The 57,671-nt window shown below is 65.1% G+C and carries 31 protein-coding genes and 1 riboswitch (1 of these 32 running past the window's edge); of the genes, 11 read left to right on the top strand and 20 right to left on the bottom strand.

Annotated elements, in window-relative coordinates; translation table 11 throughout:
- Positions 1-944 carry the 5' portion of a DcaP family trimeric outer membrane transporter gene (locus ACVOLQ_RS04225; RefSeq protein ID WP_481527189.1) on the bottom strand. 490 nt of this gene lie to the left of the window's left edge, so only the first 944 of its 1,434 coding nucleotides appear in the window; it begins with the start codon at positions 942-944; its stop codon lies beyond the left edge, outside the window.
- Between the two features lie 238 nt (positions 945-1,182).
- Here ACVOLQ_RS04225 and acs point away from each other — a divergent pair, with 238 nt between their 5' ends.
- The 3 genes from acs to ACVOLQ_RS04210 all read left to right on the top strand — a co-directional run bounded on the left by acs (position 1,183) and on the right by ACVOLQ_RS04210 (position 5,159).
- Positions 1,183-3,126: an acetate--CoA ligase gene (gene acs, locus ACVOLQ_RS04220; RefSeq protein ID WP_481527188.1), complete on the top strand. Its 1,944-nt coding sequence runs from the start codon at positions 1,183-1,185 to the stop codon at positions 3,124-3,126.
- Between the two features lie 184 nt (positions 3,127-3,310).
- The gene (locus tag ACVOLQ_RS04215) at positions 3,311-3,976 is read left to right on the top strand and encodes a response regulator transcription factor (RefSeq protein ID WP_481527187.1); all 666 of its coding nucleotides are present in this window, start codon (positions 3,311-3,313) and stop codon (positions 3,974-3,976) included.
- Between the two features lie 402 nt (positions 3,977-4,378).
- A riboswitch (yybP-ykoY riboswitch) is annotated at positions 4,379-4,541 on the top strand.
- 9 nt (positions 4,542-4,550) lie between these two features.
- Complete coding sequence (locus tag ACVOLQ_RS04210) at positions 4,551-5,159, top strand: manganese efflux pump MntP (protein ID WP_481527186.1); 609 nt, start codon at positions 4,551-4,553, stop codon at positions 5,157-5,159.
- A 193-nt stretch (positions 5,160-5,352) separates the two neighbouring features.
- Here the strand turns inward: ACVOLQ_RS04210 and ACVOLQ_RS04205 are convergent, their stop codons facing one another.
- From ACVOLQ_RS04205 to ACVOLQ_RS04170, 8 genes are all read right to left on the bottom strand, one after another.
- Positions 5,353-8,793 carry a hybrid sensor histidine kinase/response regulator gene (locus tag ACVOLQ_RS04205; protein WP_313172760.1) on the bottom strand — a complete coding sequence of 1,147 codons (3,441 nt, stop codon included), beginning with the start codon at positions 8,791-8,793 and terminating at the stop codon, positions 5,353-5,355.
- Positions 8,794-9,580: 787 nt separating this feature from the next.
- Positions 9,581-10,600 (bottom strand): OmpA family protein, encoded by a 1,020-nt coding sequence (locus ACVOLQ_RS04200; protein ID WP_481527185.1) that lies wholly within the window; start codon positions 10,598-10,600, stop codon positions 9,581-9,583.
- A gap of 10 nt (positions 10,601-10,610) precedes the next feature.
- A complete protein-coding gene (locus ACVOLQ_RS04195) occupies positions 10,611-13,991 on the bottom strand; it encodes an Ig-like domain-containing protein (RefSeq protein WP_481527184.1) in 3,381 nt (1,126 codons plus the stop codon).
- The gene (locus tag ACVOLQ_RS04190; protein WP_481527183.1) at positions 13,988-22,936 is read right to left on the bottom strand and encodes an SdrD B-like domain-containing protein; all 8,949 of its coding nucleotides are present in this window, start codon (positions 22,934-22,936) and stop codon (positions 13,988-13,990) included. Before ACVOLQ_RS04190 ends, ACVOLQ_RS04195 begins: the two co-directional genes overlap by 4 nt.
- A gap of 331 nt (positions 22,937-23,267) precedes the next feature.
- Positions 23,268-24,002: a winged helix-turn-helix domain-containing protein gene (locus ACVOLQ_RS04185; protein WP_313172765.1), complete on the bottom strand. Its 735-nt coding sequence runs from the start codon at positions 24,000-24,002 to the stop codon at positions 23,268-23,270.
- 143 nt (positions 24,003-24,145) lie between these two features.
- Entirely contained in the window at positions 24,146-26,290 is a 2,145-nt protein-coding gene (locus tag ACVOLQ_RS04180) for a S46 family peptidase (protein WP_481527182.1), read from the bottom strand.
- Positions 26,291-26,530: 240 nt separating this feature from the next.
- Positions 26,531-30,391: a translocation/assembly module TamB domain-containing protein gene (locus ACVOLQ_RS04175; protein ID WP_481527181.1), complete on the bottom strand. Its 3,861-nt coding sequence runs from the start codon at positions 30,389-30,391 to the stop codon at positions 26,531-26,533.
- Entirely contained in the window at positions 30,388-32,187 is a 1,800-nt protein-coding gene (locus ACVOLQ_RS04170; RefSeq protein ID WP_313172769.1) for an autotransporter assembly complex protein TamA, read from the bottom strand. The genes ACVOLQ_RS04175 and ACVOLQ_RS04170 overlap by 4 nt, the downstream gene beginning before the upstream one ends.
- A gap of 346 nt (positions 32,188-32,533) precedes the next feature.
- Here ACVOLQ_RS04170 and ACVOLQ_RS04165 point away from each other — a divergent pair, with 346 nt between their 5' ends.
- A complete protein-coding gene (locus ACVOLQ_RS04165; RefSeq protein WP_481527180.1) occupies positions 32,534-35,308 on the top strand; it encodes a TonB-dependent receptor in 2,775 nt (924 codons plus the stop codon).
- A gap of 47 nt (positions 35,309-35,355) precedes the next feature.
- On the opposite strand, the gene ACVOLQ_RS04160 is transcribed toward ACVOLQ_RS04165, so the two are convergent.
- From ACVOLQ_RS04160 to glyQ, 3 genes are read right to left on the bottom strand one after another with little or no spacing between them, the layout of a single operon-like run.
- Positions 35,356-36,918 (bottom strand): tetratricopeptide repeat-containing sulfotransferase family protein, encoded by a 1,563-nt coding sequence (locus tag ACVOLQ_RS04160; protein ID WP_481527179.1) that lies wholly within the window; start codon positions 36,916-36,918, stop codon positions 35,356-35,358.
- A 3-nt stretch (positions 36,919-36,921) separates the two neighbouring features.
- A complete protein-coding gene (glyS, locus tag ACVOLQ_RS04155; protein WP_481527178.1) occupies positions 36,922-38,994 on the bottom strand; it encodes a glycine--tRNA ligase subunit beta in 2,073 nt (690 codons plus the stop codon).
- Positions 38,991-39,902, bottom strand: a complete 912-nt coding sequence (gene glyQ, locus ACVOLQ_RS04150; protein ID WP_293711779.1) for a glycine--tRNA ligase subunit alpha — start codon at positions 39,900-39,902, stop codon at positions 38,991-38,993. The genes glyS and glyQ overlap by 4 nt, the downstream gene beginning before the upstream one ends.
- Positions 39,903-40,024: 122 nt before the next feature.
- On the opposite strand from glyQ, the gene ACVOLQ_RS04145 reads away from it, so the two are divergent.
- The 3 genes from ACVOLQ_RS04145 (at position 40,025) to ACVOLQ_RS04135 (ending at position 43,904) form a co-directional block, all read left to right on the top strand.
- On the top strand, positions 40,025-41,797 hold the full coding sequence (locus ACVOLQ_RS04145) for a GspE/PulE family protein (protein ID WP_481527239.1): 1,773 nt from the start codon (positions 40,025-40,027) through the stop codon (positions 41,795-41,797).
- Positions 41,794-42,519, top strand: coding sequence for a glutamine amidotransferase (locus ACVOLQ_RS04140; RefSeq protein ID WP_481527177.1), 726 nt, complete (start codon positions 41,794-41,796; stop codon positions 42,517-42,519). Before ACVOLQ_RS04145 ends, ACVOLQ_RS04140 begins: the two co-directional genes overlap by 4 nt.
- A gap of 482 nt (positions 42,520-43,001) precedes the next feature.
- Positions 43,002-43,904 (top strand): BPSS1780 family membrane protein, encoded by a 903-nt coding sequence (locus ACVOLQ_RS04135; RefSeq protein ID WP_481527176.1) that lies wholly within the window; start codon positions 43,002-43,004, stop codon positions 43,902-43,904.
- 57 nt (positions 43,905-43,961) lie between these two features.
- On the opposite strand, the gene ACVOLQ_RS04130 is transcribed toward ACVOLQ_RS04135, so the two are convergent.
- The 8 genes from ACVOLQ_RS04130 to ACVOLQ_RS04095 all read right to left on the bottom strand — a co-directional run bounded on the left by ACVOLQ_RS04130 (position 43,962) and on the right by ACVOLQ_RS04095 (position 52,565).
- The gene (locus ACVOLQ_RS04130; protein WP_481527175.1) at positions 43,962-44,960 is read right to left on the bottom strand and encodes a diguanylate cyclase domain-containing protein; all 999 of its coding nucleotides are present in this window, start codon (positions 44,958-44,960) and stop codon (positions 43,962-43,964) included.
- Entirely contained in the window at positions 44,951-45,532 is a 582-nt protein-coding gene (locus tag ACVOLQ_RS04125; protein ID WP_313172780.1) for a chemotaxis protein CheB, read from the bottom strand. Before ACVOLQ_RS04125 ends, ACVOLQ_RS04130 begins: the two co-directional genes overlap by 10 nt.
- On the bottom strand, positions 45,529-46,395 hold the full coding sequence (locus ACVOLQ_RS04120) for a CheR family methyltransferase (protein WP_313172781.1): 867 nt from the start codon (positions 46,393-46,395) through the stop codon (positions 45,529-45,531). The genes ACVOLQ_RS04125 and ACVOLQ_RS04120 overlap by 4 nt, the downstream gene beginning before the upstream one ends.
- The gene (locus ACVOLQ_RS04115) at positions 46,380-49,982 is read right to left on the bottom strand and encodes a response regulator (RefSeq protein WP_481527174.1); all 3,603 of its coding nucleotides are present in this window, start codon (positions 49,980-49,982) and stop codon (positions 46,380-46,382) included. The genes ACVOLQ_RS04120 and ACVOLQ_RS04115 overlap by 16 nt, the downstream gene beginning before the upstream one ends.
- 98 nt (positions 49,983-50,080) lie before the next feature.
- On the bottom strand, positions 50,081-50,830 hold the full coding sequence (tatC, locus tag ACVOLQ_RS04110) for a twin-arginine translocase subunit TatC (RefSeq protein ID WP_481527173.1): 750 nt from the start codon (positions 50,828-50,830) through the stop codon (positions 50,081-50,083).
- On the bottom strand, positions 50,827-51,339 hold the full coding sequence (gene tatB, locus ACVOLQ_RS04105; RefSeq protein ID WP_481527172.1) for a Sec-independent protein translocase protein TatB: 513 nt from the start codon (positions 51,337-51,339) through the stop codon (positions 50,827-50,829). The genes tatC and tatB overlap by 4 nt, the downstream gene beginning before the upstream one ends.
- A gap of 15 nt (positions 51,340-51,354) precedes the next feature.
- On the bottom strand, positions 51,355-51,582 hold the full coding sequence (tatA, locus tag ACVOLQ_RS04100; protein WP_313172785.1) for a Sec-independent protein translocase subunit TatA: 228 nt from the start codon (positions 51,580-51,582) through the stop codon (positions 51,355-51,357).
- 74 nt (positions 51,583-51,656) lie between these two features.
- Positions 51,657-52,565 (bottom strand): lipid-binding SYLF domain-containing protein, encoded by a 909-nt coding sequence (locus tag ACVOLQ_RS04095; RefSeq protein WP_313172786.1) that lies wholly within the window; start codon positions 52,563-52,565, stop codon positions 51,657-51,659.
- 146 nt (positions 52,566-52,711) lie between these two features.
- On the opposite strand from ACVOLQ_RS04095, the gene hemH reads away from it, so the two are divergent.
- From hemH to ACVOLQ_RS04075, 4 genes are all read left to right on the top strand, one after another.
- Complete coding sequence (gene hemH, locus ACVOLQ_RS04090) at positions 52,712-53,674, top strand: ferrochelatase (protein WP_481527171.1); 963 nt, start codon at positions 52,712-52,714, stop codon at positions 53,672-53,674.
- The gene (locus tag ACVOLQ_RS04085; RefSeq protein ID WP_481527170.1) at positions 53,671-54,534 is read left to right on the top strand and encodes an alpha/beta fold hydrolase; all 864 of its coding nucleotides are present in this window, start codon (positions 53,671-53,673) and stop codon (positions 54,532-54,534) included. Before hemH ends, ACVOLQ_RS04085 begins: the two co-directional genes overlap by 4 nt.
- A 125-nt stretch (positions 54,535-54,659) precedes the next feature.
- Positions 54,660-55,136, top strand: a complete 477-nt coding sequence (locus tag ACVOLQ_RS04080; protein ID WP_481527169.1) for a hypothetical protein — start codon at positions 54,660-54,662, stop codon at positions 55,134-55,136.
- 13 nt (positions 55,137-55,149) lie between these two features.
- Positions 55,150-57,312, top strand: coding sequence for a methyl-accepting chemotaxis protein (locus tag ACVOLQ_RS04075; RefSeq protein WP_481527168.1), 2,163 nt, complete (start codon positions 55,150-55,152; stop codon positions 57,310-57,312).
- Positions 57,313-57,671: the final 359 nt, after the last annotated feature.

Below are 57,671 nucleotides of genomic sequence, written 5' to 3'. Positions count from 1 at the left end.
GCGACGCCGAAGGTGCCCCAATCGCCCTTCCAACCGTAACGCACGGTCAGGTCGGGCAGCGAGCCACGGTCGGAGTTGGCAACCGCCGGCACGTTCCACTTGTTGGTGACCGGGTTGAAGGTGCCGGTAAGCGTGGTGGTTTCCGGATTTTCCAGGGCAACACTCAGGCCGCCATTGGTGTAGCGGATCTGCGCCTGGCGCACGAATACCACGCCATCGGTGGGGCCGACGAAGTCAGCCGCTTCCGGAATCGAGGCCGCGTCCATGAAGTTGGACCAGGTCTGGCCGGCCAGCCAGTTGTTCCAGTACATATAGGCGTGGCGCAGAGTGACGCCATAGGTATTGGTCGCGGTCTGGTTGCCCAGCGAATTGCCGAAGAAATCCATCTCGACCATGGCGCCGGCCTTGTCGCCGTTCTCGGCGACATGGTCCACGCCCAGGTTGAAGCGCGAGAACTTGGCGTGGGCGTTGTAGTCCACGTCCGAAGCCTTGCCCGAACCACCGGCGCCATGCACCGGGGTCTGGCCCGGCAGATACAGCGCGCGGCCGGTGGCATCGTCAGCCAGCTGGCCATCACCGGTACGCGTGGCAAGGAAATCGGCCTTGATGAAGCCGCCCACCTTGAAGGTGGTGCCCGCGGTCGCGCCCGGGGTGATGCTGGTGACCTGGATCGGCTGCTTGCCGGCCGGCACCGCCGGTGCGGCAGCGCGCTCGGCCTGCGCAGTACGGACCTGCACCACTTCACTCTGGGTCTGGGCGATGGCGCCCTGCTGTTGCTGCTGGGTGGACAGCAGCAGCTGCACCTGCCGTTCAAGATCGGCGACGCGTGCTTCCAGCGCCTTCTCTTTTGCGGTCTCGGCAAAGGCCATGCCCGGCGCAACCAGCGCGACAAACAGCGCGGCAGCGAGTGGCCGGCGGGCCGTTTTCAACATGTTTCGATTCATTGGGACTGCCTCTCTCCAGGCTGGCGAACGGGCCGCACCGGTTGCACGGTCGCAGCCAGCGTGCGCGGGCCAGGTGGCGGGCGGCTATTCGCCATTAGTCGTAAGCAGGCGTCTGTTCGACCATCGTCTAACAAAGGGGGCAGCGCGATGGGGGGTGGATGCGGCACACTTGGGGTGTCCGCCTCTGTCCCTCGACAGAGCGCATTCATTGGTTACAAGTGCAAAGGTGAGGGTTGCCATGACTGATGTATATCCCGTTGATTCCGCGTTCGCCGAGAAGGCACGGATCGACAAGAACACGTACCAGCAGCTGTACCGCGAATCGGTCGAAAACCCCGATGCATTCTGGGCAAAGGCCGCCGAGCGCCTGGATTGGTTCAAGAAGCCGACCAAGATCAAGAACGTCAGCTACCAGCTCGACGATTTCCGCATCAAGTGGTTCGAGGACGGCGAGCTCAATGTCAGCGTCAACTGCCTGGACCGGCAGCTGGCCACGCGCGGTGACAAGACGGCGATCCTGTTCGAGCCCGATGGCCCGGACAGCCCGGCGCAGAAGGTCACTTATCGCGAACTGTACGAACGCGTATGCCGCTTGGGCAACGCGCTGCGCAACCTCGGCATCAAGAAGGGTGACCGCGTCACCATCTACCTGCCGATGATCGTCGACGCCGCGGTGGCGATGCTGGCCTGCGCCCGTGTCGGTGCCATCCACTCGGTGGTGTTCGGTGGCTTTGCCGCCAACTCCATCGCCGACCGTGTCGGCGACTGCGCCAGCAAGCTGATCATCACCGCCGACGAAGGCCTGCGTGGTGGCAAGAAGGTGCCGCTGAAGGCCAACGTCGATGCCGCGCTGAAGCTGCCCGGCACCAATACCGTGGAAACCGTGCTGGTGGTGCGCCACACCGGTGGCGCGGTCGACATGCAGGCGCCGCGTGACCGCTGGTTCCACGACGTGGTGGACACCCAGCCGGCCGAGTGCGAACCCGAGCGCATGAACGCGGAAGATCCGCTGTTCATCCTCTACACCTCCGGCTCCACCGGCAAGCCCAAGGGCGTGCTGCACACCAGCGGTGGTTACCTGCTGTATGCGGCCTATACCCACGAAGCCGTGTTCGACCTGCGCGAGGACGACATCTACTGGTGCACCGCCGACGTCGGCTGGGTCACCGGCCACAGCTACATCGTCTACGGCCCGCTGGCCAACGGCGCCACCTCGGTGATGTTCGAGGGCGTGCCCAACTACCCGAACACCTCGCGCTTCTGGGATGTGATCGACAAGCACCAGGTCACCATCTTCTACACCGCGCCCACCGCCATCCGTGCGCTGATGCGCGAAGGCGAGGAGCCGGTCAAGCGCACCTCGCGCAAGAGCCTGCGCCTGCTCGGCAGCGTGGGTGAGCCGATCAATCCGGAAGCCTGGCGCTGGTATTACGACGTGGTTGGCGATGCACGCTGCCCGATCGTGGACACCTGGTGGCAGACCGAAACCGGTGGCATCCTGATTTCGCCGCTGCCGGGTGCCATCGACCTGAAGCCGGGCTCGGCCACGCTGCCGTTCTTCGGCGTGCAGCCGGCCCTGGTCAGCGCCGATGGTGAGCCGCTGGAAGGCGCCACCGAAGGCAACCTGATCATCCGCGACTCCTGGCCGGGCCAGATGCGCACCGTCTACGGTGACCACCAGCGTTTCATCGACACCTATTTCCGTACCTACCCGGGCAGCTACTTCACCGGCGACGGTTGCCGCCGCGATGAAGACGGCTATTACTGGATCACCGGCCGCGTCGATGACGTGATCAACGTCTCCGGCCACCGCATTGGCACCGCCGAAGTGGAAAGCGCGCTGGTCTCGCACCCGAAGGTGGCCGAGGCGGCCGTGGTCGGCTTCCCGCACGAGATCAAGGGCCAGGGCATCTATGCCTATGTCACCCTGATCGCCGGCGAAGCACAGACCGACGAGCTGCTCAAGGAACTGGTGACCTGGGTACGCAAGGAGATCGGCCCGATCGCTGCGCCGGACCACCTGCAGTGGGCACCGGGCCTGCCCAAGACCCGCTCGGGCAAGATCATGCGCCGCATCCTGCGCAAGATCGCCGAGAACGCGCCGGACCAGCTTGGCGACACCTCGACCCTGGCCGATCCGTCGGTGGTGGCGTCGCTGGTGGAAGAGCGCAAGGTCCGCTGAAGGAACAACCAGGAGTGAGTGATGAGGAGCGAGGAGTGAGTGACGGCAACCGCAAGTGCAGCCGGCACCTTCACTCCTCCTTCTGCACCGATGCTCGGCTGTCCTGCCCGTTGCAACAGCGGTAGCATCGGGCAGGACGATCCAAGCTCTCACTCCTGACTTCTCATCACTCACTACTCGCCCCATGCCTACCCTCCTCATTGCCGACGACCATCCGCTGTTCCGCGAAGCCCTGAAGGGCGCGGTGCAACGCGTCATTCCCGGCGTGCAGCTGATGGAGGCCGACAGCGTCGAAGCACTGTACGCACTGGCCGAACAACACCCCGATGCCGACCTGGTGTTGATGGACCTCAACATGCCGGGCGCGCAAGGCTTCAATGCGCTGGTGCACCTGCGTTCGCTGCATCCGCAGTTGCCCATCGTGGTGGTGTCCGCACGCGAGGAAGCCACGGTGATGCGGCGTGCACTGGACCATGGCGCCTTCGGCTTCATCCCCAAGTCCGCCGATTCGGACACCATCGGCCATGCGCTGGGCACCATCCTCGATGGCGAGCGCTGGGCACCGGCGGAGGCGCACAACGTGCCGCCGACCCCGAATGAAGAACGCGAAGTCGGCCAGCGCCTGCGCGAACTGACCCCGCAGCAGTTCCGTGTCCTGCAGATGCTCGGCGTGGGCCGCCTGAACAAGCAGATCGCCTATGACCTGGGCGTCTCCGAGGCCACCATCAAGGCCCATGTCACCGCCATCCTGCGCAAGCTCGGCGTCACCAACCGTACCCAGGCGGTGCTGATGGCCGGCAAGCTGGCCATCGACGACGACACCATCGTGTTGCCGCCGGAAGAAGACTGAGCTGCCGCAGAAGCGAAAAGCCCTCGTGGGAGCGGCGTAAGCCGCGAGGCCAGCGAGACTGCAGATAGCGGGAATTCCAAGCAGCCGCAAACAGCCAGATTTCTGAATGGCAATGTGTCCAGCAGCCTAAATCTACCGGCTTCGCGGCTTACGCCGCTCCCACAAACAGTCCAAGCAGCCGCATGGCCCTGCAGGACAGCCCTCTTTTTGTAGGAGCGGCGTAAGCCGCGAAGCAAATGATCCTTCAGATAGCGTGCTCGAGGCCTCTCCACGCAATCCTCAAACAGCCGGATTTCTGAATGGCGTTGTGTCCGGCGACCAAAATCCACCGGCTTCGCGGCTCACGCCGCTCCTACAAACACGGTGGCCTGCCATCGCTGCAGCTTGCTGCTACAATCCGCGCTCCCTTGGGGAGTAGCCTGCTTCCAGCAATGGAAGCGCCCACATCAACATACTCGGCCACTGCGCCGTGGTGTGGGCAGCCAGACCCGGTTGGCGAGACCAGCGGCATGCGTGCGCAACTTTGGTTGGGCGCGGCGCATGCCGTTCGTGTCCGCCCGACCAGGTAATCCTGATGTCTCCCATTTCCATTGTTCTGATCGGCTTCGCCATGTCCACCGACGCCTTCGCTGCGGCGGTTGGCAAGGGCGCTGCCATGCGCAAGCCACGCCTGCTCGACGCCCTGCGCGCGGGCTTGATCTTCGGCGTGATCGAAGCCCTCACCCCCCTCATCGGCTGGCTGCTGGGCCGCGCTGCGTCGCAATACGTGCAGGCCTTCGATCACTGGATCGCGTTCGGCCTGCTTGGCGTACTGGGCGCGCACATGATCTTTGCCGGCCTGAAGCCCGATGATGAAAGCGAAGACGAGGGTGCCGGCGACGCCAGCGGCGAACAGCACAAGAGTTTCTGGACCCTGGCCGCGACCGGCTTCGCCACCAGCATCGATGCGATGGCGATCGGCGTGGGCCTGGCCTTCCTTGATGTGCACATCGGCGTGGTGGCTCTGGTGATCGGCCTGTGCACGATGACCATGGTGACCATCGGCATCATGCTTGGCCGTGCCTTGGGTTCCTTGGTTGGCAAGCGCGCGGAGATCATTGGCGGCGTGATCCTGATCATCATCGGCTGCGCGATTTTGTACGAGCATCTGACGGCCGCGGCGGCTGTGGTCGGAGCGGCGTAAATCGCGAAGCCGGCACGCCATTTGTAGAGCGCAGCCATGCTGCGCTGGGGCATTACCGGTAAGGCCGCTGCCGAGCATGGCTCGGCACTACAGATCTAGCCCCTCTCCCGCGTGCGGGAGAGGGGTTGGGGTGAGGGCGGCTTTTCGCTGGTGAAGCCCTGCCGAGCATGGCTCGGCACTACAGTTCTGGCTGCTAGCGCCTGCGCGGGTCATTCAATGCGGTCAGGAACGCGCGCAGTGAGGCCGGCTTCACTGGCTTGGTCAGCACGCGGTAGCCGCGTTCGCGGGCCATGCGCTTCAACTCATCGCGGCCATCGGCGGTCAGCAAGGCGCCAGGCAAAGGCCTATGCGCGGCCTCGCGCAGGGCGATCAGGGTATCCAGTCCATCAAGACGATCATGCAGGTGGTAATCCACCAGCATCACGTCGGGCTGTTCGCCCAGCTTCTCCAGGGCCATGTCCACCGTGCTGGCGGCGATCACTTCCACCTTCCAGCGGCCCAGCAAGGCACGCATGCCGTCGAGGATCTCCTGGTCGTTGTCCACGCACAGCACGCGCATGCCGGCCAATGAATCATCACCGCCAAAAGCCGTCTGCTGGCGCGGCGCTGGCAGCGGTGCGGCAGGCGTCGGCACGCGCGGCAAGCTGATCGAGAACATGCTGCCGTGGCCAGGCTGGCTGCGCGCATTCAAGCCGTGATCGAGCAGGCGCGAGATGCGCTGGCAGATCGACAAGCCCAGACCCAGGCCCTGCTCGCCCCAATCGAATGGCTGCTGGTAGCGATGGAACTCGTTGAAGATCTGCTGCATATGGTGCTCGGGAATACCGGGGCCGGTATCCCATACCTGCAACTCGACTTCTTCGCCGCGCACACGCAACGCCAGCACGATGCGACCGCTACGCGTATAGCGCAGCGCGTTGGCCATGAAATTCTGCAACACACGGCGCAGCAAGCGCCTATCGCTGCGTACCCAGGCGGTGCGCGCAAACACATGCAGGCGCAGGCCACGCCCTGCCGCGACCGGCGTGTACTGCGCCGCAAGCTCGCGGACCAGGACACTGGCGTCGAATTCACTGATGGTCGGGCGCAGGCCACCGGCATCCAGGCGCGACACGTCCAGCAGACCATCCAGCAATTCTTCGGCAGCACGCAACGAAGCATCGACACGCTCAGCCAGATGCCGCTGCTCCTCGGTCTCGTGCAGGCTGTCGCGCAGCGCCGATGCAAACAACCGCGCGGCGTTCAGGGGCTGCAGCACGTCGTGGCTGATCGCCGCCAGGAAGCGCGTCTTCGATTGCTGCGCGGCCTCCGCTGCCTGTGAACGCTCGGCCACGCGCTGTTCCAGGGTCTCATTGGCTTCCAGCAGCGCCTGCTCGGCGTTCTTGAAGTCGGTGATGTCGTTGTAGCTGGTGACATAGCCGCCGCCGGGCAGCGCTTGGCCGCGCAGCTCGATCACCTTGCCATCGGCGCCGGTGCGCTCGAACACATGGGGTGAACCGGCGCGCATATAGCCGATGCGGCGATTGATCTGCACTTCGATATCACCCGAGCCAAGCTCGCCGCGTTCGGCGTTGTAGCGGATCAGGTCAGCGACGGGACGGCCGACGTAAAGCATGCCGTCGGGATAGCCGAACATCTGCTGGTAGCGGCGATTCCATGCGGTCAGGCGCATTTCCGGATCAACCACGCTGACCCCGGCGCTGATGTTTTCCAGCGTGGTGGAAAGAATCTCGCGGTTGAAGCGCAGCTCCTGTCCGGCCTCGTCCAGCACCGCCACCACTTCGCCCAGATCCATGCCCGAGCCGCGCAGCAGGCTGGTCAGCAGCAGGCGCGCGGACGCCGCGCCAATGGACGCCGCGAGCAGGCGCTCGGTGAACTGCACCCAGACGCGGTCGGCGGCGGCAGCGGGCTGGAATTCGCGCTCCAGCAACTGCGCCTGTTCACCGAACGAACGCCGCGCACGGTTGTCACCGATGACACGGGTTGCCAGGGCCAGCAGATCACGCACCTTGACGTGCGCCGGCCAATCACCGGCCACCACCGGACGCTTGGCGTAAGGATCCAGGAATGGGGCGGCGCGCAACCGCTCGGCGACATCAGGCCGCCAGCGCATCGACACCAGCAACATGGTTACGGTGTTGATCAACAGCGACCAGAACGTGCCATGGGTCAGTGGGTCCCAACCGGTCAGGCCGAACAACTGTTGTGGGCGCAGCCAGCCGATGCCGAACGGCCCCTGCGTGAGCAGGCTCGCATCCAGCCAGCCGCCATGGCTCAGCGCTGGCACCAGCAAGGTGTAGGCCCAGACCACGAAGCCCGCCAACATGCCGGTTTCCACGCCGCGGCGGCTGGCGCCACGCCAGTACAGGCCACCAAGCAGGCCCGGCGCGAACTGCGCCACCGCCGCAAAGGCCATCAAGCCATAGGCGGCCAGCATGGTGTCGTCGTTGCTGCCGCGGTAGTAACCATAGGCAACCAAGGCCAGCAGCACGATCGCCATGCGCCGTATCCACAGCACGCGCGAGGCGACATTGGCGGCCTCGCGGTGATCGCCGCTACGGCGTAGCAGCAGCGGCATCACCAGGTCGTTGCTGATCATCGTCGCCAGCGCGATCGAAGACACGATGACCATGCCGGTGGCCGCGGAGAAGCCGCCGATATAGGCGATCAGGGCCAGCGTGGTATTGCCGGCGAACATCGGCAAGGCCAATACCAGGGTGTCGTCCGAAGCCAGGCCGGTGCCGAACATCGCCGCGCCGGCGGTAGCGATGGGCACGATCATCAACGAAATCAGCACCAGATAGCCGCCGAACATCCAGCGTGCGCGCCTGACGTCGCCGGCATTGCCGCACTCCACCACGGCAACGTGGAACTGCCGTGGCAGACAGATCAGGGCAAGGAAGCTGAGCAGCGTCTGCGAGACGAAGCCGACCGGCGGCATGCCTTCAAACAGGGTGCGTGCCGACTGCACGACCGACTCGCCACGGTCAGTCAGCCACACATAGGCGAACACGCCGATGGCGACCATCGCCAGCAGCTTGATCAGCGATTCCACCGCGATGGCCAGCATCATGCCGTAGTGGTGTTCGGTGGCATCGACCTGGCGGGTGCCGAACAGGATGGCGAACAAGGCCATCAGCAGCGCCACATACAGCGCCGGGTCGGTCAGGAAGCCCTTGCCGGCGGCATCGCCGGTCAGCACCTGCAGGCTCATCGCCACGGCCTTGTACTGCAGGGCCAGGTACGGCACCACGCCGATCAGCGCGATCAAGGCGACCAATGCCGCCAGCCGGCGTGAGCGGCCAAAGCGCGAGGAGATGAAGTCGGCGATGGACACCACGTTCTCGCTGCGGGCGATCAGCGCCAGCCGCTCGATGATGCGCCAGCCGAACATCAGCATCAGCAGCGGGCCCAGATAAATAGGCAGATAGCCGATGCCGTAACGCACCGCCGAGCCGACCGCACCGTAGAAGGTCCAGGACGAGCAATAGACCGCCAGCGCCAGGCTGTAGACCACCGGCCGCAGCCAGGGGCGGTCCGGATACAGCGGACGACGGTCACCCCACCACGCCACCCCGAACAGCAGCGCGGCATAGCAGAGTGAGACCAGGAGCAGGATCCAGCTGGAGACCAAGGGTGTTTCCCATGCGACTTAGCCGGTCCAGTGTAGCCATTCCGCTGGGTTGGGGCTTTGGGGGTTGCGCGAGCTGCGGCTCGGCTCCCTGCCTTGTGCGCAGCACAGGGGAGGGTTGGGGAGGGGGGCTGTTGGCGGTGGCGGTTGGTTGCTCCTCCCGCTGGGGTGCTCTTACTTTCCTAGGCAAAAAGCTTCGAGCTGCGCTCGCCTACCCCTCCCCAACCCTCCCCTGCGCCTGCGGCGCAAGGGAGGGGGCAGATCGCCAGCGCGCGGGGATCTTGTCAGCTGCTGCCGTTGCTCCCTCCCTTGTGCAAAGCACAGGGGAGGGTCGGGGAGGGGTGCTGTTGGCGGTAGCAGTTGGTTGCTCCTCCCGCTGGGGGTGCTCCTACTTTCCGAGGCAAGAAGCTTCGAGCTGCACTCGCCTACCCCTCCCCAGCCCTCCCCTGCACCTGCGGCGCAAGGGAGGGGGCATATCGCCAGCGCACGAAGAATGCGTCGACTGCTGCCGTTGCTCCCTCCCTTGTGCGAAGCACAGGGGAGGGTTGGGGAGGGGTGCTGTTGGCGGTGGCAGTTGGTTGCTCCTCCCACTGAGGGTGCTCTTACTTTCCGAGGCAAGAAGCTTCGAGCTGCGCTCGCCTACCCCTCCCCGGCCCTCCCCTGCGCCTGCGGCGCAAGGGAGGGGGCGGATCGCCAGCGCGCGAAGATTACCCGGGAGGAGACTTGCCCCCCCAAACGAACAACGCCCCGGCATTGCCGGGGCGTTGTTGATCAACTCTTTGCGCTGAACTTACTGCGCCAACTCGAACCGCACTTCCACGCGGCGGTTCGGCAGCAGGCATTCCAGCAAGGCGGCACGCGGCTTGATGCCGTCGCACTGCTGCACCTGCTGGGTGTCGCCGCGGTACTCGTAGCGGATCTTGTCCGCCGCCACACCACGGCCGATCAGCAACTCACGCACGGTCTTGGCACGGCGCTCGGACAGGGCCTGGTTGTAGTCGAAGCCATTACCCTGCATGCGGTCGGCATGGCCAACCAGGGTCACACCGGCCAGTTCGCGCTTCTCGTTGCCGATGGTGGCCAGGGCGCGATCCACGCTCTCCAGCGAGTAGGTGCGGATGTCCTTGTAGCCGTCACGATCGAACTCGAACAGCACGTTGGCGATCAACGGACCTGCCGCTACCGGCGCAACCACCGGACCAGCCGGATCGACGCCGCACAGGCGCGCTGCGGTTTCGGCTTCGTTGACCAGGTCTTCGGCGATCTGGATGTAGGGCTTGGAGTGGCGCCACTGCTGCTGGTTGAACTCGTTGCCGGCGTGCACCAGCTCCACTTCACCACAGGCCACCTTCTGCGCGGCGCAGGCGAAGCCCGGCGTGCCATGGATGACCTTCAGGCGGTCCCACAGATCGGCACGCAGGTACTTGGCATCATTGACCAGGGCGGTGTCGGTGGGAATCGGCGAGACGCCATTCTCCATGTCCACGATCAGCTTCTCCGACTCGGTCAGCGCTTCCTGCGGGAAAGCGCTGCGGTCATTGCGGGTGTATTCGTGGAACGACACGTCCAGCCAGCACTGGGCCTTGGACAGGTGGTAGTCGCGGATCGGGCGACCTCCATCGTTCAATGCCTGGATGCGGCCCTGGGTCGCTTCATACGACTGCAGGTCGGCATGGATGGCTTCGTCACTGATGCGCTTGGCCTGCGGATTGAGCTGGGTCTGCTGGGCGCCGGCGGTGCCGGCGACAGCGAAGACGGCAACAGCCAGCAAGCTGCGCAGCGGACGGTACTTGGTTTGCATAACGGTCATGGTGTCGTCCTCAGCGGGCCGGGTCGCGGTAGCGGACCGGGTCCCGACGGAAAAGGTCTTCGTCGAACTTGAAGCGCAGGCGCAGGAAGAAGCCCTGCTGCGTGTACTCGTAGCCATTGAGATCACTGTCGCCTTCGAAGCCGGTCCAGTTGTAACCGGCCGACAGCCACAGGTTCTGCCGCAGCAGGCGGCCAACCTCCATGCCGTAGGCAAACTGGTTGGCGCCGTACTGGCCACGGAAGGTGGAACCCAGCACGCCGATGTCCCAGTTCTCGGTGATGTCGTACACGACACGGCCAGAGACCAGCACTGCGTTGAAGCTGCTGTTGACGCGGCTGCCATCGCCATAGGCGAACTGGTCGCGCTGCCACTTGCCGGCAATGCGCCCAGTCAGCCACCACGGCCGCGACGGATGCCAGTCGGCGTGGGTGGAGACGATGTGCGCACGCGTGCGGACATCCTGGCTGGTACCACTGACCACCTCGCCGTTGAGCAGGGTCAGGCCGCTTTCGTCACGCTCGAGCTTGTACTCGTAGCGCATCAGGGCATTGACCCGGTTACGGTCGGTGTCGCGATACGCGAGGCCCAACTGGAAGCGATCCTGCAATACGTCGCCACGTTCTTCGTAGTTGGTGGCCAGCAGGTAGTTGCGGCCCAGCAGGGTCCAGTCACGGCTCAGCTTGCGTGCGACCATGAACTGCAGCAGCGAGGTCTTGAATGCCTCGTTGCTGTCGGTGGTGCCCGGCACGTCCTCGGAGATGCGGTGTTCGGCACGGATCGCGCCACGCCACAACGGGTTGGCACTGTAATCCAGGGCCAGCGCCAGGCCGGTGCTGTCACCGGTATCGCCATCGATCACATTGACGCGTTCGATCGAGCTGCTCAGGCGCAGGCCCTTGGCGATATCCCAGTTGTTGCGGATACCGGAGGCAGCCTGCACATCACGGCCGCTGATCGCATCCCGCAGGCGGTATTCGGAGAACGCCTGGGTGTCGCGGATGTAGCTGCTGTCGATACCGAACACCAGCGCATCGGCCTCACGGTCGGTGGTAGTGATGCCGTAGGCGCTGGTCAGGCCCGTCTGCTTCTCGTAGCGGCCGTACAAACGGCTGCGCTCGAAGACCTGGTAGTCCACGCCAGCGGCGACGCGGTTGCGGTCTTCACCGCTGACGCTCTGTTCGTACTCGGCACCGCCGCTGAACTTGTCGTTGAAGCGGTAACCGATACCGATGCGGGCGCTGTCCGATTCCAGCTTGGTGCCTACCGGCAGGTCGCTGGTCATGGTGTCGCCATTGCTGCCGCTGTTGATCACCATCAGGCCGGTGGCCGGGTCCAACGCCTGCTGGCCATAGCCGAGTGCACCGCCACCGGAACCGGTGGCGAAGCCGCCGGTCAGGCCCGACAACGAGCCATAGCCGGTGCTCGACCACGGCGAAGTGATGCCGATGGTTTCGCGGATGCTGCGCAGGCCGAAGTCCAGGGTCAAGCGCTCGGTGGCACCGATGCGTACGCCGGCGCCGCCGGCATCACGCTTGCCGCCGTCCGGGTTGCGGTCTTCACTGCGCAGGGCCTCAACGTACAGCTCCAGGCGTGGGCCGACGGCGTACGCCATGCGGCCACTGTATTCGCCACGGCCGCCATACAGCGGCGAGGCCTGGTTGTTGAACTCCGGATCGGTGCGCGCACCGAACAGGCGTGCGTCGAACCTGGTGCCATCGTGGGCGAACTCGACGCGCCAGGCGTCGCCTTCGACCTGACCGGTGACGTCCTTCAGGCCCTGCGAAGTCACCTGGTTGAGCGAGTTGGTGTTGACCTCGCTCTGGGTGCGGGCGAACTCGGCGACCAACATCGTGTTCTGGCCGAAGCGGTAGCCGGCGTTGACGCTGCCCATCTTGAACTCGGCGTACGGGTTCTGGTCTTCGACCGCCGATGCGCCGACTTCCAGCTTGTCGGTGAGCTTGTACTGGCCATCGGCACCGATCACCCAGAACTTCTCGGTCTGCTGATCGAGTTCATAGGTGATGCGCAGCGAGACCGGATTCAGGTCGCTGTCGAACGAGGGCAGGAACTGGTTCAGCAGGATGCGCCCGGAGAACGGCTCGAAGCTGTAATCCACCAGGCGTGCCAGCGGCTTTACCGAAACGATGCGCGAGGGCTGGTTGCGATCACGCACGATCATCTCGACGCGTTCGCTGCCTTCCAGTACGGCGTTGTTGCGCAGCGCATACGGGCCGCTGCCCTGGCTGCGGAACTCCTCGATGATCTGCCGCAGCGAGTCCTCGATGGCGAACACATTGGTACGCACGCGCTCACTTTCGAAGTGCCAGCCCAGGCCGGTGGCGGTACGGTTGTAGGTGCTCAGGCTGCGCTGCGGAATCGGGCCACTGCCGCCAACGCCGCTGCTGGTAGCCAGCGTGTCGCCGGTCTGGAAGTCACCGTACAGCAGGTAGCTGCGCTTGTTGTCCACGCGCACATACAGGCGCTCGGCCGAACGCGCGTCGAAGCCACGCAGCGAGGAGTCGCCGTAGACCGGATAGAACTCTTCCGGCTGGATGTCACGCAGCAGGCGGCCACGTACATCCTTGTCCGAGTCATAGGCCGCGGTGAGCAGGTACTCACCCTTGATGCGGCCCTTGACGAAGAACGCGGTGCGCGCCGATGCACTGGCCTTGCCGTTGTTGAACTGCTTCTCCCAGCGACGGATATCGCGGTCGAAGGCATCGTGGTGCTGCACCGGCGAGATCAGGCTGGCGTTGGACTTGTTGCGGAAGTTCAGCACGCCTTCGATCAGGCCGGTGGCGAGCAACTCGCGCATTTCCGGCAGGAAGCCGATCGTGCCTTCGGCGGTTTCACCACCGGCAGTAATCCGCAGCAGCACATCCTGCGGATCATGCGGGGCGACCAGGTCGAACTCGGCAACACCGTTCTCGACTTCCAGCTGCACGCCCGGCATCACCTTGTCGGCATCGCTGGCACCCGGGCCGAACTCGTCGGTGCGCGAACCCGGCAAACGGATGCGACCGCCACTGTTCTCGATGGTGACGAAGGACTTGCCGGCCAGCAGCTTGCCGTCGGCACCAAGCAGATGCACGGTGATGTGCACCGGCGTCTGGCCGTCGGCCGGCACGCCGTCACGGTCCACTTCCACCGACACGCGATCGACACCGGCGTTGCGGCTGTAGTCGACTTCACCCGAACGTGCAGCCACCACTTCCGGCGGCGTATCGAGGGTGGTCAGCGAACGCGGATACAGCGTGCTGCTGTCGCCGATCACCGGAGTGAAGCGGGTGCTGCTGCCCACGTTCTGGGCCAGCACCGGCAACGATGCGGTAGCCAGCGCGCAGGCCAGCAGGCTCACGCGCGGCATCTTGCGCAGGGCGGTGCGGCTCATGGCTGCACCTCCTGCTGGGCCGGCGCGGACGGCGGGTTGGGTCGCGGTTGCACGATCGGTCTCTGGTTGGACGAGTCCGTGGCCTGCTGCGGCGCACGGACCGGCTTGCTGTCAAAACGCAGCTGCGACTGCCCGGTTTCGGTCTCCGGTGCGCGCACCTCGCCCTGGGTACGGCGTGCCTTCACCTGCTCCAGCAGCGGGTTGGCGCAGCTGCCCTCGACGAAGTCGGCGCGATGCAGCTCACCGTTCTTCAGGTCCAGGAACAGGCTGTCGGCATCACCCAGGTTGCGGTTGCTACTGGTGGTCAGGCGGGCACCCACCGGCAAGGTGGACGGGTCCACCTTCAGGGTGTGGCTCTGCGGCGGCAGGCCGCAGTAGCTGTACTTGCCCTCGGAATCGGAAATCATCCAGGTGCCGTTGGAGAAGTACATGCGTACGCCCGGGATGCCCAGCTCTTCTTCGTCCTGCACGTGGTTGTTGTTGCAGTCCACGAAGATCTTGCCCAGTACGCAGGCTTCCTCGGTGAACACGCCACCGGTGACGCGCACGCGGTACTCGGCACGGTTGGACGGCACCGAGCCCGGTACCGGCGTCATCGAACCCGGATCGATACAGCCGCCGGTGATCGAGCAGCCATGTGCCTGCGCACGGTTGATGCCATCGCCCTGCTGCGCACCGACGCCGACTCGCACGCGGTAGGTCAGCACCAGCTGCTGGCCGACGTCGATCGGGCCCAGGTCGAAGCCCAGGCGCGGACCCGGCTTGCCGAGCGGATCTTCAACAGCGCGCCCACCCACACGGCCGGTGCCGTTGATGTAGGTGAAGCCACGCGGCAGCGTATCGACGATGTTGACCGTCGCCATCGCGCTGCCGGCGGTCTGCCGCACGGTGATGGTGTACTGCACGGTGTCACCGATTTCCGCGGTCTGGCGATCACCGGTCTTGGTGATGACCAGGCCGGTGGCTTCGGCGGTGTCCAGCGGGATGTGGTTATGGACCACGCCTGCAACCGCGGAACCTGCGAACAGGTTCAGCCAGTACTGGGTCGGCGTACCTACCGCACCGGTCGGTGCATCGGTCTGCGGCTGCACCAGGTGGCTGCTGCCCGCTGCACCCAGCGGCGACAACGAACCGGTCTCCGCCGGAATCAGCGACGACACGAACTTGTAGCCCCCCGGCGGCGTGACCGTCAGCTGGAACTCGCAACGTGCCGGCGCGGCCGGACCAAACATGAACTGGTAGTAGCCGTTGTTGCCCACCGTCATCGATACCGCATTGCCTTCCACGCGGTAACCACCGGCGCCGGCATTGAGGATGGCGGTGTTCGGGTCATAGCCGGTGCACACGCCAATCGGCGCGAGGGTGACGATGGAACCCGGCACCGGATCGCGGGTGACGGCGTCGTAGACGACACCGGACGGATCCACCGGCAGGCTCTGCTGCGGCAGATGCTGACCGGCTTCGAGCACGACCTGCAGCTGGCTGGTGCCGTTCTCGCTGACGCGGCAGGCGCTGACGCCGTCGTTGCCGATGGCAAGCGGGCTGTCACAGGCCACGCCCATGCCACCAGCAGTTTCCTGGTTCACCGGCCACGCCCACAACACGCCCGAGCTCGGATCACGGAACTGGATGTTCCACTTCACGCCCGGGATCACGTCGGCGAAGCGATAGCTGCCGTCGACCGCGGTGATGGTGGACTGCGAGATCACACCGGTTACCGAATCCAGCAGTTCCACGATCCACGACTGCAGGCGTTTGTCGCCGCCATCGAGGAAGGTGTCCTCGCTGCCGACATCGAACCACACGGTGCCACCCACCGAGGACGACAGCTGCACCTGGTTGGGCACGCGGCAGACGTTCTGGGTGATAGCGGTATCGCACACCGGCAGCGTGCTGACATCACCTTCAAAGGTGTTGCGCTCGGTGGTGGTCGGGGTGCGGAACTCGTTTTCGCCGCCGCCTTCGATCAATACCGCGTTGTTGACGGTGCCCGCCTTGGCCGCTTCGGCCGAGACATTGGCCTTGACGGTGATGTCCGACAACGAGGTTGCACCGGCATTGACGACTTCCGAACTGCGGCACTCAAAGCGGGTATCGCCCACCGCGCCGGAACAGAGCCAACCATTGCCGGCCGGAACCTCGGCCAGGCTCAGGCCCACCGGCAGGCGATCCTTGACGATGTATTCGCCAAAGGACGGCTTCTGCCCGCCATTGCGCACGCGGATGGTGTAGGTCGCCACGTTGTTGACGGTGAACTTCACCGTCTTGGACGACTTGCTCACCAGCATGTCCGGCGAATCACCGATCTCGCCGAAGTTGTTGTTGATGGAGATGCTGCCCGGCTTCAGCACGATGCCGTCGATAACGGAAGGCACGGTTTCCTTGCCGGTCACCCTGGCCGTGGATTTCACCCCGTCAATCGTGCCCGCAGTGGTCCAGCCATTGAGCGTCTCGGCCGGCTGCGTGGGCTCGGTCACCACATAGGTGCCAGGACGCAGGTTCTCGAACACATAGTGACCGTTGGCATCGGTTTTGCCGGAGACATTGATCGCTTCACCAAGGTCATTGGTACCGCTCAGCACGACGGAGATGGCAACAAAGCCGCCTTCATCATTCTGCTTGATGCCGTCGTCGTTGCTGTCGTTGTAGACGTAGCCGGCAATGCTGCCCGCCGGGATTTCACCGAAGTTGTTTTCGGTGGATATCTCGCTTACGTCCAACACGATGTCCTCGATGGACGACGGCAGATCGCGCACGTCAGTCGCCGTGCCACCCTTGCTGCCTTCCACGGTCTTGCCATTGAGCGTCTTCGCCGGCTGGTCAGGCTCGGTCACCTTGTAGGTGCCCGGCGCCAAGTCCAGGAATGCGTAGCTGCCATCGGATGCCGTGGTAACCGGCGTCGCGGTAATCGCTTGGCCGCTGTTGTCCTTGCCTTCCAACAACACGCGCACGCCTGCCAGCCCGTTCTCTCCGGCGTCCTTGATGCCGTCGTCGTCCGTATCCAACCAGACCACACCGGTGATGCCGGAGTTGCGCGGCAGTTCGCCAAACAGATTGTTGATGGAAGCGGCGCCCGGCACCGGCAGGGCAATGGCTGCAATCTTGCTCGGCAGCTCGGTCACCGGGCTCGCCGTACCCAAGGTGGTACCGGCACCCTGCAACACACCTGCAGTGGTTTTACCATTGGCAGTGCCCGGCGGCTGGTTGGGCTCGGTGAGCACATAGGTGCCCGGACGCAGGCCCGCAAAGGCAAACGTGCCGCCATTGACGGTGCTCACCGGCACCACATCGGTCACGGTGACGTTGTCACCCAGATCATTGACGCCGGTCAGCTGGATGGTCACCCCATCCAGGCCGGTTTCGGCAGCGCCAGCCATGGCACCGTCGTCGTTGACGTCCAGATAGACAACACCGGACACCGATACCGGCACTATTTCGCCGAAGTTGTTCTCGATGGAACGCCCACCTGCCAGCAGGGTGATGTCGTTGATCGCCGACGGCACGGTCTTCTTGCCCGACGCGGTGCCCGCGGTGCTACCCGAGCTGACGGTGCCGGGGTTGGTGGCGTTGTTCAAGGTGGCAACGCCAAGGTGCTGCGGCTGCTGCGGCTGGGTCACAGTGAAAGCACCGCTCGGCAGATCGCGGAACATATAGGTTCCGTTGACCGTCAGCTGCGGCTGCACCAATGCACCAAAGACATCGGTCGCGGCACCGTCGTTCAGCACCAGGCGGACATTGTCCAGATCCGCATCCGAGGCGTCATAGATGTCGTTGTTGGCGGCATCCAGGTAGACCCGGCCACTGATATAGCCCGCAATCTCGCCAAAGTTGAGGTTTTCGAGGCCCGCCACCGGTACTGCCACCGTGGTGATCGTGTTGGACCCCGCTTCCTGGCCGTTCGCCAGACCAGCAGGCTGCTGCGGCTGGCGGATCTCATAGACCTCGCCTACCAGCACCTTGTCGGTGGTATCCGGGGTGAGGTTGTAATCGCGGAAATCGTAGTTGCCAGCGCTATCGGTTGTTGCCTCGGCGACCTTCGTACCCTTGTGGTAAAGCTCCAACTTGACACCGGCCAGGCCACGATCGTCACCGTCGAAGATGCCGTTGCCAGTTTGCGCACCCGCGGTGGTCGGCAGGTTGCGGTCCAGATACACCCTGCCAGACAGCGCCGTGGCGCGGCCTTCACCGAAGTTGAACTGCGTGCCGTTGCCGGTGCTGAGCTGGATGCCCGCAATCTGCGATTGCTCCAGCACACCGCTGCTGTTTGCAACCGTGGTGGTGGTGCATGTGGCACAAGCCACGCCATTGATCAGCCCCTTGTTGATCGCGCTGGGCAGATCCTCATGGCCCGCCGGGCGCGGCTCACGCAGCCCATAGATGACACCCGGGTGCAGTTCGGTGAACTGGTAGAAACCATCCGGATCGGTCGTGGTATTGGTAATCACGGCACCGGCCGCATCAAGCAGCTCCACCACCGCGTTCACGATGGCGGCATCACCGGCACCCATCTTGTCGTCGCGGACCAGATCGGCATAGACATAACCGGACAGGCTGACCGAACGTACCTTCGGGAAGTTGTAATTGACCGCAATGGCACCCTTGCTACCAATGGTGCCGCCAGCAACCGTCACACCCAGCCCAAGCTTCGCAACGTAGAGCGAATCGGTCGCCGCCGAGTAGGTATCCGGGTTGAACGTCGCCGCATCATTGCCAGCGGTCGGCGGTGCAACCAGGCCATTGGAATAGCCCGTCACTTTCTTCTGGGTCACGGTATAGCCGGCAGCGTCCGAGGCCGGCAGGTTGTCGAACTTGTAAGCGCCGGTGTTGTCGGTGCGCGTATCCAGGTTTACCGGCTGCCCCAGGTGGTTTTTGCCGGTCAGGGTGACCAGCACGTTGCCGATGCCCGTTTCGCCGCTTTGGCGGATGCCATCGCTGCTACCGCCCGCACCACCGTTATCGACAAACACATAGCCGGACAACATGACTGCGGTTACGTCCAGCGGCACTTCGATGGTGTCGTTGCCTGGATTCCGGTCAATCTGCTCGGTGCTGATCGTTGCGCGGTTCTTCGACGGCGCAATCGGACCATTGGTGCCCTTGGGCAAGTTATCCCAACGCGCGGGCACCAGGATGCGCACCTGGCCCTTGGTGCCGGCTTCGTACGTCAGGTCGCCCACATCGCAGGTAATCTTCAGGCTGACCTGCGTGCAGTTGCCGCTGCCATTGGGCGTGGTGTCCATGCCCGTCACCGCCGGGCCGATCTTCTGCCAGGTGATGGGACCGGTGACCGTCACATCCTCCGGCAGGTCGTCCACGATGCGCGTACCAGAGCCGTCGGTGGCCTTGCCACGGTCAAGCGACAGGCTCTGGCCGGAACCGTGGTTGGTGCCCGTCAGTACGTACCAGAAGCTTTCCTTCAGGCCGACCACAGATATTTCATCCTGCAGCGCCACCGTCGGCTTGCTGTCTGGCTGGGTTTTGACCATGGTCTTGCTGATACCGACATCGGCCGCCATCAGGATGGTGGTGGTCTGCGGCTCAGCCAAGCTGTTGTTGCCTGGCTGCGGGTCTGTCTCGGCGCCCTGCACCGACACCATGTTGCTTACCGAGTCACCACTGGCGTCGGGATTGGTGTCGTAGCGATAGCGCATGTAGATATACGAGCTGCTGCCGTTCTTGATGACACCAAGCTGATTGCTGCCGGGGAAACCAGCGCCCGGCACGTCGCATTCCACGTCTATCGTGTTGGTTCCGGCAGTGTTACCCGTAACCGTCGCGCCGCTGCCGCCAACGGTGCACAGCGTGCCGTTGTAGGGACCGAGATAATCCGACGAAGCGCCGATGAAGGTCACCGTCTTGTTGGCGGCAGGCTTGAATGCATCGGAAATGCGGACCTGGGTTGCCACCGATGGGCCACCGTTGGTGATGCTGATCTTGTAGGTGATCAGATTGCTGGCGAGGTTGTCGCCGTCATAGGCGATCGGATCACCCTTGTGGCTGTCAAAAACGTCCAGCTTGGTGACTGAGAGATCCGCTACGCCAGTATCCAATGGCAGCACCGCGTCCTTGGTGTCGTTGCTCAGATCGGAGTTGTGGACATAGCCGGTACCGCTATTGCCGCCGGCAATGCCGAAGCCTGCGATATTGTAGATGCTGCGCGGCAGGCCGCTCGGCAAACCACCGTAATTGGGACGGATGACGACCGTGAGGTCCTGCACCCGACCAGCGTCCAGACCGATCGCCGGGCAGGTGATCGTTACCGTCAGGTCTCCGCCGGTTGGGTTGGAGTAGGACTGACCGCCTGCGCTGGGAACACTGGTCAGCCCACTCTGGGCTACCACGTTGCCCAGGCAGCTGGGTCCGTTGGCCAGTTCCGCAGATACCAGCACGAAGCCCGGCTCATTCCCAGCCAGGGTAAAGGTATCGGTAAGGCTGATGCCCTCAACCCTGGAAGGACCATTGTTGCGGTACTGGATGTTGTATTCGGAATTGACGCCGACGGTACCCGTCGTAGCACTGGTAATACGCTTGCGCGTGGTCTCGATATCCGCGTATTGCTGCACGCTGACCCAATCGCGGCCGTAGTTGTCACTCCAGTCGGCCTCGGCAACCGCGCCAGTGACGGTTCCATCAATGCCCGCACCGGCCGTGTTGCAATGCCAGTGCGTTGCCGTCGGCGCGGTGCCCGGGCAGGCCGGGGTGTTGCCCACGCTGTCGACCAGGAAGCCAGGCTTGCCCGCTGTGGTATGCGAGAGCTTCACGGTGACGGTGATGGACTCCGAGGTACCGAGAAGCTCCTCGCCAAAGCGACATACGGCGCTAGCGCCCTGTATCGAACACTTGGTCTGGTCCCAGCGTGCCGGCGAGGTGGTGAACTCCGCCTTGGTGCGACCGCTGGACCAGCCGGGGATGGGATCGTTGATGACGATGCCGGCAGTCGCGGCACCGGTGTTGGTGACCACGATTTCATAGCTCAGTTCGGTATCGGTAACTTCCACCAGCCGGTCACCGTTGTTCGGTGCACGCGTGGTCTTGCTGACCTTCAGGTTCGCCGAGGTTGGGGACACGCCAATATCCACACCGGCCGAGGCGCAGTTGTTGCCCGGTACGTTGTCCTTGTTCACACCACTATCGGTGGTCGGATCCAGGTTGGCGCAGGCATTGTTGACCAACGCACCGTTGGCACCTGGGCCCGGAGCGCGGGCGATGGTGGTGATCTTGACACTGCGTACGCCATTCAGGGCGATGGGATACTTGCCTGGCAGCAGTTGGCAGGTCACAACCTGCGGCACCACCGGCGAATAGGGCGTCGCCGTGCACGAAAAATCGCCACTGGTCCCCGTCGGATCGAACTCTTCGCCGATAGCCAACGTGTCGGTGATAACCGCATTGCCGTCGACTTCGGCCGGACCACGGTTGGTCACCGAGATGGTCGAGGTCATCTTGCCGCCAATCGGCACGATCACCTCGGCCAGATTGCCTAGTCCCTTGTCTACGGCTTCCTTTCTCTTTCCAAGCTCAAGATCGGCACCCGCAGCAAGCACGGAGACAACGGCGGTCCGGTCGTTGTTGCTCAGATCAGGATCAGGCGTCGTCGTTTCAACCGAGACCGGAGCTGAGTGATTGCCGCTGGCCGCCGGCGCATGGGTCTTGACCGTGATGGTCTCGCCCGCGCCGCCTGGCGGCAGCGCACCTGTACGGGTGCAGGTGAATTCATTGCTCGCGTCAGGAGGCGTACAGGACCAGCCGGCCGGCTCCTCAAATGAATCGAACGTGGTACCTGCCGGCAACTTGCCCTTGACGACCACGTTTTCGGCGGCGACGGGACCATGGTTATCGACCTTCAATACCAGGTCCAGTGCACCCTCCGACGCCACCGGGGAAGGACTCCAGGTGGCTGCGATGGCCACGTCGGCGCCGGGACCCACGTTGGTGTCTACAGTGTCGCTGTTGTTGCTGGGATTGGTATCCGGCGTGCCAACCGACTCCACGCGCGCAGAGTTGGTGACGTTACCGGACTGCACGTTGGCCTTGGCCTTGAAGGTGAACACTGCGCTGGGAGTACCAGGACTGCTGGGCAGCGTCCCTGCATAAGTGGCAGTCTGCGTAGCTGCATCCCAGGTCCAGCCCGGCGTGGTCGAAACGAAGCTGTTGGCCACGTACTCGAAACCGACCGGCAGGTTGTCTATCACCTTGAAGTTGGTCGAGCTGGCGGGACCGTGGTTGTCGACCTTCAGCGTGTAAGTGACTATTCCGCCACCGATCACGGTCGCAACGTCGGCAGTCTTTGTCAGCCCCAGATCGGCAGAGTTGCCCAACGTGACAGTGGCCGACTGCTTGTTGTTGTTCAGGGTCAGGTCACCATCGAAAAACGGATCGCGCGCGTTCGTCGAGGTGGACAGGTCCTTTACCGGCGTCGTAAGCGGCGGGAAGTTGCTTGCTACACCCACTGCACCGTAGATCACCGCGGCGCCAACCGGCATGCCTGCAGTAGCTACTTTCAATGTGATGTCAAAGGGAGCACCACCGGGGAGCGTCGGCAGGCTGCACTGGACGCGGGTCGTGGAGCCCGCCGCGTAGGCGCAATACGTCGGCATCTCATGAATGCTCATGGTGCCGGGCAGATCGAATACCGCACCCAGACCAACGCCATCAGTGGACGCGGTGTTGTTGATCTCGATCCGGTACACCGCAATGCCACCTACGGGCACATTGCTGCTGTCCACCGCGCCGGAAGCGCTGCCGTCTGCGTTCAACCATGGTTCGGCTGCATCGAAGTTGGTAAACGCAATGTTGTAGGCCGCAGCCATCGGGGCAGCGCCCAGCAGCAGCAAAAGCGATGAAATGCACAACACACGTCGCAGCAGCTTGGAAAAAACGGCGCCAGACCAGGACGCGCGGGTCGACCCGTGGATGGAGGTGAGCTGATCAAGTTGGCTGTTCATTGGCAAACCCTTGCAAACGCTGCGCACACAGGCCGCCAGATCTGGCAGCCCGGAAAAATTCATGTCGATGCACGACCCGCCCCAAAAACGGATCGCCGATTCGGCACCGTGGGGGTGCCTTGCGATGGCGGCGATTCTTACGGCGCACCTGCGCCTATTCAGTTCCGCTCCATGACGGAAACTCTCAGTTGCTCTCGAAACGGACCTGAACCCGTATTCGTGACGCCGCTATCACTTTGATTTCACGCAGGATTTACCTGCATCCCCAGTCATGGACGTGAATGGGAACGCCTTCAAATCTGTGAACTCAAAATAAACGGAAAAGTGTGAACTAGACCGTCAAACGGTAGCCCGCACCCCGAACTGCGCGAACCGGGAGGGTACAGCCGGTAGCGGCCTGCACGCGGTTGCGCAGTCGGTGTACCAGCACTTCGATCCTGTGCGGGTCGAAGCTCCAGGGCTGGTCGGTGAGGGCTGCGATCAGGCGTTCGCGGGCCACGGTTTCGGCCGGCGAGGCGAACAGCAAAGTGAGAAATGCGCGTTCGGCCTCGGTCAGGGCGAGGATCTGGCCACTGGGACCACGCAGGTCCCAGCCATCGGATTCCAGTGCCCAACTGGCGTTGTCGCTGGTGGCGACGTTTTCCATCAACTGCGCGGCTTCGCCGGGCAGGCGACGACGCAGGCTGTACAGCTTGGCCGCCAGGAATTCGGGGTCCGGCCGGTGCGGCAGGCAGGCGTCGGCGCCCGCCCATAGCCCCTCGGCAATCAACTGCGGGGTAAGCGGATCAACCAGCAGGACGACACCCAGATCATCACGGCGACGCAGGTGCTCGACGGTCTCGACCATGCCGGCACGGACACGGGTGGTGTCGATCACCACGATGTCACAGGGAACGATCACCAATTCGCGGTACAGCGCCTCGACACTGTCCAGGGCCTGGATCTGGGCGCCATAGGGCAGCAGCGGTTGCAGCAACTCCAGGTTACCGACAATCCAGATACGCAGCGGCGCCAAGGCCATGGGATTGGCTGCGCCGACCGGCGCGTAGTTCAGATCCGATGCCACACACTCTCCCTGTCGGGCCCTGATAAACAGCCCACATATAGCTGGGATTTTAGCTCAGCGTAATGTCAGTTACCGCTGAAACCGGGTACACAGTTTTATGAATGAAAATGGGCGGCACTGCTGCGCCGCCCATTCCGTGTCGCTTACTCCGCAGGTACACCCATTTCCTGCAGCAGTGCCGGTGCCGGGTACACCTTGGCCAGCAGCCAGCGCAGGTAGCGCATGTCCACGTGCACGGCACGCTTGTAGCGCGGGTCGAACCACCAACTGGCGCTGACCGATTCCCAGTTGGAATCGAAGTTCAGGCCGATCAGCTCGCCCTTGGCATTGAGCACCGGCGAGCCGGAGTTGCCGCCGGTGGTATCCAGGTTGGTCAGGAAATTGACCGTCTGGGTCTTCAGGGCCGGGTCGGCGGTGCTGCCGAAGTCACCCTTGGCAATGGCTGCCAGCAGCGGCTTGGGCGCGTCGAATGGCAAGGTATTGGTGTTCTTCTCGACGATGCCGGCCACCGTGGTCACCGGCGAGTAGCTGACCGCATCGCGCGGATGCAGTGCCTCGACCTTGCCGTAGCTGATGCGCAGGGTGCTGTTGGCATCCGGGTAGACCGCCCGGCCCTGGCTGGCCCGCCAGGCAAACAGCGCCTGCATGTAGGACGGCCGCAGGCGCAGCTGCTCGCCTTCGCGTGCCTTGCTCTCGCGCTCGGCATTGAGCTGGGCCATCACCAGGGCCGAGGCCACCGAGACCAGCGGATCGGCCTCGATGAAGCCACCCTTGCGCGCGGCCTCGAAGCGCGACAGGCGCTGCGCCTCGTCGCCCAGCCTGGTCTGCGCGTACAGTTCATCCAGGTGCTTGGCCAGCTCGGTCGGCGTACGCCCGAACAGATTGTCGTAATGCGCATCACGCTGCGCATCGGGCAACTGCTGGTAGCGGGTCAGCAATGCCGTGAGCAGCGCCTTCTCGACCGTCGGGTCGTAGCGGCGTTGCACCTGCTTGAGCACGCCTTCGATCAAGGCCTGGTCGCGCTGCTGGTAGCCGGCCTCGCGCTCGGCATCGGGCTTGAGCGATTCCACGCGCAGGCGCTCCAGCAGCAAGGCCGAGCGCAGCAGCTGGGTCTGGCTGGACATCAATCCCACCAGGAACTCGCTGCTGCCGGCTTCACGGCCCTCGGCCAACGAGGCAAACAAGGCATCGATATCGGCCTTGTACTTGCCATCGGCATTGGCCAGCATCGCCTGCTCATCCTGTGCGCGCTGGCTCTTGGCGTCGCTGCGCAGCAGGCCTTCCAGTTCACCGGCGGCGCGCTTGCGGTTGTTCTTCAGCGACTGCAGCTGCGAGGCATAGCGGGTGCGCGCATCGGCATTGCCCTTGCCCTGCGCCTCGATCACGTCGATCAGCTGTTGGAACACCTCGACCCGGCGCGGCAGCACGGTGTCGATCTGGCTGGCGAACTCGTCGGCGGTGCGCAGGCGATACGTGGTGCCCGGGTAGCCGGCCAGCATCGCGTAGTCACCTTCCTTGGGCCCATCCAGCGACATCTTCAGGTGTGCCGGTGGGTGGTAGGGCACGTTGTCCTTGCTGTACGGCGCCGGCTTGCCATCCTTGCCGACATAGGCGCGCAACAGGGTGAAATCACCGGTGTGGCGCGGCCACATGAAGTTGTCGATCTCATCGCCGTAGTTGCCGATCGCACGTGGCGGTGCGTAGACCAGACGGATGTCGGTCAGCTCCAGCTGGCGGATGCGGTAGAAATCGCTGCCGTAGTACATGTTGGCCACCGAACAGCGCACGCCGCCCTCGGCCTCGCAGTCGGCGACGATGCGCTTGCGCGCGCTTTCCACCGCGTCGTAATACGCACGCCCGGTCTTGCCACGGGCGTCCTTGAGGACGTCATCGGTGACCTTGTCGAAGCCGACCGTCACCAGCACGCGGTAATCCGGGTTGGCGGCGCGCTCGTCGTCGCGGCCCTGGGCAATGAAGCCGTCGTCGATATAGTTGTGCTCCTTGCTGGCGTTGTACTGGATGACGCCATAGGCCACGTGGTGGTTGGTCAGCAGCAGGCCTTCGTCGGAGACGAACGAACCAGTACCACCGCCCACCCGAACCACTGCGCTGAGCGGTGGCGCGGTGACATCGGCCAGTTGCTTCGGGTCACCCTTAAAGCCGGCTTCCTTCAGCGTTCTGGCCAGCTCCGGCAACTGCGTGGGCATCCACATGCCCTCGTTGGCGTGGGCGGCAGCAGCCAGGCTCATGCCCAGCGCCAGCGCGGCGGTAAGCGGTTTGCGCGTCATCGGAACTCCAGCGGATTACAGAACAGCCGCCGACAGTAGCGGCCCCCGCCAACAGCGGCAACCGCCAGCAGTCACGCAATATCGCCGACGCTTGTGGGAGCGGCGTCAGCCGCGAAGCCAGCGCTGCATGAACTCGCGACAGCGCTGATCTTCGACGTGGCCAATGCGCTATTGGCTGCGGATGGAGCTGTGGCTTCGCGGCTCACGCCGCTCCCACAATCGTGCCATCCGCAGTATCCCTCAGCGCTCCTTGCGCCAGTTCACCGAGCCACGGTTTTCGACGGTGGACGACTCCACTTCGATGTCGAAGCCGCGCCGCAGCAGGTACTTCAGGGTCAGCACCGAGCCGCTGCCGACCAGCGAGACGCCGTAGCCGATGTAGAGCTTGGGCGTGATGTATTTGCCCACGCCGATCACCGAGCCGCCCAGCGCGCGCGATTGGCTGACGCCTGCGTCGTCCAGCCCCAGCTTGGCCCCGACCTGCGCGGCGAGCAGGCCAGTGCCGGCCGACAAGGCCGCCGAGGCGGCGTTGACCTGCTGTGCCTGGTCGCTACTGGCCATGCTCAAGCTGCGCCCCAACACCAGGTAGGCGAGCGATTCGGATTGCGACATCGCCGGCTCCGACCACACGTCCACCCGTGGCTGCTGGGCGCGCCCGGTGACATGGATGCCGGCGGTGACATCACCAATCGAGCGCTGTGCCTTGATGTTGATACGCGGGTCGGACACCACACCGTAATTCCACAGCAGCTGGCCATCGGTGATGGTCAGGTCCTGGCCGTACGCCTTGTAGCGGCCGCTGACTTCCAGGCCGCCGTTGGCGGTCATCTCGCGGCCCGGACGTGCCCGCACCTGCATCCTGCCGGTCAGCGCGCCCTTGAGGCCGAAGCCGCTCATCTTGACCTTGTCGCCAAGGCTGACGGTCAGGTCCATGTCCAGCGGTGAGGACGGGCCTTCTTCCGGGTCGACCGGGTCCAGCACCACGATGTCTTCCGACGCCGAGGTACCGCGATCCAGGCGTTCCAGATCCAGGTCCGCCTCGGGCACATGCACGCTGCCGCGCAGTTCCATCGCGGTACCGGCCAGGGTGAAGTCCAGATCCGGGTTGGCCACCACCCGCAGTTCGCTGGTGTTGGCCAGCAGCACCTTGTCACCGTGGATATGCAGCTGCAAGGGCTGCGCATCGCCGAACCAGGACAGCCCGCCGTCTACCTGCAGGGTGCCCTCACCACCGGTCTTGGTTGACGCACTGATGCGCGCCGAGCCATCGGGCTGGGCGATGAAGCTGCCCTTGCCTTCGCTCAGGGTCAGGCCCAATGCCGGGAATTCGCCGGTGAAGTTGCTGAGCTTGGCCTCGCCACCCAGGGTTGGCTGCGAGCGCGTGCCACGCAGGCTGACGTGGCCCTCGATCAGGCCTTGCGGGCGCACCAGGTCCGGCGAGAACAACTCCAGCCAGTACAGCCGCGCGATGTTCATGTACAGCTCGCCGGTGAGTGCCGCATTGGGCTCCCAGCCGGTCTGCACCTTGGCATCGATGAAGCCATCGCCCTTGAAGCCGACACCGAGGTAGCCCTTGATGCTGTTGGGCAGCATGTCGACGTTCAACGAGAAGTTGTCGTAACGCACCAGCTCGCCACGGGCGTTGTCACCCAGACGGATGCCGCCTTCGGCCGAGGCTACCTTGAAGCCGCCTTCCCAGGCATTGCCACGTGGGCGGATGTTGCCGTCCAGGGTGAGCTCACCGCGCAGGTACATGCGGCGACCTTCGTTGGGCGGCAGCCACGGCTGCACCAGCGCCAGTGGCAGGGCATCGCCACGCAACTGCAGGCCTTCGCGCGGCCAGTTGGCGGCAAGGCACAGCGCGCCACCGGTGTCCGAGCCCAGGCAGGCATCAGACAGGGTGAAGTTGCTGCCCTGCGCACTGAAGGCAGCCGGCTGCCGCAGCTGCCATGGCGCGCCCTTGACCGGTGCAATCCGCAGCGAGGCCAGCTCGCCGCGCCAGGCCTGGCCCTGCTGGCGCACGCTGCCACTGAACGCCAGCGCGCCCAGTTCATTGCGGGTGTCGGCGTCCAGCTGCAGGTTCTGCACGCTGCCGCGTGCATTGATGTTGACCTGGTCCAGCAGCATGCCGACCTCGACCGCGCTGGCATGGACCTGCAACGCGCCGTTGCTGCCCTGCCATGGCAGGCGACCGTTGATGCTGATCTGCTGCGCCTTCCAGTCGTCCCATTGCAGGCCATTGCCGCGCAGGTCGGCGGTGATATCCGGTTGGCTCGGGGTGCCACGCAGCTGCAGGGTACCGGCCACGCTGCCGGTGCCACCGGGCAGCAGGTCGGACAGGTGCAGCGGTTGCAGCCGCGCATCCACATCCAGTCGATCACCAACCTTGCCCTTGGCCTCGATCTGGCTGTCGCCCATCACCAGCCGCACATTGCCTTCGCCCTGGGTGCCCTGCAGTGCCAGCTTTGCGCGGGCATCGACACGACGGCCGCGCAGCATGCCGTTGATCTGCGGCACGTCCAGCGTCGCCTCGAAGCGCATGTCGCTACTGCCCGCCACGGCCGGCAGCTGCTTGCCCTTGGAGGCCAGCGAACCGGACAGATTGCCTTCCCAGCCCGGCGCGAAATAGCCGGGATCAAACCTGGACAGGCTTGCATCCACATCCCAGGCCAGCGTCGGTGCCCAGGCCGCCGAACCCTTCAACTCCAACGCGCCACCAGGCGTGGTCGCCTTCAGCCGCTCGATATGGGCCTGCTGGTCGTTGCCACGCACGTCGAAATCGAGATTGGCGTCCTGCGCCTCACGCGCCACCTCCGCCTTGCCAACCGCCGCCCAGTTCTTCAGGTTGCCGGCCACGCCCAGACGCGCTTCCTTCAGGTGCAGCGGCACTGGTGTGCTGCCAGGCTGGGTCGGGTCGGGTTCGGGCGTGTAGGTCAGCTGGTTGGCCACCACCGCAAAGCGGAAGCCCGGATTCTGTGCATCGCTGAAATCGGCCGTGCCCTGCAGGCGCACGCTGCCACCGAAGGCTTCGGCAACCAGCGGTGCAACCGTCAGCACCTGGTTCTCGATGGCGACGTTGGACGGCGCCAGCACCAGCTCATTCTCACCCTGGCGCACACGGCCCTGCAGCTGCGCCTGGCCGCCGCGCCCACGCGCGGTGAAATCCAGGGCCAGCGGTGCCGGTGCCTCGGCCAGGAACTGCGCGGGCACCAGCTGGCCGATGTCCAACTGCTCGCTGCGCGCGGCCACGTTCCAGACCGGATCGGTGCGGCCGTCCAGGATGAGGCTGGCATGCAGCGGCTTGGGCGCATAGCCGGCCAGCGCCACTTCCATGTGCGCCAGGTCACCGCGCGCGACCAGGCCCAGGCGCGCGGCCGGCTGCCCCGGGCGCGGCGGCATCAGCGCGCGCACGGTCAAATCGGTCGCATAGTCTTCGCGCGGCAGGTAGTGGCCGTCGATGCGGAAATCACCCAGGTTGCTGTTGACCTTGAGCTGGCTGGCGCTGAACTCGCCATCGGCTGCTTCAAGCCCACCGCGGATACGGGTGATGTCGATGATGGGTTGCTGCAGTTGGGTGATGCGCAGGCCATCGACAACGATGGTGTCGGCCTGCAAGGCCAACGGCAGCTCGATGGCCGGCAACACGTCGGGCCAGCGCGGCAGTTCGAAGGGCTTGTCTTCCGACGGCCCCAGCTCCAGCGTGGCATCGCTGATGCGCAGCGCATCCAGGCGCAGCTTGCGGCCCAGCAGCGGGCGGATATCCGGATCCAGATAGGCCTGCGCGGCGGTGAAGTGCAGCTCGTTGTAGCGGAAATCCAGGTCGTGCAGGATCAGCGGCCCGGCCAGCGGGCCCTCGGCCTTGCTCCAGGTCAGTGAAGAGCCGGCCGGCAGCCGCGCCACCACCTGTGCCAGCAATACCTCGCGGCCGGCAACGGTCTGCAGCAGCCAGTACAGCGCGAACAGGCCCAGCAGCACCAGTACGGTGATGGTGATGCCGCTGCGCACCGCCAGCGTGCGCAGCCGCGCCTTGCGCCGGGCACGCAGCTCGGCGATGCGCGCCTCGCGCTCTTCCGGGCTCACCTCGTCAGGCCGACGGCTCATAGGTCAGCTCCGATGTTGAGGTAGAGCTGGAACTGCGAATCGGGGCTGTTCAAGCCGTGTGCGATATCGATGCGCACCGGGCCCACCGGCGATTTCCAGCGCAGGCCGATACCGACGCCGGTATGCAGGTCGATGGTGTTGTCGAAGGCGCTGCCGGTGTCGACGAAGACCGCACCGCCCCAGGGGCCACCACCGAAATAATGTTCGTACTCGGCCGAACCGACCACCAGGTTCTTCGCGCCCAGCGCGAACTTGTCCGGTGCCGGCGTACGCGGGCCGACTTCACGGTAGGCATAGCCACGGATGGAGCGGTCGCCACCGGCGAAATAGCGCAGGCTCGGTGGCATCGATACCAGATCACTGGTCCAGGTTGTGCCGGCCTGCCCACGCAGGATCAGCCGGTCCGCATCCCCGACCGGAATGTACCAGCGCACGGTGGCATCGGCCTGGACGAAACTGGTATCCGAGCCAGCCCCTTCGATGCCCCCGCGCAGGGTGGCGTTGCCACTCAGGCCACGGCGCGGAAAGCTCTTGTCGTCGACGTCCACGTAGTCGGCGGTGAGCTGCGGATAGACCAGGGTCGAATAGTTGTAGACCGCCGCGTTGAACTGGTCGCCGGAGCTGTAGCGCCAACGCTCGCGCAGGGCGTTCATCGAGACGATGGCAGTCCAGTGCTCGTTGATTTCACCGCTGCGGCTGGCGATCAGCTTGACGTTGCGCAGGTCGATGTAATCGGTCTGCTCGTCATAGGCACTGACCGCATAGCTGTACCAGCCATCCAGCCAGCGGAAGCCGGGGACGCGGTAACTGGTGATGAAGCTCTTGCGCTTCTGCGCATAGTCCAGCTGGGTGGTGAGCTTGTGGCCACGGCGGTTGACGTAACGGCGTTCGACGCCGCCGCGCACACCGGGGCCACTCTCGCTGCCATAGCTCAGACCGGCGGTGTAGATGGTGCGCTTGGCGCGGGTCAGCTTGACGTTGACCGGCACCTCGCCGTTGTCATCGGCCTGTTCCGGGTGCGGCTGGATGTCGATGACGCTGAAGTAATCGAGCTTGGTCAGCGACTCGCGCAGGCGGTCAAGCTTGCCTTCGTGCCAGTAGCTACCCTGTTCCCAATACACCAACGGCTCGAACAGGCCCGGACGGAAATAATCCTGTTCGAAGGTAATCGGCCCCATGTTGTAGCGGCGGCCGCTGTCCCAGGTAAGGAAGATGTCGGCGGCATTCTCGGCGCGGGTCACTTCCACCTTGCGCTGGGTGAAGTCGGCATCGAAGTAGCCACGCTCGGCCAGGCGCCGGGTGATGGTGATCTTGCTGGCCTCGTAGCTGACCGAGTCGAAGGCCTCGCCGGTCTTGGGGTGGAAGGCCTCGATGTCTTCCTGCAGGTACTTGTCGCGTGAGGCCGGGCCGGTGATGGCCAGCTCCTGGGTGCGGACCTTGACCTGCTCGCCCTTGTCGACCTGGATCAATACCTGCAGGGTATCGCCGGTGCGCGGCGCTTCCACGGTGATCTTCGGGTTGTAGAAGCCGAACGGTTCCAGCGCGGTACGGGTCTGCCGCTCGGCCTGCGACAGCAGGTACTCCAGCCGGGATTCGCCCTGCACCTTGCCGATCGCGTCGTAGACCGACAGCGACACCTCGATGTTCTCGATGATTTCGGCGTCATCACCCTTGTCCAGGCCCTTGATCTGGACCTTTTCGATGGTGCCGCGGGCATGGGCAAGGGGAACTGCTGCCAGCGACGCCAGGAACAGAAGGAGCGGGGTGATTCGAGATAGCTGCATGCGCGTCAGCATACCGGTCCGAACATGACCGGCAAAATCACACGGCTGTCATGAAGCTGCCTGCGGCACTGCTGATCCACGCGGCGGGGGTGGCCCGTGTAGTGCCGAGCCATGCTCGGCAGAGGCCGTAGCGGGAATGCCCCGGCCGAGCATGGCTCGGCACTACATTCGATTCACCCGCCTCCACCACGCTGTACGGACCATCACGCCATATTGACGGGTACGGTTAAATTATCGTGAAACACCCAGCCGCTCCGGTTCCTAGAACACGTGGTGATGCTGTCCCGGGTTACGTGCTCCATGAAGGAGCAGCCGGTTGACTGGGCCCCAGGCACTTCCACAAGTCCAGGTACCCATGATGAAACGACAACTCCTCAGCGCGGCCGTGTGCACCGCCATTGCCGCGTATTCGTCCCTTTCCTTCGCCCAGACCCAGACCGATGCGGACAAAAGGAATGTTGAGACCCTCGACAAGATCACCGTCACCGGCTCGCTGATTCCGCAGGTGCAGGTCGAGACGGCCACGCCCATCACCTCGATCACCGCCCAGGACATCCAGAAGCAGGGCTTCAAGGATGTCTACGAGGTCCTGCGTTCGCAGCCACTGGCGACCGGTGCGGTACAGGACAGCCAGTTCTCCGGCGGTTTCACCTCGGCGGCCAAACCCATCAGCCTGCTCGGCCTGGACCCGGGCTTCACCCTGGTGCTGATCGACGGCAGGCCGATGGCCGATTACCCCTTGCTTTACAACGGCCAGAGCAACTTTGTCGACCTGGCCAGCGTCCCCACCGCCATGGTCGAACGCATCGACATCGCCCCGGGCAACCAGTCCTCGATCTACGGCTCCAGCGCGATCGCCGGCGTGGTCAACATCATCCTCAAGAAGCGGCTGGATGGCACCGAGCTGAGCTTCCGCATGGGCAGCTACGACGGCGGCGGTGGCGGCAACCAGCGCTTCCAGCTGACCAGCGGCCACAGCTGGGACAAGCTTGACCTGACCGCCGGCCTGCAGCTGAGCAACCAGGACCCGATCTACGGCTTCAACCGCAAGGATTTCGACTCCACCAACGACAACCCCGACGTCGCCGCGCGCTATGGCAGCCGCACCTTCGTGCACAACAGCAGCAGCGGTGCCTACATCGACCCGGGCGCAGCAGCCTGCGCACCGCTGGCCGGCCTGTTCGGGGGTACCACCTTCTATGACACCCGCCCTGGTCGCGGCAACTACTGCGGCAGCCGCTACGAGCCGGGTTATTCGACCATCCTCAACAAGGAGCGCAGCGCCTCCGGCTACGCCAACCTCAATTACGCGCTCAACGACAGCACCGACATCTATGCCACGCTGCTGATGAACCGCACCAAGAACGAGAGCAACTCCGGCTCGCGCTTCTGGCAGCCATCGCTGGATACCAGCGGTTATATCTTCAACAACCTCACCGGCGACCTTGAGAGCTACCAGCGCATCTTCTCGCCGGAGGAAACCGGTGACGTCGACTTCAACAACGAGCGCCAGACCGCCGATTCCTACAACGTCGCCATCGGCATCAAGGGCGCGCTGGGCCAGTCGAACTGGGACTACAACGCCTACTACGCGCGCTCCGAGTACCACATCGACAGCCGCCAGTGGTGGCCGTTGAAGGACAAGATGGAAGACTTCTTCCGCGAGCATTTCCTCGGGCCGCAGTTGGGCGACTACTACGGCTATCCGATCTACGAGCCGAACGATGCCGGCTTCTACCAGGCGCTGACCCCGGAGCAGTACCGCAGCTTCCAGGGTGAGATCCGCACCAAGTCCAAGACCTGGACGCAGAACGTCAACCTGCAGTTCACCAACACCTCGCTGTTTACCCTGCCCGCCGGTGACGTCGGCTTCGCCGGCGTGCTGCAGGCCGGCCAGCAATCGTGGAGCAACCCGACAGACACGCGTGTGGTCACCGACCAGTTCTGGGGCCTGAGCGGCACCCAGGGCAAGGGCAAGCGCGACAACTGGGCGGCGGCGGTGGAACTGCGCGTGCCGATCTTCAGCAAGCTCACCGCCAGCCTGTCCGGGCGCTATGACGACTACAAGAACGATGGCGGCGGCAGCGACTCCCGCGCCACCTGGAAGGCGGCACTGGAGTACCGGCCGATCGACTCGCTGCTGTTCCGCGGCAACTACGCCACCGCGTTCAAATCGCCGGACATGTCCTATGTATTTGCCGGCGACAGCGGCTTCTACACCTTCGTGCCTGATTACTACCGCTGTGCCACCGAGCAACCCGGCGTTCCGATTGCCCAGTGCACGCTCAACGACGAGCAGGTCCGCGGCTCCCGCTCCGGCAACGGTGACCTGAAGTCGATCACCGCCAAGTCCTGGGGCGGCGGCGTGGTCTGGTCGCCCAACAGCAGCTTCACGGTCAGCGCCGACTACTACCGGATCAAGATCGACAACAAGGTCGCCGACCTCGACCTGGACCTGCTGTTGCGCAATGAGTCGGCATGCCGCCAGGGCCAGCTGGATGCCAACTCCCCGACCTGCGTCGATGCCCTGCAACGCATCGGCCGTGCCGGCGCGAACGCACCGCAGCCCAACCAGCTCAATACCGTGGCGGTCAACCCGATCAACGTCGCCAAGGAGGATGTCAGCGGCGTCACCGCCAACCTGGACTACCGCTGGGCTACCGACAGCTGGGGCAGCTTCATGCTGGGCGCGCGCTACAACGTCACCCTCAAGCATGAGAGCCAGCAGTATCCGGAGGACCCGGTGATCGACCTGCTGCGCAATCCCTACTACTCCTCGGAGTTCAAGAACATCTTCAGCGGCACCCTGGGCTGGCAGATGGGCGACTGGACCACGACGTTGTATGGCATCCGTTATGGCCGCACGCCCAACTTCGCCGCCCAGGACACCACCGACGGCTATGCCGCCGATGACGCAGGCAAGGTCAAGGCCTGGACCACCTTCAACCTGACCGTGGACTATGCGGTAACCGATGATGTCTCGTTGAGCCTGACCGCCAACAACCTCACCGCTGAACGGCCGCCGCGTGACCGCACCTACACCACGTATCCGTACTACAACATCTTCAACTACAACGGCTATGGCCGCTCGTACATGCTGGAGATGAACTGGCGCTTTGGCCGTAGCCAGTAAACACGATGCAGCAGCAATGAACAGGAGCGGCCACGGCCGCTCCTGTGCTATCTACCCTTCTGCAAGCGCTCGCGCAGCGGCGCGAGCTCGCTGGCATAGCGTTGCCATTCGTCGATATTGCGTGCGTGCACCGGCTCGCGCACCTGCACGCTGCTCAGGGTGGCAGTCGCGGCCGCATTGCGGGTCAGGTCACTGCCACCGCTTTCCGTGGCCAGTCCGCAGCGCTGCAGCACCTGTGCCAAGGCCGCATCCGGGTCGTGCACCATCGCTTCGTAGTCGATCTCCAGCACACGCCCCGGCAGATGCTGCTGCCAGGCCTGCATCAGCTGCGCATGCGCTGCATGGTGCGCAGCCAGGGCGTCAAGCTCATAGCTGTAAGCATAGGAGTCGCCGAACATGGCGCGGTAGTTGGAAAAACACACCGCCATGGGATCGCGCCTGACGTAGACGATCACCGCCTGCGGCAACGCGCGCGCGATCGGGCCTGCCAGCAGGTAATTCGCTGGCAGCTTGTCGATGAAACGGCGCTGCCCATCCAGGCGCCAGCGCGTCTGCCGCAGATAACCGTTGCCGACGGCCGCGTAATCCAGCGTTGGCAGCGCCTGCAGCAAGGCCGGGTCAAGCAGCGCGCGCCCGGCCTGGTCGGCGGCCAGGCGTAATTGCTGGGCAAAATCGCCAAGTTCGCCGGCAGACGCTACCTGCGAATGATTGCCGAGCATGCGCTCAAGCACCGTGGTGCCCGAACGCGGCATGCCGATGATGAAGATGGGCTGTGCGCCCTCTTCCTCATCCGCAGATTCGATTGGCGCGAACGTGCCCGCTGCCGCCAGCCGCGCCATCGCCTCGTGTTGCGCATGATCGGCCAGGCGATCGTGGCGCAGGCGCCGCCACATCGCGGTATTGCCTTGCCGCAGCGCATCCCATGCCGCAGGAAAATCACCGAGGTCTTCCAGCTCCTTGTACAGCGCGAACCACAGCGCGGCGGTGTCCTCGCTGTCCGTTGCCGTTGTTTGCAGCTGCCTGCGCAGGCCATCGACATGGTTGTCGTCTGCACGCCAGCGGCGCAGGCGTGCACGTGTCAGCGCGGCGCGGCCGTGGCCGGGGTTCAACAGCAGGCAGCGCGTGAGTGCCTGCTCGGCCGCTTCCAGCTCACCGTTGAACTGCAGCTGCACGCCAAGGAAGTAGTGGAAATCGGGACTGTCGAATCCCACCGCCGCCGCACGCTGCATCAATTGCAGGGCATCGGCATGCAGCCCGAGTGATTGCAGCACGTGGGCCAGGGCCGCCAGCGTCGGGCTGTCGTTGCAGCGGGCCACGCAGGCGTTGCGCATCAACCGCGCCACGCCCTCGCTGTCGCCAACACGCAGCAAGGCCTGGGCGACGCGCAGCAGCAGCGCCGGGTCGCGATAATCCAGGCTGGCGGCCTGCTGCAGTTGCTGCACGGCCTCGCGCAGCCGCCCCTGTGCCAGGACGGTGCCGGCCAGCATCACCCGCGCATAGGCGTGCGCGGGTTGCTGATCCACCACGGCGCGCAGCTGCCGCTGCGCCTCCGGTATGTCACGCCGGGCCAGAGCGGCCTGTGCGGACTGCCAGGAGGCGCCGGTGTCCATGCCTCAGTTGGACAGGTGCTCGATCGCAGCCACGCTGCCGAGGCGGTCACCCAGCGTGCGCAGCAGCGCCAGCCGGTTGCCACGCAGCGCCGGATCCTCGGCATTGACCATCACCGCGTCGAAGAACGCATCCACCTGCGGGCGCAGGCGGGCCAGGCGGCCGAGCACGGCCACGTAGTCCTTGTGTGCCAGTGCCACACCGGTGTCGTCGATGGCGGCGGTCACCGCCTCGGCCAGCTCGCTCTCGGCCGGTTCACGCAGCAGCGACGGATCGATGCTGCCCGGGATCGCGCCCTCGGCCTTGCGCAGGATGTTGCGGATGCGCTTGTTGGCGGCGGCCAGCGCTTCGGCTTCCGGCAGCTGGGCAAAGGTGCCGATGGCATCGATGCGACGGTCGAAGTCGTACAGCGAGGCCGGCTTCAGCTCGGCGACGGCATTGAAGTGGGTGGCCGGCACGCCCTTGTCGGCGTAGTAGCCCTTCAAGCGGTCGATGATGAAGTCGTACAGCTCGCCCGCATCGGCCTGCACCTTGCGCTCGGCCAGGCCGGCATTGGCCGAAGCCAGCAACGCCGGCAGATCCAGATCAAAGCCCGACTCGATGATGCTGCGGGCCAGACCCAGCGCATTACGACGCAGCGCGAACGGATCCTTGTTGCCGGTCGGCTTCAGGCCAGCGGCAAAGCCGCCGGCCAGCGTGTCCAGGCGTTCGGCAATGGCCAGCACCTTGCCCAGCGGCGACAGTGCGATGTCATCGGCGGCAAAGCGCGGCTGGTAGCTCTCGTCGATGGCCAGCGCCACCGACGGCGATTCGCCACCGGCAACCGCGTAGTGACGACCAGCGATGCCTTGCAGTTCCGGGAATTCATTGACCATGCGCGACTGCAGGTCGTTCTTGGCCAGCTCGGCAGCGCGCTTGGCCTGCACCGGGTCGGCGCCCACCTGCGGCGCGATGATCTGCGCCAGCGCGCTGACCCGCTGCACCTTGTCGGCCACGCTACCCAGCTTGGCCTGGTAGGTGACGGTCTTCAGGCCGTCGCCCATGCCGACCAGACCCTGCTTGAGGTCTTCGTCGAAGAAGAACTTGGCATCGGAGAAGCGCGGGCGGATCACCCGCTCGTAGCCCTTGGAAACCTCGGCCACGTCCCTGGATTCGATGTTGGCGATGCCGATGAACTTCTCGGTCAGCTTGCCGCCGGCATCGAGCACCGGGAAGAACTTCTGGTTGATCTCCATGGTCTCGATCAGCGCTTCCTGCGGCACGGCCAGGAACTCGCGCTCGAAACTGCACAGCACCGCCGCCGGCCATTCGACCAGGTTGACCACCTGCTCCAGGTTGTCGTCGGTGATGCGAGCCACGCCACCCGCCTGTGCGGCGGCGGCATTGACCTCGGCGACGATACGCTCGCGGCGCGCGTCGGCATCGACCAGCACGTTGGCGGCCTTCAGCGATTCAACGTAGTCGGCCGGGTTGCTCAGCCACACCTGCTTGTCGGCCATGAAACGGTGGCCACGGCTGAAGCGGTCAGACGTCAGGCCCAGCAGCTCGGCCGGCACGATGTCATTGCCGTGCAGCAGCACCAGCCAATGCACCGGGCGGGCGAAGGCGTATTCGTGGTTGCCCCAGCGCATCGGCTTGGGGATGGGCATGGCGGCGATGGCCTCGCGCAGGATCTCCGGCAGCAGGCTGGCGGTCTGCGCGCCCGGGGTCACCGAGCGCAGCACGAAACGCTCGCCCTTGGCGTCGGTGGTGCGCTCCAGCGCGGTCCAGTCGATGCCGGCCTTGGCGGCAAAACCCTGCAGCGCCTTGGTCGGCTCGCCATTGGCATCCAGCGCGATGTTCAGGTACGGGCCGAACACTTCCGAGTGCTGCTCGGGCTGCTCGGTTTCCACGCCCGGCAACAGCACGGCCAGGCGGCGCGGGGTCGACAGCGGCTTGGCATCGCCACGCTCGAAGGCCACGCCACGCTTGGCCAGGCCATCGATCACGCCATCGAAGAAGGCCTGCGCCAGGCCCGGCAGGGCCTTGACCGGCAGTTCTTCCACGCCCAGTTCGATCAGCAGCGGCTGCATGCTCATGCCTGCACCTCCTTCGCTGCGACTGCTTCGAGGCGCTTGGCCTCGTACAGCTTGGCCACCGCCTGGGCCAGCGCGCGCACGCGCAGGATGTAACGCTGGCGCTCGGTCACCGAGATGGCGCGGCGCGCGTCGAGCAGATTGAACGAATGCGAGGCCTTGCAGACCTGTTCATAGGCCGGGAGCGGCAGGCCGGCTTCCACCAGCTTCTGCGCTTCCTTCTCGCAGGCGTCGAAGCGATGGAACATTTCTTCCACGTCGGCGTACTCGAAGTTGTAGGTGCTCTGCTCCACCTCGTTCTGGTGGTAGACATCGCCATAGGTGACCGGGGTGCCGTCCGGGCCGTAGGTCCAGATCAGGTCATAGACGTTGTCGCAGTTCTGCAGGTACATGCAGAGCCGCTCCAGGCCGTAGGTGATCTCGCCCAGTACCGGCTTGCACTCCAAGCCACCGGCCTGCTGGAAGTAGGTGAACTGGGTGACTTCCATGCCGTTGAGCCAGATTTCCCAGCCCAGGCCCCAGGCGCCCAGGGTCGGCGATTCCCAGTTGTCCTCGACAAAGCGCAGGTCGTGCACCAGCGGGTCGATGCCCAGCGCCTTGAGCGAGTCCAGGTAGAGCTGCTGGATGTTGTCCGGGCTCGGCTTCATCGCCACCTGGTACTGGTAGTAGCGCTGCAGGCGGTTGGGGTTCTCGCCGTAGCGGCCGTCGGTGGGACGGCGCGAGGGCTGCACGTAGGCGGCATTCCAGCTTTCCGGGCCGATCGAGCGCAGGAAGGTGGCCGGGTGGAAGGTGCCGGCACCGACCTCCAGGTCCAGCGGCTGGATCAAGACACAGCCCTGTTTCGCCCAGAAATCATTGAGGGTCTGGATCAGTCCCTGGAAGGTAATCGAAACGGGGGGAGTCGCGGACATGCTGCCTGAGCCGTACGTAAGGGGTGCGTTAGTATAGCGACCGACCGCGCGATGGCCGCGCCAGCAAGGGGTTTGGGGTGGAAAACGCGGCTGTGGAAGGCACTCAGGCACCGTCACCGCAGGTGGCTATCGCCCCCGGGAGACTGCAGTTTTCCAATATTGCCAGCGCACTGCTGGCCGATGGGCTGGTGGCCCTGCACGACCAGGAGCGGATCCGGTTTTCCGCGCAGGGCGCGCGCAATGCCAGCGAGGTCCACCCGCTGGTGCTGCTGGCCAACCTCAAACTGGCCGCCGCGCAGGGCAGCGGCGAGCTGAGCCTGGAGCGGCTGACCGAATGGCTGGCCCAGCGCACCCACTGCCGCTACCTGCGCATCGACCCGACCCGGGTCGACGTCGCCGGCGCCACCGCCGTGGTCTCCCACGCCTATGCGCGCCGACACCGCATCCTGCCGCTGGCGGTGGACAGCGAGCGCGTGCTGGTGGCCACCAGCGAGCCGATGGCGCGCGACTGGGTGCCCGACCTGCAGCACCTGAGCCGGCGCCGCATCGACACGGTACTGGTCAATCCGCTGGACCTGCACCGTTATTCGATGGAGTTTTTCGGTGTCACCCGCTCGGTGCGCAGCGCCCGCAGCGACAGCCGCGACGGCAGCAACAGCAGCGGCCTGCCCAGCTTCGAGCAGCTGGTGGAGCTGGGCCGCGCCGGCGACGTCAATGCCGACGACCACCATGTGGTCAGCATCGTCGACTGGCTGCTGCAGTACGCCTACGAGCAGCGCGCCAGTGACATCCACCTGGAGCCACGCCGCGACATGGGCCGGGTGCGTTTCCGCATCGACGGCGTGCTGCACAAGGTGTTCGAGCTGCCGCCGTCGGTGATGACCGCGGTGGTCAGCCGCATCAAGGTGCTGGGGCGCATGGACCTGGCCGAACGCCGGCGCCCGCAGGACGGCCGCATCAAGACCCGTTCGCCGGGTGGGCGCGAGGTGGAGATGCGCCTGTCGACCATGCCGACCGCGTTTGGCGAGAAGTGCGTGATGCGCATCTTCGACCCCGACTCGACATTCAAGAGCATCGAGCAGCTGGGCTTCAGCCCGGAAGAAGCCGCTGGCTGGAACGAACTGGTGGCGCGCCCGCATGGCATCGTGCTGGTCACCGGCCCGACCGGTTCGGGCAAGACCACCACCCTGTATTCCACACTCAAGCGGCTGGCCACGCCGGACGTGAACGTGTGCACGGTGGAGGACCCGATCGAAATGATCGCGCCCGAATTCAACCAGATGCAGGTGCAGACCAACATCGACCTGGATTTCGCCTCCGGCGTGCGTACCCTGCTGCGACAGGACCCGGACATCATCATGATCGGCGAAATCCGCGACCTGGAAACCGCGCAGATGGCGGTCCAGGCCTCGCTGACCGGGCACCTGGTGCTGTCCACCCTGCATACCAACGACGCGCCCTCGGCGATCACCCGCCTGCTTGACCTGGGCGTGCCGCACTACCTGATCGCCTCCACCGTCAACGGCGTGCTGGCGCAGCGCCTGGTGCGCACCCTGTGCCCGCACTGCAAGGCGCCAGACACGCTGACGGACGCCGATTGGGCACCGCTGCGTCATGCCCATGAAGCATTACCAGATGTGGTCACGGCATATGCGCCGGTCGGTTGCCTGGAGTGCCGGCGCACCGGTTACATGGGCCGGATCGGCTTGTATGAGCTGCTGCCACTGGGTTCGCGGCTGCGCGCCCTGATCACCCGCGACATGGATCTGGCCGGTTTCAGCAAGGCCGCGGCAGCCGATGGCCTGCGCACCCTGCGCCGCACCGGGCTTGAAAAGGTGGCCGCAGGGCTGACTACAATCGAGGAAGTCCTGTCAGTACTACCGCCACCGGAATGAAGTCCCAGCCGTTCTTGATCGTTGAAACCGGGCAACCGTTCCCGACCCTGCGCCGTTACGGCCGTTTCCCGCACTGGATCCGCGTGGCCGCCGGGCTGGAAGAAGCCGATACCGTGGTGGTCAACGTAGAGCGCGGCGAACAGCTGCCGGAACGCAGGGACTTCGCCGCCACGATCGTCACCGGCTCGGCCGCCTTCGTCACCGACCGCGCCGACTGGAGCGAGCGCAGCGCCGACTGGTTGCGTGACGCCGCCCACGCCGGCATGCCGCTGCTGGGCATCTGCTACGGCCACCAGCTGCTGGCCCATGCGCTGGGCGGCGAGGTTGCCTACAACCCGGCCGGGCGCGAGTCCGGCACCATCCGCCTGGAGCTGGAGGCCCCGGCCGCGGCCGACCCACTGTTCGCCGGCCTGCCGGCCAGCTTCCCGGCCCACGCCACCCACCTGCAGACCGTGCTGCGCGCGCCCGAAGGGGCCACCGTGCTGGCCCGCTCGGTGCAGGACAACTGCCACGCCTTCCGCTGGGGCGAGCAGGCCTGGGGCCTGCAGTTCCACCCCGAGTTCGCCACCCACCACATGCGTGGCTATGTGCGCGCCCGCGCCGACTGCATCGCGCGCCATGGCGGCTGCGCCCGCAGCGTGGCCCGCGACGTCAGCGCCGCACCACTGGCCCGCCAGCTGCTGCGCCGTTTTGTCCGCCACGTACGCCGCGAGACGCATTGAACCTGCGGTTGTTTTGTAAGAGCGGCGCCAGCCGCGAAGCCGGCAATGCTGCAATTTCGGCCATCTCCGCAATCTGACGATTCATGGGTTTCGCGGCTGACGCCGCTCCCACAAAGGCCGAAGGGCCAGCCCATGTAGTGCCGAGCCATGCTCGGCAGAGGCCTTCCCAGCAATCCACCCCGTAGTGCCGAGCCATGCTCGGCAGAAGCCTTCCCGGCAACCCAACCGGTAGTGCCGAGCCATGCTCGGCAGAAGCCTTCCCGACAACCCAACCGGTAGTGCCGAGCCATGCTCGGCAAGAGGCCTTCCCGGTAGAGCCCCTGCCGAGCATGGCTCGGTACTACCAACCGCCTCTTCGCTTCGCGAAAGGGAGGGGGCAAACCCCACCGTTACTTTGTCCTCATAAACCCGAGCCGGGTTTCAGGCGATAATCCGCCCAGCGCCGGCCTGTTGCCCGCGCACTCCCCCGTTTCGGAATTGCAATGAGCGAGATTCGCAAGGTACCGGCCTCCGCCGGTGCGGAATGGCTGCTGACCGGTTTTGGCCTGCTCAAGCGCGCGCCGCTGGCGCTGGGTTCGCTGGGCATCCTGTGGGGCGTCGGCACCTCGCTGGTGCTGTCGCTGTCGATGCTGGTGCCCGCCCTGGGCTCGGTGGTGCAGCTGCTGCTGTTGTTGGCCGGCCCGTTGTTCATGGGCGGCATGCTGTGGGCGATCCGCGAGGTCGACCAGGGCCGAACCGCCAAACCTGCGCATTTGCTGCAGGGCGTGCAGGACGGCCGCGCACCGCACCTGCTGGTCGCCCTGCTGCCACAACTGTTCGCCGCCCTGCTGCTGGGCACGCTGCTGCTGGTCCTGGTCGGTACCGATGGCCTGCAACAGCTGTCGGTGGTGATGGTCAAGCTCAATGAGCTCAGCCAGTCCGGTGCGCAACCGGACCCGGCGCAGATCGAGGCCCTGGTGGCGACGCTGCCGGCCGGGCGCATCCTGCTGTGGCTGCTGTTGCTGATCGCCAGCTTCGTCGCGCTGACGCTTGCGCTGTTCGTGATGCCGCCGCAGGTGATGTTCGAACGCTCCGGTGGCATGCACGCACTGCGCGAAAGCCTGCGCGCCAGCATCCACAACCTGCCGGCGATGCTGGTGTTCTTCGTATTGGCCTTCATCGCCATCTTCGCGATCTATTTCGCGGTGATCATCGTGGCGCTGTTCATCGGCCTGATCGCCGGCCAGGTAGCGGCCATGGCGGTTGCCCAGCTGCTGTTGATGGCGATCCTGATGCCGGTCTTTGCCGGTGCCGTGTATGCGGCGTGGAAGCAGATGCTGGCGCCGGCCGATGCGGCAGGCCCGACCCCGCCGCCGGTCAGCAAGGGCCACGTGTTCGAAGCCTGATCCAGGCTGTCACGCCGCTTGCAGCAAGGCCGCGCAGAGATGCGCGGCCTTCTTGTTTCACACCGTGTCGCGGCTGCGCTTGATCAGGTACATGGCCTGGTCGGCCGCATGCAGCAGGGCATCGACCTCGGCGCCGTCCGCAGGATAGGCCGCCACGCCGATGCTGGCGGCGATAGCCAGGGTGAGGTCTTCGCCATCACGCAGGTAGTGCATCGGCGCCTGCAGCGACTGCGTCACCCGCGCCATCAGCCGATGGGCGTCGTTGATGTCATCAAGTTCTTCCAGCACCAGCGCGAACTCATCGCCGCCCAGCCTGGCCACGGTGTCGTTCTCACGCAGCGCGCCGCGCAAGCGTGCGGCCAGCTCGATCAGCACCGCATCGCCGGCACCATGGCCCCAGGTGTCGTTGACCTCCTTGAAGCGGTCCACGTCCACATAGACCAGCGCGAACATGCCGCCGTGGCGCTGCGCACGGTGATGCGCACTTTCCAGCCGGTCCATGAACAAGGCGCGGTTGGGCAGGCCGGTGGGCATGTCATGCATGGCCAGATGGCGCATTTCCTGCTCCATCTGCTTGCGCTGCTCGACTTCGATCTCCAGCTGGCGGTTGCGCGCGGACAGCTCGCTCAGCGCATCACGCAACGCCACCCGGTGCCGGTACAGCTCCAGGAATACCTGCACCTTGGACAACAGGATGGTCGCTTCCAGCGGCTTGGCCATGTAGTCGACGGCGCCGAAACCATAACCCTTGAGCCGGTGCACGTCGTCGGCGTAGGTGGCGGTGACGAAGATGATCGGGGTCTGCCGGGTGGTCTCCTCCTGCGACAGGATCTCGGCCACTTCAAAGCCGTTGATGTCCGGCATGTAGACATCCAGCAGCACCAGCGCGAACTCATCGTCCAGGGTGGCCTTCAGTGCATCGTTGCCCGATGCGGCCTCGACCACTTCCACGTCGAGCTTGGCCAGCACCCGGCGGATCACCAGCAGGTTGGCGGGGTTGTCATCCACCGCGAGGATCTTGGGGCGCTGCAATACCGCCGGCTTGGTCACGAGCATAATGCTTCCAGCAAAAAGGGAATTTCGGGGAGCGGCAGGCAGTAATCGGCGCCAGCCAGCTCCAGTGCGGCGGCCGGCATCATAGCCACTTGCGCCGTTTCCGGGTCCTGAACGATCAGTGTGCCACCGGAGCGTCGTATCCGCGCGCACCCTTCGGCACCGTCGGAATTCGCCCCGGTCATCAACACAGCCACCAGCTGCTCGCGCCAGACCTCGGCCGCAGATTCAAACAGAACATCGATCGAAGGGCGTGAAAATGCCACCCGCGGGTCGATGCTGAGGGCAAAACGGCCGTTGCGCTCCATCAGCAGATGGTAGCCCGAGGGGGCCACATAAACCCGTCCCGGTTCAGGCAACTGGCGTTCTTCGGCCTCCTGCACCGGCAGGCCACTGCGGCTGGCCAGCAGCTCGCAGAACACCCGCATGTCCTCCGAACCGCTGTGGCAGACCACCACCATCGGCACCGGCAGCGGCCCTGACAGCCCGCCCAGCAACTGGTGCAGGGCCGCCAGCCCGCCGGCCGAGCACCCCACCACAACCGCCTGTGGAGGCTGCCCGGATGCGGTTTTCACAGTAGGCCACCGGCATTGCGGTACAGCCGCAGTTCGGCGTCCAGCGGCACGAAATCGCGCGCGCTCGGAGCGAAACGGATCGATTCGCGGTTGCCCAGGCACAGGAAGCCACCGCGGCTGAGGCTGTTGCGGAACAGGCCGAGCACCCGGTCCTGCAGCGTGTCGGAGAAGTAGATCAGCACGTTACGACACAGTATCAGCTGTGCCTCGGTGAACACGCCATCGCAGACCAGGTTGTGGTTGGCGAAGGTGACCCGCTCCTTCAGCCGTTCATCCAGCTTCATGAAATCGTAGCGGGCATGGTAGTAATCGGACAGCGTGTGGCGGCCACCGGCCGCCAGGTAATTCTCCGAATACAGGCGCGCGTCGCGGATCGGGAAGATGCCTTCCTGCGCCTTGGCCAGCGCTTCATCGCTGAAGTCGGTGGCATAGATCTGGCAGCGATCGTACAGGCCGGCCTCCTTCAGCAGGATGGCCAACGAGTAGACCTCCTGCCCATGCGCGCAACCGGCCTGCCAGATATTGATCTGCGGGTAGGAGGCCAGTACCGGAAAAACCTCGTCGCGCAGCTTGCGGAACACCGCCGGGTTGCGAAACATCTCCGACACCGGCACCGACAGCTTGGCGATCACCTGCGGCACCATCTCGTCCTCGCGCAGCACGCGCGCGGTCAACTCGCTGACGCTGGGCAGGCTCAGCCCATGCGCCAGCGCCAGCACCCGCCGCTTCAGCGAAGACGGCGCGTAACCAGTGAAGTCATAGCCATGCCGGCGCGACATCGCGGTGATGAAGGCATCGACCTCGATGTCGTCGATGTCATCGCGTTGCGCCTGTGGTGTGACCGGGCCTACTTTTGCAGCCATACGCGCATCATCGACAGCAGCTTGTCCAGGTCCACCGGTTTGGTGAGGTAGTCATTGGCACCGGCGTCCAGGCACTTGTCACGGTCGCCGTGCATCGCCTTGGCGGTGACGGCGATGATCGGCAGGTTGCTCCACTGCGGCAGCTTGCGGATCTCGCGGGTGGTTTCGTAGCCGTCCATGCCCGGCATCATGATGTCCATCAACACCAGCTCGATGGACGGGTTCTCCTGCAGCTGTTGCAGCGCCTTGTAACCGTCCTGCGCCATCGACACGTTGACGCCGCGCGCGCGCAGCGACTTGGACAGGGCAAACAGGTTGCGCATGTCGTCATCGACCAGCAGCACCTGGCGGCCGCCCAGATTATTGTCGTCGGACGGCGTGGCGTTGGCACCGCGCGAACCGATGCTGTGCAGGAACAGGCTCACCTCATCAAGCAGGCGCTCGGGCGAACGCTGGCCCTTGATCACGATGCTGTCGGTGTACTGGCGCAGCTTGAGGCTGTCCTCGCGGCTCAGGTCCTGGCCGGAATAGATCACCACCGGCGGCACCGCCACCAGCGTGGCGGCCTTCTCCAGGAATTCGATGCCGGAAATGCCGCCCAGGTTGAGGTCCAGCACGATGCAGTCGTAGCTGTGGGTGGCGATGCGCTCCAATGCCTCCTCACCAGAGGCAACCTGGTCGATCTCGACGTTGTCGGCCTGCAGCAGGCGGGTCAACGCCAGCCGCGAATCCGGATCGTCGTCGACCAGCAACAACTTGCGCACGATCTTGCCGGCCACATCCAGCAGGTGGTCGAACGCGGCCACCAGTGCCTTGCGATCCACCGGCTTGGTCAGGTAGCCGACCGCACCCAGGGCTACGCCCTTGGCGGCCTCATCCACGGCGGAGATGAAGTGCACCGGGATGGCGGCGGTGACCGGGTCATGCTTGAGGTGCTGCAGCACCGACCAGCCGTCCATGCCCGGCAACATCACGTCCAGCAGGATGCCGGTGGGGCGATAACGGCGTGCCAGTTCCAGGCCGCTTTCGCCATCGGCGGCGGCAAGCGCGCGGTGGCCCTTGCGGCGGATCAGGTCGACCAGGATGCGGGCGAAGGCCGGGTCGTCCTCCACCGTCAGGATCACCGTCTCGCCGGCGGCGATGGCGTGGCGGTCATCGGGAATCCAGTCGATCAGCTGCGCGGTGGCGACACGGGCCGGGCCCGGCGTGGGCGCCGGACGCTGCTCGATGGTTGCCTGCGTCGCCGCCACTGCGCTGCTGAGGCCCGCCGACAACAGCGGCAGCACCAGGCTGAAGCTGCTGCCCTTGTCCTGTTCGCTGTCCACCACCAGCTGGCCGCCCAGCAGCTGCGCCAGGCGCCGTGCAATGGCCAGGCCCAGGCCGCTGCCACCGTAGTGGCGGCTGGTGCTGGAATCGACCTGCTCGAAGGCCTCGAAGATCGAATCCAGGCGTTCTTCGGGAATGCCGATGCCGGTATCACGCACGCTCAGCGCCACGTGCTGCGCATCGGCAGCGGCGCCGATGCGGGTCAGCATGGCGTTGTCAGCCATCGCCATATGCAGGGTCACCGAGCCTTCGCGGGTGAACTTGAAGGCATTGCCGAGCAGGTTGTTGAGTACCTGCTGCAGCTTGGAGCGATCGGTGACCAGCGCTTCGGGCATCGACGGGTCCACCTCGATGGCGAACTCCAGGCGGTTCTCCATCGCCATATGGCGGAAGTGGCGTGTCACCTCGCGGGTGATGGCGTCGACCTTCACTTCTTCGCGGTACACGTCCATCTTGCCGGCCTCGATCTTGGACAGATCGAGGATGTCGTTGATCAGGCGCAGCAGGTTGGAACCGGAGTCATGGATGACCGCGGCGGCCTCCACTTCCTCCGCGTCCAGGTGGCCGCTCTCGTTCTCGGCCAGTTCCTTGGACAGGATCAGCAGGCTGTTGAGCGGGGTGCGCAGCTCGTGCGACATATTGGCCAGGAAGTCGGTCTTGTACTGGCTGGCGCGCGCCAGCTCCTGCGCCTTGAACTCGGTCTCGCGCTGCAATACCTGCAGCACGTCCTTCTGTTCGTTGAGCACTTCGGTCTTCTGCCGCAGCTCTTCGTTGGAGGCCTGCAGTTCCTCGGCCTGCACGCGCAGTTCTTCTTCCGACGCAGACAGGCGCTGGGCCTGCTCTTCCAGCTCGACGGTCTTGCCCTGCAGTTCTTCGTTGGTGGCGCGCAGCTCTTCTTCCTGCGCCTGCAAGGCCAGCTGCGAGACCTGCAGTTCCTCGGCCTGGGCACGGGTACGATCCAGCAGCAGCTGGGTCTCGTCGGCGCGGCAGATATTGTCCAGGCCCAGTGCCACGGTCGGCAGCACGGCGTCGATGAAGGCTTCCTGGGTAGTACTGAAATGGCCGAAGGTGCCGAACTCGAACACGCCCAGCAGGCGGTCCTTCAACAGCAGCGGCACCGCCACCAGGTGGCGCGGCTGCGCCTCGCCCAGTGCCGAGTGCACGCCGAAGAAGTCATCCGGCACCTGCTGCACGCTGATGCGCTTGCGCTCCAGCGCCGCCTGCCCGATCAGTCCGTCGCCCAGCCCGTATTGCAGGCCCAGGTGCTTGCGCCGCTGGAAGCCGTAGCTGCCTTGCAGGCGCAGCAGCTTCTCTTCCTCGTTCCAGGCGAAGAACACGCCGATCGGCGCCTCGATACGCGGCGCGATCTGCGAAACCAATGCCTGCGCGTAGTCGTCCGGGGTCTGTGCAACCTGCAGTTCGCCGCCAACTTCACCGACACTGAGCTTGACCCAGTTGGCATCACGCGACTCCAGCGAGTTGCGCCGGAAGACCTCCAGCGCTCGGGCGATCTCACCGATCTCGTCACCGCGCTGCAGGCCGGCGATTTCCACGTCCAGCTCGCCATTGGACAGGCGCGTCATCTTGTCGGTCAGGCGGTTGATCGGGTTCACCACCAGCCGCGAGATCATCCACAGCGCAAGAATGATGATGATGAAACCCAGCACCAGCAGCACCAGCGAAATCGTGTGCGCGCGGGCGATCCAGCGGCTCATCTGGCTGCGGTCGCTGAGCAGCTGGGTCATCTCCGCGTCGTAGATCTCATCCAGCGCGTCGGCCAGCGCATTGCCCTGGCCGCCGTTGCTGAGTGCATCCAGCTGCTGCACCTGGGTGAGCGGGGCCGCGCCGGCCGCTGGCCGCAGCACCGACATCACTTCCTCATCCCAACGGCTGGCCTGCAGCTGCGTGCGGCGCAGGCGCTCGGCCACCGCATCGGTGCCGGCGGCGGTCAATGCCGCGGTCAATGCGGTGTCACGGCGTGCGCGCTGCCTGGACAGCGCGTCCATATGGCTCTCGCCATCGCCCAACAGGTAATTGCGGACGGCGATCTGCTGCAGGCGCACAGCCTGGATCGCATCCTCGACCTGACGGATCACTTCGATCTGCACGCCCTCGTGGCGGCGCGCGTCATCGTCGCGTCCGGAGGTACGGTAACTGACCACGCTGGTGGCCAGGAAACAGAGGAAAACCAAGCCAAATGCCGCCAGCATCTTGCTCAGCAGGGGCACATTGTTGATCCAGCTACTCTTCTTTTGCGTCATGCAGGGGTCCCCCGGGGTGCTACCACGCCTGCCAATCCGCGCGGCCTCTTTTCAGTGAAAATAGCGCAGATTGCTGACTACCGCCTGCTACGGTTGAATCAGGGCGCCGCCGTCTTGCCCTGGTCGCGCGGCTGCAGCCAGCGGGCCGCATGGATGCCCAGCTCGTAAAGGAAACACATGGGGATCGCCAGCATCAGCTGGGAGACCACATCCGGCGGGGTCAGCACCGCGGCCAGCACAAAGATACCGACGATCGCGTAACCGCGGCCTTCACGCAGCTGCTGCGGGCTCACCCAGCCCAGCAGGACCAGGATCACCATCGCCACCGGCAGCTCGAAGCTGGCACCGAAGGCAAAGAAGATGGCCAGCACGAAATCCAGGTAGGCATTGGCATCGGGCGTGATGGCGATCACATCCGGGCGGAAGGTGGTCAGGAAATGGAAGACCGCCGGCAACACCAGGAAAAAGGCGAACGCACAACCGATGTAGAACAGGGCGACCGCCGAGCCCAGCAGCGGCACCGCCAGGCGCTTCTCACGGGCGTACAGCCCCGGCGCCACGAATGCCCAGGCCTGGTACAGCAGCCATGGCACCGCCACGAACAGGGCGGCGAAGAAGGTCAGCTTCAACGGCGCGAAGAACGCACCAGCCGGATTGGTGGCGATCATCGATTGCCCGGCCGGCAGCTGCGAGATCAGCGGCGTGGCCAGATGGGTGTACAGGGTGCGCGAGAACGGCATCAATGCCAGCAGCACCACACCAAGACCCAGCAGCGCGCGGACTACCCGTGAGCGCAGCTCGATCAGGTGCTCGATCAGGCTGCTTTCGTTGAAATCCGCCGCGCTCATGGGCTGCGCTCCTGGCTGGCCGGTGCCGGCACGTCACCCAGCGGGATGCTGCGATTGATCTCGGCATCGGTGGCAGCCTGGCTGTCGACCGCCGCCGTCGGCTGCGAGGGCTCGGATTCTGCCGACACAGGCAGCGCAGCTTCCGGCGTGGCGGTGGGCGCGACCGGCCGCGGCTCGATGGCGCGCGGTTCGATCACCCGCTCAGCGGCCGATTCCGGCAACTCCACCTCGCGCTTGAACGCATCGGCCTGCTCACGCACCTGCCCGGCCTGGTCGTGCAGCCCGGCCTCGGCCTGCTGCATCGACTGGCGTACATCCTGCAGGTTGCGCTTGAGTTCTTCGGCATGCAGTTCGCGTTCCAGCTCCTGCTTGACCGAATCCCACTGGTTGCGGGCACGACGTACCCACAGCCCGGCAAAACGCGCTGCCTTGGGCAGACGTTCCGGGCCGAGGACCACCAGGGCGACCACTGCGATCAGCAGCAGTTCGCTGAAGCCGATATCAAACACGTCGAACGCTCAGGATCAGCGCGCGTCGCGGTCGTGCTCGGCCTGCTTCTCGCCGCTCTTGGCGGCATCGCGCGATTCGTCGCCCAGCTGTGCAGCCGGCTTGTCCTCGTCACGCATACCTTTCTTGAACTCTTTGACCGCACTGCCCAGATCCTTGGCGCCGCTCGTCAACCGCTTGGTGCCAAACACCAGCAGCACGATGACCAGCACGACCAACCAGTGCCAGATGCTGAAACTGCCCATGATCTGCTCGCGTTATCTGTGTGGAGGTTGTTGAGCATAGCGCACAAGGTATTCGCTGATCGCTATGCCAAAGGTCAGTTGCCGCCGTCCAGGCTCTCGGTGCGGATTTCACCTTCGGAAACCGGCTGGAAACCCTGCTGCGGCGCCGGTTCAGTCGTGGCGTGCTGCAACGGCGCGGTGGTCGCGGTATCGGTACCGGTGGTGGTCGTGGCTGCCGGTGCCTGCACGCTGACCGCATTGCTGCGCGGCGCGCTTGCCGCCACCGGTGCGCCGCTGCCCTGGGTACCGCGCTTTTCACGCGCGGCGTAGGTGGACTCTTCCAGGCGGTCGCGGAAGGACACCACGTCGGACGACGGCGCAGTATTCAGGCGGCCTTCCAGGATCATGCGCGGGGTGGTGTTCTGGCCGTAGGCATCGAGGTTGGCGGCGTCGTCGATCTGCAGGGCCGCGCCATCCAGCGCCACGCCAGCAAACAGACCGCGGGCGCGCGACCACGACCAGATCTCGGCCTTGAGCTGGCCATCGGTGGCCGCAGCGGCACTGCGACCGACCGGGCCTGCGGCGACACCGGCGTCGGCGCCGAGGGTGAACTTGCCGTTGACGATATTGTCCAGGCTGCGGTCGTTGCGGAACACCAGGATCACGTCCGAAGACTGCACGCCGGCCTGGAAGCCAATGCTGCCGCCGGTAAGCTTGATGAATACGGGGTTGGACCAGCTGCCATCGGCCGTTTTCACCGACATCAGGCCATGACCACGACGCCCACCCAGCACCAGGCCGGCCTTGATCGTGTCGGGGATGACGATGATGGCGCGGCCTTCATCGAGCAGCTTGTCCGGGATCGCCTGCTCGGGGATGTCCTGGATTTCATTGAGCACCCGCACCGCATTGCGGGCGCGCTGATCTTCCTGCGGACCGGCCACGGCGGTGGCGGACAACAGGCTCGCGGACAGCAGCAGAACGAGGCACGGCAGGCGGCGCATGGGTAACTCCGTAGGTCGATGCATAGAAAGATAGCGCAAGTGCCTGAAATTAGTAGCGTGGCTCTGAATAGCTGGTGAGCGGGCGTGAGGCACTACAGCAAACCTGCTGCGCTCCCTTCCCCGCCCATACCTGCGAAAATGGCCGAATGTCCGACGCACCCATCACCGCGCTGCTCGCGGTCAATCTAGGCACGCCCGAGACACCGACCGCTCCTGCGGTGCGGCGCTATCTGGCCGAATTCCTCAGCGACCCCCGCGTGGTGTCCATCCCCGCCCTGCTATGGAAACCGCTGCTGCACGGGCTGATCCTGCCCCTGCGCAGCGGCCGTTCGGCGCAGAAGTACGCCCAGGTCTGGTTGCCCGAAGGCTCGCCGCTGGCGGTCTATACCCGCCGCCTGGCCGAGGCGATGCAGGGCCAGCTGCCGCAGTGGCGGGTGCGCGAGGCCATGCGCTACGGCGAGCCGGCCCTGCTGCCCGCGCTGGATGCATTGGCCGCCGAAGGCATGCAGCGGATCGTGGTGCTGCCGCTGTATCCGCAATACTCCACCACCACCACCGCCTCCATCGAGGACCGCGTCCAGCAATGGCAGGCACGCAATCCGACGGTGACGGTGCAGACCATCCGCGACTACGCCGACGACCCGGCCTGGGTCGCGGCGGTCGCCGCCTCCATTGCCGATTACTGGGCCGAACATGGCCGCGGCGGCAAGCTGATGTTCTCCTTCCATGGCATCCCGCAACGCTTGGCCGACGCTGGCGATCCCTACCCGCAGCGCTGCGAGGCCAGCGCCAAGGCCATTGCCACGGCGCTCGGCCTGACCCGCGATGACTGGGAGCTGGCCTATCAATCGCGTTTTGGCCGCGAGCGCTGGCTACAGCCCTACGCCGAGCCGCGGCTATGGGAACTGGCCGAAGGCGGCATCAAGACCCTGGACGTGGTCTGCCCGGGTTTTGCCACCGATTGCCTGGAAACCCTGGAAGAAGTGCAGATGGGCTTCACCGAAACCCTGGCCGAACGTGGCGCGCGCATGCGCTACATTCCCTGCCTCAATGACAGCAGCGCCCATGCCGCTGCGTTGGCCGCGCTGGCGGCGGCGCAGCCGGCATGAACGCAACGCCTTTTGAACTGCAGCTCGATGGCATCCGCGTCGCCGGCCTGCGCGCCGGCAACCCGGATGGCCTGAAAGTGCTGGCCCTGCACGGCTGGCTCGACAATGCAGCCAGCTTCCTGCCGCTGGCCGCGCAACTGCCCACGCTCGACCTGGTGATGGTCGACCTGCCCGGCCATGGCTACAGCGACCATCTGCCGCTGACCACGCCCTACACCACCCCGCACGCGATCGTGCAGACCCTGGCCATTGCCGATGCACTGGGCTGGGAGCGCTTTGTATTGCTGGGCCATTCGATGGGTGCGGCGATTGCCAGCCTGGTCGCTGCGGTGGCCGGTGAACGGGTGCAGGCACTGGTATCGATCGAGGCCCTGGGCGGCCTCACCGCCCCGGCCGGGGAAACCGTGCAGCGCCTGCGCACCTATGTGGAAGCGATGCTGAAGCTGGACGCCAAGCAGCTGCGGGTATTCCCCGACCTGAGCGCGCCGGTCCGCGCGCGGATGATGGTCAACCAGCTCAGCGAGGCCTCCGCACGCCTGCTGATTGAACGCGGGGTCAAAACCGTCGACGGCGGCTGGAGCTGGCGCAGCGATCCGCGGCTGATGCTGCCCACCGCCGTGCGCATGACCGAGGAACAGGTCTGCGATGTGGTCAGCGCCATCCTCTGCCCGGTGCAGGTGATCTACGCCACCCCGGCCCAGCCTTACTTCCCGGAACCGGAACGCAGCCAGCGCGCGGCGTTGCTGCCCGATGGACGCCTGCACACCCTGCCCGGCCATCACCATGTGCACATGGACGACCCCGGGGCCGTCGCAGCGATCATCCGAGACTTCATCGCTGCATTGCCCGACGCCAGCTGAATAAGACACCCGGTGTGTACGCCACCGGGTTCAGTAGTGCGTACGGCAGCCGATAACCCCGGCATTGCCGTAATCGAGAAGAAGTCCCGCAGCCTCGCAACGGGTGCTGCGCGTCCCACCATCGCATGCTCCCCCGCCCCGCCCTCCGGCCCGGTGTCATCACCGGCCTGATCCTGCTCGCCTGCTGGCTGGGTTGGACCACGACCAGCGTAGCCGCGCTCGGCCACCGCCCCGGTGGTGACGAAGCGGCGGTGACTGCGCTGGTGGATGGACTGCGCGCACAGGGGCAACTGCCTGCAACGGCCGCGCCGTTGGCAATCCGGCTGAACACGCCCGGTTGCGATTGCGTACAGGACGAGCAGGCCTGGCAACAGCTCAACATCGCGCTTCAGGCACACGGCGCGCGCACCCTCACCCTGACCACCACCGCCGCCTACGAGCTGCTGGTGCTGGCGGCCGATGGCCACCCGCTCTATGCCGGTCCGCTGCGTCCGTCGGCACTGGCCTGTGGCCGCAGCGATGCAGCTTTGGCCAGCTGGCTGCCGGCCTTGCTCACCGAACGCAGCCCGCCGCTCTTCCTTCCCTCCCGCTGTTCCTGTTGACCAGGAGTTCCCGATGTCCGCTCGCCCCCACGCCACGACGCCACCTCCCGACGCCTATTACACGCAGCTGGCCTGCGCGGCGGACCGACTGTTCCTGTACTTCGGCCTGATCCTCGGCCTGGCCTCGCTGGCGCTGGCGCTGTGGTCGGGGCAGTGGCTGCCGTTCTACGCCGTCAGCCTGCCTTCGCTGGCGCTGATGGCGGTGCAGATCAAGCTGGCACCGGGCAGCCTGCTCAGCCGGGTCACCGTGGCCTTGGTGCTGATGGCGCTGGTCGCCGCCACCATCCAGCAGGCCAACGGCCTGGTGGAGATGCATTTCGGTGTCTTCGTGGTGATCGCGCTGCTGCTGTACTACCGCGACTGGATCCCGGTGGTGGTTGCTGCCGCCGCGATCAGCGTGCATCACCTGGCCTTCTATTGGCTGCAGACGCGTGGCCTGCCGGTACGCGCCTTCGCTGCGGGCAGTGGCTTCGGCATCGTGTTGCTGCACGCATTGTACGTGGTGGTGGAAACCGCCTTCATCAGCGCGATGGCGGTGCAGCTGCGCCGCCAGGTACTGACCCTGGGCGCAGCGCCCGCGCGCCTGCGCGCGATGGTGGATGCCATCGCCAGTGGCGAAGACAGTGACGCCATCGGTGACGACCATCGGGTCGCACCCGGCAGCCTCGCCGACGGCGTGCTGCGGATGCGCCACCAGCTTGCCCAACGGCACCAGCAGGAAACCGCCCTGCACCACGAGAACACCCAGATCCGCGCCTCGCTGGACGCCTCCCGTACCGGCATGATGATCGCCGACAACGAGCACATCATCCGCTACGTGAACCGTTCCGTGGTGGCGCTGCTGCGCAACCAGCAGGAAACGCTGCGCAAGGCCTTCCCCGACTTCAACGTCGACACCTTGATCGGCAGCAGCATCCATCGCTTCCACGCCAACCCGGCGCGCATCCGCGGCATGCTCGACCAACTGCAGAAGCCCCACAACGGCCAGATCAGGATCGGTCCGGTACATTTCAGCCAGGTGGTGACGCCGGTGTTCAACGCTGACGGCAGCCGCAGCGGCTTCGCGGTGGAGTGGCATGACCGCACCCAGGAACTGCTGCTGGAGAACAGCGTGGCCGACATCGTCGCCGCCGCCTCGGCCGGTGCGCTCGACCAGCGCCTGCAGACCGTAGCCGAAACCGGCTTCATCCAGACCCTCACCACCGGCATCAACCAGCTGCTGGAGGTGGTCGCCACCACCACCGGTGAACTGCGCGCGATGCTGTCCGCGTTGGCCGCTGGCGACCTGGACCATCGTGTGCGCGGTGACTACGCCGGCGATTTCGAGGCGATGAAGATCGACGCCAACCTGACCGCCGAACGCCTGACCGGGATCGTAGGCCAGATCAAACAGTGCTCGCTGGCGATCAACAGCGCCGCCCACGAACTGGCTGCAGGCAATGACGACCTGTCGCGCCGCACCGAGCAACAGGCCGCCAACCTGGAGGAAACCGCCGCCTCGATGGAGGAACTGACTTCGACCGTGCGCGAGAACGCGGCGTCGGCCCGCCACGCCAACCAGCTGGCAGTGGGTGCGGCCGATGTCGCCGCACGTGGCGGCGATGTGGTTGGCCAGGTGGTCGCGACGATGCAGGCGATCGAGCTGTCATCCAAGCGGATTGCCGAAATCATCGGCGTGATCGACGGCATCGCCTTCCAGACCAACATCCTGGCACTGAATGCCGCAGTGGAGGCCGCGCGTGCCGGCGAGCAGGGCCGCGGCTTCGCGGTGGTGGCGTCGGAAGTCCGCAGCCTGGCGCAGCGCTCGGCCACGGCCGCGCGCGAGATCAAGGAGCTGATCGTCGATTCGATGGGCAAGGTGGATGATGGTGCCGCGTTGGTGGCGCAGGCCGGCAGCACCATGAATGAGATCGTCGGTTCGGTACAGCAGGTCAGCGACATCGTCGCGCGGATTGCGGCAGCCTCGCAGGAACAGTCGGCCGGCATCGAGCAGGTCAATCACACCGTCGTGCAGATGGATGAGACCACCCAGCAGAATGCCGCCCTGGTGGAAGAAGCCAGCGCGGCCGCGCGTTCGATGGAAGCGCAGGCAGATGCCTTGGCGGAGGCGGTTTCGGTGTTCCGCTATTCGGCGGAGATTGAGGCTGAGATCGGAGTGATGCGGCGGGCGGGATGAGGTTGTTGCAGCTGGAAGGATTGCCTTTGTTTCTGCATTTTCTTTTGCTACGGCTGTTGCAGAGATAGAGATAGAGATAGAGATAGCAGTAGCAGGAGCGGGAGCAAAGGCACCCCTCCCTAGCCCTCCCCTTGCCTACGGCAAAGGGAGGGGACGGAGCATGCACTTGGCAGCTGCTTCGACGCCGGCAGCGCCCGCCGTTCTCCCTCCCTTTGCCGCAGGCAAGGGGAGGGTTGGGGAGGGGTGCTTTTGGCTTTTGGCTTTTGGCTTTTGGCTTTTGGCTTTTGGCTGTTGGCTTTTGCGTTTTGGCGTTTCGTGTTTGGGTTTCGGGTTTGGGGTTTTGGGTGGTGGGAGAAGCG

Source organism: Stenotrophomonas sp. STEN031 (assembly GCF_056759975.1).
The sequence above is the reverse complement of the archived record's forward strand: the minus strand, read 5'-3'. Positions and strand labels throughout refer to the sequence as shown.

Excerpts from the sequence above, each read along its gene's own strand:
- glyS (WP_481527178.1), bottom strand. The coding sequence starts at position 38,994 with ATGAGCATGCAGCCGCTGCTGATCGAACTGGGCGTGGAAGAACTGCCG.
- ACVOLQ_RS04095 (WP_313172786.1), bottom strand. The coding sequence starts at position 52,565 with ATGCGCCGCCTGCCGTGCCTCGTTCTGCTGCTGTCCGCGAGCCTGTTG.
- ACVOLQ_RS04195 (WP_481527184.1), bottom strand. The coding sequence starts at position 13,991 with ATGAGCCGCACCGCCCTGCGCAAGATGCCGCGCGTGAGCCTGCTGGCC.
- ACVOLQ_RS04160 (WP_481527179.1), bottom strand. The coding sequence starts at position 36,918 with ATGGACACCGGCGCCTCCTGGCAGTCCGCACAGGCCGCTCTGGCCCGG.
- ACVOLQ_RS04080 (WP_481527169.1), top strand. The coding sequence starts at position 54,660 with ATGCTCCCCCGCCCCGCCCTCCGGCCCGGTGTCATCACCGGCCTGATC.
- ACVOLQ_RS04210 (WP_481527186.1), top strand. The coding sequence starts at position 4,551 with ATGTCTCCCATTTCCATTGTTCTGATCGGCTTCGCCATGTCCACCGAC.
- ACVOLQ_RS04130 (WP_481527175.1), bottom strand. The coding sequence starts at position 44,960 with ATGCTCGTGACCAAGCCGGCGGTATTGCAGCGCCCCAAGATCCTCGCG.
- hemH (WP_481527171.1), top strand. The coding sequence starts at position 52,712 with ATGTCCGACGCACCCATCACCGCGCTGCTCGCGGTCAATCTAGGCACG.
- ACVOLQ_RS04215 (WP_481527187.1), top strand. The coding sequence starts at position 3,311 with ATGCCTACCCTCCTCATTGCCGACGACCATCCGCTGTTCCGCGAAGCC.
- tatA (WP_313172785.1), bottom strand. The coding sequence starts at position 51,582 with ATGGGCAGTTTCAGCATCTGGCACTGGTTGGTCGTGCTGGTCATCGTG.
- glyQ (WP_293711779.1), bottom strand. The coding sequence starts at position 39,902 with ATGTCCGCGACTCCCCCCGTTTCGATTACCTTCCAGGGACTGATCCAG.
- tatC (WP_481527173.1), bottom strand. The coding sequence starts at position 50,830 with ATGAGCGCGGCGGATTTCAACGAAAGCAGCCTGATCGAGCACCTGATC.
- ACVOLQ_RS04200 (WP_481527185.1), bottom strand. The coding sequence starts at position 10,600 with ATGACCGTTATGCAAACCAAGTACCGTCCGCTGCGCAGCTTGCTGGCT.
- ACVOLQ_RS04175 (WP_481527181.1), bottom strand. The coding sequence starts at position 30,391 with ATGAGCCGTCGGCCTGACGAGGTGAGCCCGGAAGAGCGCGAGGCGCGC.
- ACVOLQ_RS04115 (WP_481527174.1), bottom strand. The coding sequence starts at position 49,982 with ATGACGCAAAAGAAGAGTAGCTGGATCAACAATGTGCCCCTGCTGAGC.
- ACVOLQ_RS04165 (WP_481527180.1), top strand. The coding sequence starts at position 32,534 with ATGAAACGACAACTCCTCAGCGCGGCCGTGTGCACCGCCATTGCCGCG.
- ACVOLQ_RS04120 (WP_313172781.1), bottom strand. The coding sequence starts at position 46,395 with ATGGCTGCAAAAGTAGGCCCGGTCACACCACAGGCGCAACGCGATGAC.
- ACVOLQ_RS04170 (WP_313172769.1), bottom strand. The coding sequence starts at position 32,187 with ATGCTGACGCGCATGCAGCTATCTCGAATCACCCCGCTCCTTCTGTTC.
- ACVOLQ_RS04190 (WP_481527183.1), bottom strand. The coding sequence starts at position 22,936 with ATGAACAGCCAACTTGATCAGCTCACCTCCATCCACGGGTCGACCCGC.
- ACVOLQ_RS04135 (WP_481527176.1), top strand. The coding sequence starts at position 43,002 with ATGAGCGAGATTCGCAAGGTACCGGCCTCCGCCGGTGCGGAATGGCTG.
- ACVOLQ_RS04085 (WP_481527170.1), top strand. The coding sequence starts at position 53,671 with ATGAACGCAACGCCTTTTGAACTGCAGCTCGATGGCATCCGCGTCGCC.
- acs (WP_481527188.1), top strand. The coding sequence starts at position 1,183 with ATGACTGATGTATATCCCGTTGATTCCGCGTTCGCCGAGAAGGCACGG.
- ACVOLQ_RS04180 (WP_481527182.1), bottom strand. The coding sequence starts at position 26,290 with ATGACGCGCAAACCGCTTACCGCCGCGCTGGCGCTGGGCATGAGCCTG.
- ACVOLQ_RS04140 (WP_481527177.1), top strand. The coding sequence starts at position 41,794 with ATGAAGTCCCAGCCGTTCTTGATCGTTGAAACCGGGCAACCGTTCCCG.
- ACVOLQ_RS04075 (WP_481527168.1), top strand. The coding sequence starts at position 55,150 with ATGTCCGCTCGCCCCCACGCCACGACGCCACCTCCCGACGCCTATTAC.